Source organism: Pseudomonas sp. MWU12-2029, assembly GCF_023242425.1.
In the GTDB taxonomy this organism is placed as follows: Bacteria; Pseudomonadota; Gammaproteobacteria; order Pseudomonadales; family Pseudomonadaceae; genus Aquipseudomonas; species Aquipseudomonas kribbensis.
Map to the genome: position 1 here is coordinate 454,380 of NZ_JALJDY010000001.1, position 55,821 is coordinate 510,200.

Sequence of the window (55,821 nt, forward strand, 5' to 3'; positions counted from 1 at the left end):
GAATTGAAGCTCGTAATGTCCCTGAATCTGCACCCGCAACTCCCCCGCGAAAACGCTCTACAAAGTGGCCCGCATTGTTCCAGCCCTTGAGGGTTTTGGGAACAGCGGCGGGCCGGGCGGTCCTGCCTTAATGACCGTTGCCGGAGTGCCCGCCGGTATGGCCGGCGCCCTGCCCCGGGCCTTTGCCGGCCTCGCCCTTGCGCCCGCCTTCGGTCTCGTGACCGGCCTTGTCCGCCGCCGCTGCGGCTTTCTCGGCTTCTTTGCCGAGTTGATCGAGGGTCGCCAGATTGCTCTTGCGCACGGTTTCGACGAAGCCCTGATACGGCAAGTCAGTCACGCCAACCAGACCGAAGTGACCGTTTTCGCCATCGAGCAGACGTCCGGTCACCGGTTGATCGAGGTACTGGAACCAGTGCACGCCGACAATCGACGGCTCGCTCAGCGCCTGCTTGAGGAAGTTGGCGTAGGCCGGGCCACGATCCTCTTCCTTGTTCAACGGCGTCACGCCGCCCCAGAACGGGCCGCGATCGGTGGAGCCGAAGTTGAATTCGGTGATCAGCACCGGTTTGTCGAGGCTGCGCAGCGCGGCGAAGTCATAGCCGTCCTGCGGTTTCAGGGTGTACATGTTGAAGCTCAGCACGTCGCAAAACTGCGCGCAGGAAGCCACCGCTTCCGGTGTGCTGATCGCGAAGCGACCGCCCAGCAGCAACTGGTTCGGCGCGTGCCATTTCAGCGAATCGGAAATGGTTTTGAAGTAAGTGTCAGCGAAGACCTTCTGGAAGTATTTGAAGTCCGCCTCGATTTCCGGGTGCTCCGGATTCGGCAGCGGCGCCTCGAAACCCGGGTCTTCCATCAATTCCCACGCCGGCAGATCGATACCCCAGGCCTTCGACAGCCCCGCCTGATTGCGGTACTTGTCGCGCAACTGCTTGAGGAACGCACGCTTGGCCGGTACGTCGGTGGTCATTTTCAAGGTGCCGTAGGCCAGCGCGTAACGCGACTTCGGATCGTCACCGGGACCGGCCCAGGCCAGTTCGTTGTCGGCGAAGTAGCCGATCAGCCACGGATCGTCACGGTGATCGCGGGCGGCAATCGCCACGGCGCGTTCGGTGGCCATGGCGAAACGCGGATCGAACGGATCAGGCATGCCACCCCACCAGTCGTTGCCGGTGCTGATGCTGGTGTAATCGCCGACGATCGACAGCGGCAAGGTGTACGGCACGCGCTCGGCATCGCCCAGCTGCGGTGCGCTCCAGTTGCCGACGGTGTTGAAGCCCCACGCCTGCAGGCGGTCGAGGGTGTGGCCGGTCCACTTCTGCTCGTCGATGGCGGCCTTGCATGGCGCAGCAGGCGCTTTCTCGGTGGCCGCCGGCGTCGCGCAAGGTTCGCCGTACAGGCGCTGCAGGTTGGCGCCATAGAAGTCGTACCAGCGTCCATTGCCGTAGCCACGGCCCTGATCGGCCCCGTTGCCACCACGGTTGTCGCCTTCACCGAAGTGAACGGCCAGTGGCTCGTCGGGTTTTGGCAGGGACTCGAACATGAATTCGCGGCCAGCCACGTAGGTCTGGTTGACCTCGGGGCTGACGGTATTCACGCCCAGGGAATAGAACGGATGGCCCTCCGGCGTCACCAGGTACCAGCGACCGTCGAGTTTTTCGGTGCGGAAGAAGCCGCTGGCCTTGAACGTCGGGCCTTTGCTCAAGCCGCCGAACTTGTCCAGCGACGACTTCTCGCGTTCGGCCAGCCAGGTTTTCAGCTGTTGCTGTTCTCTGGCGGCGGCGGATTTCAGCTGTTCGTCGTTGGCGACTTTCTCCGGCCATTTGCTGCGGGTCGACTGACCGTAGGCGTCCACCAGATTGCCGTAGGCGGCTTTGATCACCTCGCCCTCGTCCTGCACGCCAAAGCGCTCCAGCAACAGGCTTTGCGCGGCTTTCGGCTGGTCCATCGACAGACTGACGGATACCACCTGGCTACGATCCAGCTCACCGGAACTGCTGGCCAGCAGGATGCGCTGCCCGTCGATGGTCATCGGCATCAACGGCCCGGCCTTCATGCCCTGGCTCAGCGGCGAAGTGGCGGTCAACGGCACGAGCAAGGTCTGCGCCGGGCCGGCCGGCAGATCGACGCGGCTGACCAGGGTCTTGCCGTCGTTGCTCTGGATCTGTACGTAAACGGTCACCGCCCAGTTCATCGCGCTCTGAATGCGCAGGCTCATCATCCCGGACTGCGACCAGTCCCAGGCACCGGTCTGCGGGGTCAGGCGCAGGGTCGGACGCGCCACCGGGTTGAAAGTCACCCGGCGCAGCACTTCGCCCTCGGGGGTCTGCTCGGCGTTGGCTTGTGGCAGGTCGGCGTTTTCGGTCGCCACTTTCACCACATCGGCGGGGCGGACAAAGTTGAACAAGGTCTGCTGCCCGGCAGATGCCGCCAGCAGAGGCGCAGCGAAAACCAGGGCAAAAAGGGCAGGCAACGAACGACGAATCATGAGAACAGATTTCTCCCTAACGACCAGCAATGGCCAATGGAAAAGCGATGGCGTAGAGATAGACAACGCGGCGGGCAAAACTGCCCACCGATGTCTCAGGATATTTCACGACGGAAAGGAGGCAACGCATTGAGGATCGCCTTGCCGTAGCGCTGGGTGACCAGTCGCCGGTCCAGCAAGGTGATGGTGCCGCGGTCTTCTTCGGTGCGCAGCAGACGGCCGCAGGCCTGAACCAGTTTCAGCGAGGCGTCGGGCACCGAGATTTCCATGAACGGATTGCCACCCCGGGCCTCGATCCACTCCGACAGCGCGGCTTCGACCGGATCGTCCGGCACCGAGAACGGAATCTTGGCGATCACCACGTGCTCGCAATAGGCACCCGGCAAGTCCACCCCTTCGGCGAAACTGGCGAGACCGAACAGCACGCTGGAATCACCGCCATCGACCCGTGCCTTGTGCTTGTTCAGGGTTTCCTGCTTCGACAGGTTGCCTTGAATGAACACTTGCTTGCGCCAGTCGCGGTCGAGACCGTCGAACACGTCCTGCATCTGTTTGCGCGAAGAGAACAGCACCAGACTGCCTCGCGAGCCTTCGACCAGCTCCGGCAGGTCGCGGATGATCGCGGCGGTGTGGGCGGCGGCATCACGCGGATCGGCTTTCAGGTCCGGCACCCGCAACACACCGGCATCGGCGTGATGGAACGGGCTCGGCACCACGGCGGTGACGGCTTTTTTCGGCAGCCCGGCACGCATGCGGAAACGGTCGAACGTGCCGAGGGCGGTCAATGTCGCCGAGGTCACCAGACAGCCATAGGCCACGTTCCACAGACTGCGGCGCAAGGTTTCGGCAGCGAGGATCGGGCTGGCGTTGACCTCGATGTCGAACAGCGAACCGCTTTCGGCCAGGGTCAGCCAGCGGGCCATCGGCGGGCTCTCTTCCGGGTCTTCGGCGGTGAACGCGGTCCACAGCTCCCAGTTGCCGGAGGCACGGGACAACAGGCTGCCGAACAGTGGATACCATTCTTCGGCCTGGTTGCTGGCGATGCCGATGTTGACCTCACCGTCCATGCCTTCCTTGAGCAGGTCGGTCAGGCGGGTGAACAGGTCATTGAGACGGGCGTAGCCTTTTTTCAGCTCGATGCCCATCTCGCGCATGTGCTCGGGAATCACCCCGCCGATGAAACGATGGCGCGGGCGCTCGCGGCCTTCGACATCTTCGCCGGGCTTGAAATCGGCGATCTGCTCACAGGCGGTGAACATGAATTGCTGCTGGGTCTTGATCTCCCGCGCCAGCTCCGGCACTTGCTCGATCAGCTTGCCGAGGTCCCCCGGCAGCGGATGCTGGGCCAGCAGTTTGGTGAGATTCTTGGCGGTGGTTTCCAGCCAGTCGGCAGTGGAGCGCAGGCGCGTGTAATGGGCGAAGTGGCCGATGGCCTTGTCCGGCAAGTGATGGCCTTCGTCGAATACATAAATGGTGTCGCGCGGATCCGGCAGTACTGCCCCACCACCCAGCGCAAGGTCGGCCAGCACCATGTCGTGGTTGGTGACGATCACGTCGACCTTGCCCATGCCTTCGCGGGCCTTGTAGAAGGCGCACTGGCCGAAGTTCGGGCAATGACGGTTGGTGCACTGACTGTGATCGGTGGTCAGGCGCGCCCAGTCGGCGTCTTCCAGCACGTTGGGCCAGCTGTCGCGGTCGCCGTCCCATTTATTGCCGGCGAGCTTTTCGATCATGCTGGTGAACAGTTTCTGACTGGCCTCGTCGACCTCGATCTTGAAGCCTTCTTCTTCGAACAACTGTGCCGTGGCAGTCTGCGCGTGGCCTTCCTGCAACAGCATGTCGAGCTTGGACAGGCACATGTAGCGGCCACGGCCCTTGGCCAGGGCGAAGCTGAAGTTCAGCCCGCTGTTGCGCATCAGGTCGGGCAAATCCTTGTAGACGATCTGCTCCTGCAGGGCGACGGTCGCGGTGGCGATCACCAGGCGCTTGCCGGCGAGTTTCGCCGTGGGGATCGCGGCCAGGCTGTAGGCCACGGTCTTGCCGGTACCGGTGCCGGCTTCCACCGCGACAATCGCGGGGTCGCCACTGCGCCGGCCTTCGTCGTCGGTGTCGATATCCCCGAGGACCTTGGCGACTTCAGCGATCATCAGACGCTGGCCGTAACGCGGCTTGAGGCTCTTGGCCTCTAGAAAACGCGAGTAGGCGCCCTGGATCGTGGTTTTGAGTTCAGTGCTGATCATTGAGTGTCGGGCGCAAAAACGCTGGATAAATTTTCAGTGGTTCGGTTCGGCGGCTATCATACCCCGCTAATCAGTCCCGCGCAGAACGGAGTACCCCAATGACACCTTTTAGCCTCGTTTACCCCCTTCATGTCCTCGCCGCCCTGGTGTGGGTCGGCGGCATGTTTTTCGCCTGGATGGTGCTGCGCCCCGCGGCTGTAAAGGCTTTGGATGGCCCCGGACGGCTGACCCTGTGGGTGGAAGTGTTTCAAGGTTTTTTCCGCTGGGTGTGGGGTGCGGTAATTCTGCTGCCGGTGACCGGGGTCGGCATGTTGCATCTGCAGCACATCGGCTTCGAGACTGCGCCGAAGTACGTGCAGGTAATGATGGGGTTATACGTGGTGATGACCGCGCTGTTCATCCGGGTTCAGGGGTTGATGCTGCCGGAATTGCGCACGGCGGTCGAAGCGAAGGACTGGCCGGCGGGTGCGGCGGTGCTGGGACGGATTCGTCGGGTGGTGGGGATCAATTTGCTGGTCGGCGTGCTGCTGGTGGCGATTGCGGCCGCGCGACCTTCGTTCTGACGTATTGCTGATCGTTCCCGCAGCGCGGGAACGATCAGACAGCGATTCGCTTACAGGCGCTGAACCGTAACCGAACCCGCCGCACCGGCCGGCCCCGGCTGCCCGTCAACCCCCGGCTTGCCGTTCTTGCCGCCATCGGCGCGATACACCAGGCAGCCCTTGGACTTGCCACCGGCGCCCGGTTTGCCACCCGGCCCTGCCGCCCCGCCGGCACCACCGGCCACGTCGACCTTGATCAGCTCCGCCGGAAACTCCCGCGGCACTTCCAGTCGCACCAGCGCGCCCGGCGCACCAGGCTGGCCGTTGCTGCCATCACTGCCGTCGAAGCCGTGCCCGGCCTGGCCCCAGGTGCAGCCCGGTTCCTGACCGTTGGCCCCGTCGAGCCCGACAAAGCCCGGTGCACCGGTGCCGCCACGGGCATCGACGATCAGCCGTGGAGCCTCCAGCGTCTTGAATTGCAGGTTCAGGTTACGCCCGGCGCGAGCCGCTTTTTCATAAGTACCCGGCGCGCCGTGGGCCGTGATGCGGCTCCCGTCGGCAAACCGGGCGCGGATGACTTTCATGTCCAGCGCCTGTTCACTTGGCACGATCGCAATGCGCGCCTCGTGGCCCAGCTGCAATTCGCCGACGCTCAGCTCGGTCACGTTCGAGGGCACCAGCAAGGTGCCGTAATCGGCGACCACCAGTTTTTCCAGCTGCAACGTGCTGGCCGTGTTGGGCAGACGCATCAGGGAGTTGGCTTCGACACTGACCACCTGGGCACAGGCCAGGGGACTGATGAATGCAGCGAGCAGGCAGAGTTTACGCATGGGAAGCCTCCGGAGCGGCCGGGGCCGGGATGGTTTGCAGGTGGAAAACGCCGAACAGCAGGACACGGCCACGATCACGCCATGGGTGCGGCCGCGCCTTGAGGCTGGCGTTGCACAGCAGCACTTCAAGGAGGTGGATGGCCAGCAGCAGGACGCCAGCCAGATTGACCAGCAGATGCAACGGATGAACAAACGGTACCAGCTGATTGGCCAGTACCACGCAGCAGAACACCAGGGTCAACAATCGCCCCAGCCCACAGAACACCTTCATACGCTCCCCCGTGTTGCGAATTATTCTTTGGGCGCACAGTAACGGCTTCCGTACGGGATAAGCCAGAGGGGCAAATAAAAAAGTTCCGGGCACTCGTCGGATGGCTGCCGGTTCGACGTTGATCGTCGACCGACAGCTCTAGCCTGCGGACTACAGAAGATTCCTAGCGATTGATGTGCAGTTCCACACGACGGTTTTGCGCGCGCCCTTCTTCGGTCTCGTTGTCGGCAACCGGTTCGCGCTCGCCGCGCCCTTCACTGGTGAGTTTTTCCGGCGCCAGCCCCTGGCTCAACAGATAGGCCGCCACGCTGCTCGCGCGACGTTCCGACAAAGCCTGGTTGTAGGCATCGGTGCCCTTGCTGTCGGTGTGGCCGATCACCTTGATGCTCACCACGTCGGCATTGCGCAACTTGTCCATCAGCGCATCCAGCTGGCTTTTCGCGGCCGGGGTCAGGTCGGACTTGTCGAACGCGAACAACACGTTGCCGGCATCGCTCAGGGTGATGACTTCGGATTGCGGGGCCGGTTCGGCCGGTTTCTCGGTGACCGGGTATTGCGGCAGCGGACAGCCGCGATGATCGACCGGTGTGTTCGGTGGAGTGTCAGGGCAACGGTCGCGGCGGTCGAACACGCCATCGCCGTCTTCGTCGCCATCCTGGGCATAACAGATCAGCCCGCCGGTGAGGATACCCAGTGCCGCACCGCCTGCGGCCCAGCCACCGTTTTCAATGGCGCCGAGACCGCCGCCGACCAGTCCGCCAATGACGCTGCAGATCGGCCAGGTACGTTGATTGAGGGGGGCAGTGCCATCGCTGTGGGTAGCGCAGCCGGTCAACAGGCTGCCTGCCAGCAGCACCGGTAAGACGGACCGTGAGAGAACACTCATATGAAAGCTCCTGTGTCACCGGCCCATACCGGTTACACAGGAGTAAAGACCCGCATCCTCGACTGCACAAGCCGCGGATGCGAGGGCATCAACGCTCGATTTTGATTTCCGTGCGACGGTTCAGCGCGCGGCCATCGGCGGTTTTGTTGTCCGCCACTGGCTGGCTTTCACCGGCACCGGTCACCGAAACGAAGCTGGAACGTGGCACACCGTCATGGATCAGGTATTCCACCACCGAGTGCGCCCGACGATCCGACAGTTTCTTGTTGTAGGCATCACTGCCCACGCTGTCGGTATGACCGGTCACGGTCAGCCGCGCTGTGCTCGATTCCTGTTTCAGGCGCGTGGCGACCTTGTCGAGCACCAGCTTGTCGGAAGGCGTCAGGGTGGCTTTGTCGAACTGGAAGTGCACATCGCGGATGACGATGGTTTCTTCCTTGACCACTACAGCTTCTTCAACCACGGGTGCAGGGGCCGGGAATGGGCAGCCGTCTGCGTCGACCTTGGTGCCGCGAGGCGTGTGCGGGCACTTGTCGCGACTGTCCGGCACACCGTCGCCGTCTTCATCGCCATCACCGTGCACCCAGCAATAGGCTGCCGCCGTACCGCCGACCAGCAACGCGCCGTAACCGGCCCAGGACGAGCTTTCCGTCGCCCCGAGACCCGCGCCGACGACACCACCGACTGCCGCACAGGTCGGCCAGTCGGTTTTCTGCAAACCTGCGCAACCAGTCAACACACTGGTTAGCAGAACCAAGGGTAATGCTGTCCGAACTATGCTCATCTAGTTTTCTCCTGAGGGATCGGCTTAGAACCGATTCAGGGAGTAAAGACCGGAGTTTTAATCTCCGCCAGCAATAGGCCACTGCTGTTTGCGAGCGTGTTCACAGGGCTTCAATGCATTTGCCGCAAACCCGCAGAACAGAGATCTAGGCCTTGACGCTCGGGCAGGCTAGTCTTGGCGATCTGATTGAGGAGCTTCGATGAACGTCGCGATTTCTTCCCGCACGCCACAGCAGGCACTGGCCGCTCTGCTCGACCGCTACGCCCCGGCACGTCTGCTGCTGATCGGCGCCAGCGAATTTCCGGCGCTGGCCGCTTTCAAGGATGCACATCCGGACACTTGCGTCGCCCACGCCGCGCCCGGCGCCTTGCCCGCAGACCTCGCCGCACAGCGTTTCGACCTCGCGCTGGTGGTCGATTGCCTGGAGCATTTGCCCAAGCGTGATGGCCTGAATCTGCTCGGCGGGATCCGCAACCTCAACGCCAGCCGCATTGCCGTGCTGGCCGACCTGCCGGCCAGTGGCTGGCAGGAAACCGATTTCTATTCTCTGGCTCTGCAGGCCAGCGAACGCTTCGCCCGGGATGAGCAGGTGCTGACCCTGTTCACCTATGATCTGCTTGACTACAAACAAGTCCCCGACTGGCTCAACTCGCGGTTCTGGGCCAATCCGGAAAACTTCGGGAAATACTGGTGGTAATGCAATGAGTACAGCCATTTGCCCCTGCGGCAGCGGCAACCTGCTGGATGCCTGCTGCGGCCATTATCATGCGGGCCATCCGGCTCCGTGCGCCGAAGCCCTGATGCGTTCGCGCTACAGCGCCTATGTGCTGGGCTTGATCGATTATCTGGTGGCGACCACCCTGCCCGCCCAGCAGGCCGAGCTGGATCAGCAGTCGATCAGCAACTGGAGCGCATCGAGCACCTGGCTCGGCCTCAACGTCGAGAGCTCGGAAGTCTTCGGCGGCCAGCCGGAACACGCCTTCGTCACCTTCACCGCGCGCTGGCACGACAGTCAGGGTGAGCACAGTCACCGCGAGCGATCTTCGTTCGTACAGAACGGCGGGCGCTGGTACTTCATCGATCCGACCGTACAGCTCAAGCTCGGGCGCAACGACAGCTGCCCTTGCGCCAGCGGGCAGAAGTTCAAGAAGTGTTGCGCGGGCTATTTCGGCGCGTGAGGTGAGTGGCGACTAGACTGGGCGCAAAAGGGAGTTCTGCGATGGTCGGTCAATGGCACACATTCAAAGCCTTCACGCTGCTGTTGTTTCTGGGGCTCGGCGGCTGTGCCTCATGGTTCGCCGACGACACCCACGACCCCGCCGTGCACCTGGTGAAAGTCGAAGTGGTGCGCGCCAAATTGCTCGAACAGAAATTCATCCTGCACTTTCGCATCGACAATCCCAATGACAGCGAGCTGACCGTGCGCGGCCTCGAATACCGCGTACATCTGGCGGACATGCTGCTGGCCGAGGGCGAGCATGAACACTGGATCACCGTCGGCGCCAAAAGCAGTGCTTTCTATAAGGTGCCGATCCGCACCAACCTGTGGCCGAAGGTCAAGGACGTGGTGAAAATGCTGAAGAATCCGCACCAGCAGGTTCCCTACCGGCTGCAAGGCGAGATGGAAACCGGTTTATTCATCGCTCACTACGTGCACCTGGAACGCAATGGCGTGATAATCCCCGCCGATTTGATTACGGAGTGACCCCGATGACCCAGCAACCTCATGTCCATGGCCCTGACTGCAACCACGATCATGACCATCACCACCATGATCACGACCATGGCCATGTCCACGGCCCGAACTGCGGCCACGCCCACCAGGAACCGGTGCGCAACGCCCTGAAAGACGTCGGCCGCAACGACCCTTGCCCGTGCGGCAACGGCAAGAAATTCAAGAAGTGCCACGGCGCTTGATGTTTCGGGCGGACATTCGTTTCGCCCGTTAGATCGCTATCGCGGGCCAGCTCGCGATAGCACTCTCCTCCGCAGCTTTCAGCCTGCTGCCAGAACCTGCTCGGTATCGACCACCGTCGCATACTCCCCATCCAGATTCCCCAGCGACATGGCATGCACCTCTTCAGCCGTACGCAACGTACCGAAGTAATCAGCCTTGTCGAAGGTAAAGCACGCATCCTCCGCCACCCACGCCTCGAACCCCAGATTGCCCGCCGTGCGCGCCGTGGACTCCACTGAATTGTTCGTCGCCACGCCGACAATGACCAGTTGCCCGATCCCGGCCTCACGCAACTTCACTTCAAGCTTTGTTGCACAAAACGCGTCCGGCACCTGTTTCTGGATCAACCACTCGCCGTCCTGCGGCAGAAACCTATCCTGAAATTCCACCCCGGACTGTTCTGGCCAGAACACTGAATCCGGCGAGCGCGACAAGTGCTGCACGTGAATCACCATCCGCCCGCTGCGCCGCCAAAAGCTCAGCAGGTCGAGGATCCGCTCTTCGGCCAACGGATTGTTCCGCCGCCCCAGACGCGGCTCCAGAATCCCCTTTTGCTGGTCGATGATGATCAGTGCAGCGTTGGCCTGAAGCTCCATGGCGATTTTTCTCACGCGCGGTCATTGAATTTCCCGTACTTGAGCATCACCTCCTGTCACTAAGCAAGCTATCGAACGCACACAGGACAACCTGAAGCCGGCGTTTGCTGTCCGTACCCTTCCTGATTTGGAGCTTTCCATGATCGACCTGTATTACTGGACCACGCCCAACGGCCACAAGATTTCCCTGTTCCTCGAAGAGGCCGGCCTGCGCTACGACGTGCACCCGATCAACATCAGCCAGGGCGAGCAGTTCCAGCCGCACTTCCTGAAGATCGCGCCGAACAACCGCATCCCGGCCATCGTCGATCATGAGCCGGCCGATGGCGGCGAGCCGTTTTCGCTGTTCGAGTCCGGGGCGATTCTGTTGTACCTCGCGGAAAAGACCGGAAAGTTCCTGCCCAAGGATCTGCGCAGCCGTCAGGTGGCGCTGCAATGGCTGTTCTGGCAGATGGGTGGGCTGGGGCCGATGGCCGGGCAGAACCATCATTTCAGCCAGTTCGCCCCGGAAAAAATCCCCTACGCGATCAAGCGCTACATCGATGAAACCGCACGTTTGTACGGGGTGCTGGACAAGCAGCTGGCCAACCATGAGTTCGTCGCCGGCAGCGAATACAGCATCGCCGACATGGCGATCTACCCGTGGATCGTCTCGCACAAATGGCAGAGCCAGAATCTGGAAGACTTCCCGAATGTGCTGCGCTGGTTCAACCACATCAAGGATCGTCCGGCGACCGTGAAGGCCTACGCGCTGGTGCAGAAGATCAATCCGCCGAAGGCTTGAGTGACCCGGCCTGATCGTTCCCGTACGCGGGAACGATCAACGGGAAGAAATAACCGCTTGCCCCGCTTGCGCGGCCCCCTCCTGCTCACTAACGTAGCGGCTTTATTGCGCCCCCAGCCTCTACACCCCCGCAGGAGCTTTGCCATGGCCTCGCCAGCCCTTTCACATTTTCTTCCCCGGTTCGGCGTTGCCGCAGCAGTGACCGGTGTCTTGAGCCTCTCCGGTTGCCAGACCTGGAACGCTCAGGATTCCCTCCCGCCGACCTCCGGTGTGCAGCCGCTCAAGGGCCTGGCGCAGAACGTTTCGGTACGCCGCAATGCCATGGGCATGCCGCTGATCGAAAGCAACAGCTTCCACGACGCGCTGTTCGCCCTCGGTTATGTGCACGCCAGCGACCGCATCAATCAGATGGTCACCCTGCGCCTGCTGGCCCAGGGCCGTCTGGCGGAAATGTCCGGCGCGTCGATGCTCGACGCCGACCGCTACATGCGCGCCGTCAACCTGAAGAAAAGCGCCGGCGAGCTGTACAAGGCCTCGTCGCCACGGCTCAAACGCTTCTTCGAAGTCTATGCGCGCGGCGTCAACGCCTACCTGTTCCGCTACGCCGACAAGTTGCCGGGGGATCTGGCTTCCAGCGGCTACAAGCCTGAATACTGGAAACCGGAAGATTCGGCGCTGATTTTCTGCCTGCTGAACTTCAGCCAGTCGGCCAACCTGCCGGAAGAAATCGCCTCGCTGGTGCTGGCGCAGACCGTCACTACCGACAAGCTCGCCTGGCTGACCCCCTCCGCCCCCGATGAAAACCTGCCAGTAGCCGAAGCCGACAAGTTGCAAGGCATCAAGCTCAACGGGCAGATTCCCGGCTTGAGCGAACTGAGCAACGCCAGCGAACAACTGGCGGCGATGAACCTGCTCGGCGCCAGCACTTCGAACAACTGGGCGATTGCCCCGCAACGCAGCCGCAGCGGCAAGAGCCTGCTGGCCAGCGACAGCCATGGCCCGCTGGCCGCGCCGTCGCTGTGGAGTTTCGTGCAGATTCACGCACCGAAATACCAGGCCGCCGGCGTGACCGTGGCCGGTCTGCCGATGGTGCTAGGTGGTTTCAACGGCAAAGTGGCGTGGAGCGCGACCAGCGTCTTCGGCGACAACCAGGACCTGTTCCTGGAAAAAATCCGACGCCAGGGCAGCAGCCTGACCTACGAGGTCAACGGCAAATGGCAACCGCTGGGCGTGCGCAACGAAACCTACTTCGTCAAAGGCCAGCGGCCGATTCGCGAGGCGGTGTACGAAACCCGCCACGGCGCATTGCTCAACAGCGCTCAGGCCGCTGTACAGGGTGCTGGCTTCGGTCTGGCGTTGCAGACGCCGAGCTTCACCGACGACAAATCCCTCGATGCGTTTTTCGATCTGAGCCGCGCGCAAACCGCTGAACGCGCCTCGGACGCCAGCCGGGAAATCCGTGCCATCGCGCTGAACCTGGTGTTTGCCGACGCCAGCAATATTGGCTGGCAGGTCACCGGGCGTTTCCCGAACCGCCGCGAAGGCGAAGGCCTGCTGCCGTCGCCGGGCTGGGACGGTCGCTACGACTGGGACGGTTACGCCGACCCGATGCTGCACCCGTACGATCAGGATCCGGCGCAGGGCTGGCTCGGCACAGCCAACCAGCGGGTCATCCCTCACGGCTACGGCATGCAGTTGTCCAACTCCTGGGCCGCACCGGAGCGTGGCGAGCGCCTCGCGGAACTGGCCGGCAGCGGTAAACAGGACGGCCGCAGCATGATCGCCATGCAGTACGACCAGACCACCACCTTCGCCGCCAAGCTGAAGAAGATGTTCGAAGCCCCGGGCATGGCGCAGCCGCTGAAACAGGCGATCGACGCCCTGCCGGAAGCCGACCGCAGCAAGGCACGCGAGGCTTACACCCGCTTGATGGCGTTCGACGGCAAGCTCAGCCCGACCTCCGCCGATGCGGCGATCTACGAGTTGTTTCTGCAGGAAAGCATGAAGCAGATCTTCCTCGACGAACTCGGCCCGCAGAACAGCCCGGCGTGGAAAGCGTTTATCGCCAACGGCGACTTGTCCTACTCGGCGCAGGCCGATCATTTGCTGGGCCGCGAGGACAGCCCGTTCTGGGACGACGCCCGCACGCCGCAGAAAGAAGACAAACCGACGATTCTCGCCCGCAGCCTGGCAGCGGCGATCAGCGCCGGCGACAGTCAACTGGGTGGCGACCGCAAAGCCTGGCAGTGGGGCAAACTGCATCGCTACGAATGGAAAAACGCCAACGGCCAGACCGTTCGCGGTCCGATCGCAGCGGGAGGCGACCACACCACCCTGAACACCGCGGCATTTGCCTGGGGTCAGGACTTCAACACCACCCGGGCGCCGTCGATGCGTTTCATCGTCGACTTCAGCCAGAGCGAACCGCTGATGGGCCAGAACGGCACGGGGCAATCGGGTAACCCGGCCAGTCCGAACTACCTCAACGGCATCGATCCCTGGCTCAAGGGCCAGTACATCGGTCTGCCGATGCAGCCGCAGAACTTTGAGCGAGTGTATGGGAAGACGCGGTTGACGCTGACTCCAGGCAAGTAAATGCGATCCCCGTGTGGGAGCCAGCCCGGCTCCCACACGGGTTTTGCAATGACCCGCAAAATCAATCGAACTTCTGACTTCGCCCAAACCTCATAGCTAACAAGTCCCTCCATTCCGGTAACGCCATGGACCTTGTTATCGCCCGCCCCGAAGGCCTGTACTGCCCCGCCGGGGACTTCTATATCGATCCGTGGCGTCCGGTCGAGCGCGCGGTGATCACCCATGCCCACGGCGATCACGCCCGCACCGGCAACGCACACTATCTGGCTGCCAGCGCCGGCGAAGGGATTCTGCGTGCGCGTCTGGGTCAGGACATCAACCTGCAATCACTTGAGTACGGCCGGCGCCTGACCCACCACGGTGTCACCTTGAGTTTTCACCCTGCCGGACACGTTCTGGGCTCGGCTCAGGTGCGACTCGAATACGGCGGTGAAGTCTGGGTCGCCTCCGGCGACTACAAGATCGAACCCGACGGCACCTGCGCGCCGTTCGAACCGGTGCGCTGCCACACGTTCATCACCGAATCGACCTTCGGCCTGCCGATCTACCGCTGGCAGCCGCAGGCGCAGGTGTTTGGCGAGATCAATCAGTGGTGGCAGGCCAATATTGCGTCGGGCAAAACCAGCGTGCTGTTCTGCTATTCCTTCGGCAAGGCCCAGCGCATCCTCCACGGCATCGACGAAACCCTCGGCCCGATCCTCAGCCACGGCGCGGTGGAACCGCTGAACCGGGTCTACCGCGAGGCCGGCGTGTATCTGCCGCCGACGATCTACGCCGGCGACGTGAAGAAAAACGATCCGCTGATGCGTCAGGCGCTGGTCATCGCCCCGCCTTCGGCGGGTGGCAGCAGCTGGATGCGGCGTTTCGGCGACTACAGCGACAGCTTCGCCAGCGGCTGGATGCGCTTGCGTGGCACCCGTCGGCGGCGCGGCGTGGATCGCGGCTTCGTGCTCTCGGATCACGCCGACTGGCCCGGCCTGTTGTGGGCCATCGAACAGACCGGTGCCGAACGGGTGATGGTCACCCACGGCTCGATTGGTGTGCTGGTCCGCCACCTGCGCGAAAAAGGCCTGGATGCCCAAGGCTTCAACACCGAATACGGTGATGATGAACAGGACAACCTCGCCACCGAGCCAGTCGTCGCCGAGGTACAACCATGAAAGACTTCGCCGGGTTGTATGCCGAACTCGACGCTACCACTTCCAGTAATGCGAAACTCGCGGCCATGCAGGCCTACTTCGCCCAGGCGGAACCGCAAGATGCCGCGTGGGCGGTTTACTTTCTGTCCGGCGGGCGACCACGACAACTGGTGCCGGTACGGATCCTGCGCGAACTCGCCGTCGAAGTGTCCGGACTCACGCCGTGGCTGTTCGAGGAGAGCTATCAAGCGGTCGGCGATCTGGCGGAAACCATTTCGCTGGTCTTGCCGGAAAATCCGCACACCTCCGAGGCGGGCCTCGCCGAATGGATCGAGCACAAGCTGTTGCCGCTGCGCGGAGAAACCCCGGAATACCTTGCTCGTCAGTTGCCAGCGCTGTGGGCGCAACTGGACCGGCCGAGCCTGATGCTGTGCATCAAACTGATCACCGGCAGCTTCCGGGTCGGCGTGTCCAAATTGCTGGTGACCCGTGCCCTGGCCTCCATGGCCGGGCTGGACAGCAAACGCGTGGCGCAACGGCTGGTGGGTTACACCGACTTGTCCAACCGGCCGGACGCCGCCAGCTATCTGAAACTGATCGCCCCCGAGTCCAGCGACGAACACGCCCAGCGTGGCGGCCAGCCGTATCCGTTCTTTCTCGCCCACGGCCTGTCGCAACCGGTCGAGCAGTTCGAAGACTTGCTCGGCCCGGCCAGCAACTGGCAGGTGGAGTGGAAATGGGATGGCATCCGCGCGCAGGTGGTCAAGCGTGACGGGCGGTTGTGGATCTGGTCCCGGGGCGAGGAACTGGTGACCGAACGCTTTCCCGAACTCGACTCGCTGGTTGAGGGCTTGCCTGACGGCACGGTGATCGACGGCGAAATCGTGGTCTGGAAAAACACCCGGCCTGACGCCGAAGCCTTTGATCCGGATTCGACGGCGCCACCGGCGGTGCAACCTTTCGCCCTGCTCCAGCAACGGATCGGTCGCAAGACTCTGGACAGGAAGATCCTTGAAGACGTACCGGTGGTGATCCTCGCCTACGATCTTTTGGAGTGGCAGGGCGAAGACTGGCGCAACCAGCCGCAGATCAAACGACGCGAGCAACTGGAACAGGTCATCGCCCGCTGCAACAACCCGGTGCTGCTGCCCTCCCCGGTGCTGACCGGCAGCGACTGGTTCGACCTCGCCCGGCAGCGCGAGGCCTCCCGGCGACTGGGGGTCGAAGGCATGATGCTCAAGGCCCGCGACGCGATGTACGGCGTCGGCCGCACCAAGGACATGGGCGTGTGGTGGAAATGGAAGGTCGATCCGTTCAGTGTCGACGCCGTGCTGATTTACGCCCAGCGCGGCCATGGCCGGCGCGCCAGCCTCTACAGCGATTACACGTTTGCGGTGTGGGACGGGCCACCCGGTTCCAGCGCCCGCGCACTGGTGCCGTTCGCCAAGGCCTATTCCGGCCTGACCGACGAGGAAATGCGCGAAGTCGACAGCATCGTGCGCAAGACCACCGTGGAAAAGTTCGGCCCGGTCAGCAGCGTGACACCGAGCCTGGTGTTCGAACTGGGTTTCGAAGGCATCGCCCTGTCGCGCCGGCACAAGAGCGGCATCGCCGTGCGCTTCCCGCGCATGCTGCGCTGGCGCCAGGACAAGACCGTGGAAGAAGCCGACAACCTGGCGACGTTGCAGAATCTGCTGGTCTGACTCCTGCCCCGGAAAAGCCCTTCCTGCGCTGAAAGGGTGCATCCGATTTTCCATGCCCGTTTTCGGGCATTCCTCCCGCTGTGCCCGCCCTTCCTACACCTTTTAAAACACTTGTTCGGGACTCTGGTTCGGAAATTGCTACTTTCTATAAGTCGTAAGCGTTCCAGTAACAATAATTCTGCGCCACAAGCGCTCATATTGGTTCTTAGGGATTGAATAATGAAAAAAGCATTGCTGACCCTTTCTGCACTGGCGTTGTGCATGGCCGCCGGCTCCGCGCTGGCCAAGGAATACAAAGAGCTGCGTTTTGGCGTCGATCCTTCCTACGCACCGTTCGAGTCGAAAGCGGCCGACGGCAGCCTGGTGGGCTTTGACATCGATCTGGGCAACGCGATCTGCGCCGAGCTGAAGGTCAAGTGCAAGTGGGTCGAAAGCGACTTCGACGGCATGATTCCGGGCCTCAACGCCAATAAATTTGACGGTGTGATCTCGTCGATGACGGTAACACCGGCCCGTGAAAAGGCCATCGACTTCTCCAGCGAGCTGTTCTCCGGCCCGACGGCCTACGTATTCAAGAAGGGTTCCGGCCTGACCGATGACGTCGCTTCGCTGAAAGGCAAATCCGTCGGTTACGAGCAAGGCACCATCCAGGAAGCCTACGCCAAGGCCGTGCTGGAGAAGGCCGGGGTGAAAATCCAGGCTTACGCCAACCAGGATCAGGTCTACGCCGACCTGAAAAACGGCCGTCTCGACGCCTCGATCCAGGACATGCTGCAAGCCGAACTGGGCTTTTTGAAGTCGCCGGACGGTGCCGCATACGAAGTCAGCAAGCCGGTTGACAGCGAATTGCTGCCAGCCAAAACCGCTGTCGGTATTAAGAAAGGTAACAAAGAGCTGAAGGCGCTTTTAGATAAAGGTATCAAAGCGTTACACGACGACGGCAAATACGCCGAGATTCAAAAGAAACACTTTGGCGATCTGAATCTGTACAGCGGCAAATAATGCACCGGCGCCCATCCTTCGATGGGCGCCTTTTTCATCCGCTCAGGTTGCTGATTTATGTTCGAAAACCTCTTACAAAATCTGGGGCTCTCCGCCTTCAGCCTCAAGGGCTTCGGTCCGCTGCTGTTGGAAGGCACCTGGATGACCATCAAATTGTCGGCGTTGTCGCTGCTGGTGGCCGTGTTGCTCGGCCTGCTGGGCGCCAGTGCCAAACTGTCCAAATCAAAACTGCTGCGCCTGCCTGCCCAGCTCTACACCACGCTGATTCGCGGGGTGCCGGACCTGGTGCTGATGCTGTTGATCTTCTACAGCCTGCAAACCTGGCTGACTGCGCTGACCGATGTCATGGAGTGGGATTACATTGAAATCGACTCCTTCACGGCCGGCGTGATCACTCTGGGCTTCATTTATGGCGCGTATTTCACCGAAACCTTCCGCGGCGCGATCCTCGCCGTGCCAAGGGGTCAGGTTGAAGCCGCCACGGCTTACGGCCTCAAACGCGGCCAGCGCTTTCGCTTCGTGGTGTTTCCGCAAATGATGCGCTTCGCCCTGCCGGGCATCGGCAACAACTGGATGGTGATGCTCAAGGCCACCGCGCTGGTGTCGATCATCGGCCTGGCGGATCTGGTCAAAGCCGCCCAGGACGCCGGCAAAAGCTCCTATCAACTGTTCTACTTCCTGGTACTCGCCGCCTTGATCTATCTGCTGATCACCAGTGCCTCGAACGTCATCCTGCGCTGGCTCGAACGCCGTTATGCCGCCGGTGCCCGGGAGGCCGTACGATGATCGAACTCCTGCAGGAATACTGGAAACCCTTCCTTTATACCGACGGCAACAACATCACCGGGCTGGCCATGACCCTGTGGTTGCTCAGCGCCTCGATCTTCATCGGTTTCATCGTGTCGATCCCGCTGTCGATTGCCCGGGTTTCCCCGCACTTCTACATTCGCTGGCCGGTGCAGTTCTACACCTACCTGTTCCGGGGCACGCCGCTCTATATCCAGCTGCTGATCTGCTACACCGGGATCTACAGCCTGGCCGCCGTGCGCGCCCAGCCGATGCTCGATGCATTCTTTCGCGATGCGATGAACTGCACGATCCTCGCCTTTGCCCTCAACACTTGCGCCTACACCACGGAGATTTTCGCCGGGGCGATCCGCAGCATGAACCACGGCGAAGTCGAAGCGGCCAAGGCCTACGGCCTGACCGGCTGGAAGCTGTATGCCTACGTGATCATGCCGTCGGCACTGCGTCGCTCGCTGCCGTATTACAGCAACGAAGTGATCCTGATGCTGCACTCGACCACCGTGGCGTTCACCGCAACGATCCCGGATATCCTGAAAGTCGCACGGGACGCCAACTCGGCGACCTACCTGACCTTCCAGTCGTTCGGCATCGCCGCGCTGATCTACCTGACCATCACCTTTGCGCTGGTCGGCCTGTTCCGTCTTGCCGAACGCCGATGGCTGGCCTTCCTCGGGCCGACTCACTAGGACCTCTCTGCAATGCGCCACCAGATACATGACCTGCTGGCCCCGCTGCCGGGGACCGCACGACAGATCCACAGCTTTCACTTCGGCCCGGAAAAGGCCAAAGGCAAAATCTACATTCAGTCCTCGCTGCATGCCGACGAACTGCCCGGCATGCTGGTGGCCTGGCACCTCAAGCAGCGCCTGGCGGAGCTGGAAGCCGCCGGCCGCCTGATCAGCGAAATCGTGCTGGTGCCGGTGGCCAACCCGGTCGGCCTCGAACAGGTGCTGATGGACGTGCCGCTGGGCCGCTACGAACTGGAGAGCGGGCAGAATTTCAACCGCTGGTTCGTCGACCTCAGCGAAGAGATCGGCAACGAAATCGAATCGCAACTGTGCGACGACCCGCAGCGCAACCTCGAACTGATCCGCACCAGCCTGCGCAACGCCCTCGCCCGCCATACCGCCACGACTCAGCTGCAATCCCAGCGCCTGACCCTGCAACGCCTGGCCTGTGACGCGGACATGGTGCTGGACCTGCACTGCGATTTCGAATCCGTGGTTCACCTCTACACCACGCCCGAGGCCTGGCCGCAGGTCGAGCCGCTGGCGCGCTACATCGAATCGAAGGCGAGCCTGCTGGCCACCGACTCCGGCGGTCAGTCGTTCGACGAATGCTTCACCCTGTTGTGGTGGCAATTGAAGGAACGCTTCGGCGAGCACTTCGAAATCCCCCTCGGCAGTTTCTCGGTCACGGTCGAGCTGCGCGGCCAGGGCGACGTCAGCCATCCGGTGGCCAGTCGTGACTGTCAGGCGCTGCTCGATTACCTGACTCACTTCGGTGCCATCGCAGGCGCCTCGAAACCGCTGCCGGAGCTACCGCTGCCGGCCACGCCGCTGGCAGGCGTCGAACCTGTCACCACGCCGGTCGGCGGCCTGCTGGTGTACACCGCCACGCCCGGCCAGCATCTGGAAGCCGGGCAGCAAATCGCCGAAATCATCGACCCGGTCAACGATCGGGTTACGCCTGTCCATTGCACCGCTTCCGGTCTGCTCTATGCCCGCTCGCTGCGGCGCATGGCCACCGCCGGCATGGTGATCGCCCACGTCGCGGGCGCCGAAGCCTATCGCAGCGGCTACTTACTTTCGCCTTGAGGATGCCTGTCCCATGTACAAACTGACCGTAGAAGGCCTGCACAAAAGCTATGGCGACCATCAGGTGCTCAAAGGCGTTTCGCTCAAAGCCAAAACCGGTGACGTGATCAGCCTGATCGGCGCCAGCGGCTCGGGCAAAAGCACCTTTTTGCGCTGCATCAACTTCCTCGAACAACCCAACGACGGCGCCATGAGCCTTGATGGCCAGGCGATCCGCATGGTCACCGACCGCCACGGCATGCACGTCGCCGACGCCGAGGAACTGCAACGCCTGCGCACCCGCCTCGCCATGGTGTTCCAGCATTTCAACCTGTGGAGCCACATGACCGTGCTGGAAAACATCACCATGGCCCCGCGCCGGGTGCTGGGTTGCAGCAAGGCCGAGGCCGATGATCGCGCCCGGCGTTATCTGGACAAGGTCGGCCTGCCGGCACGGGTCGCCGATCAGTACCCGGCCTTCCTCTCCGGCGGCCAGCAACAGCGGGTGGCCATCGCCCGGGCCCTGGCCATGGAGCCGGAAGTCATGCTGTTCGACGAACCGACTTCGGCGCTCGACCCGGAACTGGTCGGCGAAGTGCTCAAGGTGATTCAGGGCCTGGCCGAAGAAGGCCGGACCATGATCATGGTCACCCACGAGATGAGCTTTGCGCGCAAGGTGTCGAGCCAGGTGCTGTTCCTGCACCAAGGGTTGGTGGAAGAAGAAGGCGCGCCTGAAGACGTTCTGGGCAATCCGAAAAGTGAACGCCTGAAGCAGTTCCTCAGCGGCAATCTCAAGTAAAACTATTGCCCTGCCGGCGCGGTCACTGAAGGAACACCTTCAGAGCACACGTCGCCGGCATGGGCACTTCCACCGACTTCGCCAGACACTGGTTCAGCGCCCGAGGCTGGAAGCCGTTCGCCTTTCAGAAACAGGTGTGGGCGGCAGTCAAACGTGGGGAATCGGGGCTACTGCACGCCAGCACCGGAGCCGGTAAAACCTACGCGGTGTGGTTTGCCGCGCTCGATCGATTTGCCCGCTCCGGGCCTGCCGCAGAGACAACCCGCAAACGCCCGCCACCTGCCGAGCCGCTGACCGTTTTGTGGATCACACCGATGCGGGCGCTGGCCGCCGACACCGCGCGTGCCCTGCAAACGCCGCTGGATGATCTGCACATCCCCTGGAGCGTCGGCCTGCGCACCGGTGACACCGGCAGCAGCGAACGCGCCCGGCAGAACCGGCGCCTGCCGACCACGCTGATCACCACCCCGGAAAGCCTGACCCTGATGCTCGCCCGCGCCGACGCGCAAACGGCGCTGTCGACCTTGCGCATGGTCGTGGTCGATGAATGGCACGAATTGCTCGGCAACAAGCGTGGCGTGCAATTGCAACTGGCCCTCGCCCGCCTGCGGCGCTGGCATCCGGGACTGATTGTCTGGGGTGTTTCCGCGACGCTTGGCAATCAGTCCCACGCTGAACAAGTCCTGATCCCACAGGGCGGTGGCGTGAGTATTCAGGGGCAAAGCGAAAAAACGCTGCGGGTCGATACCCTGCTCCCACCGCAGATCGAGCGTTTTCCCTGGGCCGGGCATATCGGTCTGAAAATGTTGCCCCAAGTGGTTGCCGAACTGGACGTCTGCGCCAGCAGCCTGGTGTTCACCAATACTCGGGCGCAGTCGGAAATCTGGTATCAGGCCTTGCTGGAAGCACGACCGGACTGGGCCGGTCTGATTGCCTTGCACCACAGCTCGCTGTCCCGCGAGACCCGGGACTGGGTCGAGCAGGCGTTGAAGAATGGTCAACTCAAAGCCGTGGTCTGCACTTCGAGCCTGGATCTTGGAGTGGACTTTCTACCCGTCGAGCGGGTACTGCAGATCGGTTCAGCCAAAGGCGTGGCGCGTCTGATGCAGCGTGCCGGACGTTCAGGCCATGCGCCTGGTCGAATGTCGCGGGTCACCTTGGTGCCAACCCACAGTCTGGAACTGATCGAAGCCGCTGCCGCCCGCGATGCGGTGGCGCAGCGACGGATCGAACCGCGACTGTCGCCGCACAAACCGCTGGATGTGCTGGTGCAGCATCTGGTCAGCATGGCCCTGGGTGGTGGCTTTTTACCCGAGGACTTGTACGAAGAAGTCCGGGGAGCCTGGGCCTATCGCGACCTGACGCTGGCGGAATGGGCCTGGGCGCTGGCGTTCGTACGCCATGGAGGGATGTCGCTGACGGCGTACCCCGACTACCGCCGGGTCGAACCGGATGAGCACGGGATCTGGCGCGTCCCCGATGCCCGGTTGGCCCGCCGCCACAGGATGAGCATCGGCACCATCGTCAGCGACGCCAGCATTCAGCTGAAATTCTGGAGCAAGGGCGGAGGCGGCAAGCAACTGGGCAGCGTTGAAGAAGGCTTCATCGCCCGCCTCAAACCCGGCGACGGTTTTCTGTTCGCCGGACGCTTGCTGGAACTGGTGCGGGTGGAAAACATGACCGCCTACGTCAAACGCAGCACCGCGAAAAAAGCCGCCGTGCCGCGCTGGAATGGCGGGCGCATGCCACTGTCCAGCGAACTGGCTGAAGCGGTGGTCACTCGATTCAGCGCTGCAGCACAAGGTGAGTTTGCCGGCCCGGAAATGCAGGCCTTGCGACCGCTGCTGGAAACGCAGGTGCGCTGGTCGGGTCTGCCGACGGCCGACAGCCTGCTGACCGAAGTGCTGAAATCCCGCGAAGGCTGGCACCTTTTCCTTTACCCGTTTGCCGGACGTCAGGTGCATCTGGGGCTGGCCAGTCTGCTGGCGTGGCGGGTCAGCCAGCGCCTGCCTGTGACCTTCTCGATTGCGGTCAATGATTACGGGCTGGAATTGCTCAGCGCCACGCCGGTTGACTGGTCTGTGCAACTGGATGGCGCTTTGCTCAGTCCCGAGGATTTGTTGAAGGATGTGCTCGCCAGTCTCAACGCGGGTGAGCTGGTGCTGCGCAGGTTTCGGGAAATCGCCCGGATCGCGGGCCTGGTGTTCGCCGGTTACCCCGGCGCGCCAAAAAGCACCCGACAGGTACAGGCCTCCAGCGGACTGTTTTTCGAAGTATTCAAACAATACGACGCCGACAATCTGTTGCTGGCGCAGGCCGGGGAAGAAGTCTTACGGGAAGAACTGGATATTCGTCGACTGGAACAGACGCTGGAGCGAATCAACCAGATGAAACTGGACATGCACCTGATCAAACGTCCTACACCGCTTGGCTTCCCGCTGCTGGTGGAACGCATGCGCGAAAGCATGAGTTCGGAAAAACTCGCCGACCGCATCCGGCGCATGGTCGGCGATCTGGAGAAAACCGCCGACAAGGGTCAATCCTGATGGGCGCGCCCTACCCTGTGCGTCTGGCGGGCGAAGAACTCTGGCTGTTGCCGGAAAAGGCACTGTACTGGCCGGCGCAACAGGCGCTGCTGATTGCCGACGTGCATTTCGGCAAGGCGGCCGCCTACCGGCGCCTGGGGCAACCGGTGCCGCAGGGCACCACGGCGAGCAACATTGCGGTGATCGAACAGTTGCTGGCGAAACTGCCGTGTCGGCAACTGATATTCCTTGGTGATTTTCTGCATGGCCCCGGCTCCCACGCCACCGGCACCTTGCAGGCATTGGCGCAGTGGCGGGCGCGTCATGCCGATCTGCCGATCACGCTGATTCGCGGCAATCACGATAAACGTGCCGGTGATCCACCGCAGACGCTGAACATTCGGGTGGTGCCGGAGCCCTTGCTGCTCGGGCCCTTCGCGCTGCAGCACGAACCCGATCCGCACCCTGAACGCCACGTCCTCGCCGGGCACGTGCATCCGGTCTATCGATTGAACGGCAAGGGGCGTCAGCGTCTGCGGCTGGCGTGTTTCAGGTTGGGAGAGCGCGTCAGCCTGCTGCCGGCCTTCGGTGCGTTCACTGGCGGTTATCCGGTGGAGAAGGAAGACAGCTGTCGGATCTTTGCCATTGGCGACAACGAAATATGGCCCGTCGGCTGAAATCCTGTTCAGGATTCAGCCAACGGGCCATACATTCAATCAAGCGACGGGCGCGGGTGGCGGTTTGTCCGGCAACGTAGGCTCGCCGGGCTCGGTCGGTTCTTCGTTGGGGGTGTCGGGATCAGGCTGGTGAGGAATTCCGCCAGCCAGGGTGACGGGCGGGTGTGCCAACAAGGACCAGGCCAATACGCCAACCTGATTGGGCTCGAGCCTTGCCAGTTCGGCAGTGATTTGCGGATCGATCTTCATGGAGCACTCCTCGGCGAAGGCCCGTCCCGCTGTTCGCGAAACGGGCAGTACACCCCATAGAGTGTCTACCCGCCGAAGAATTCCCGGTAACTGCCGGATGGACGGCTCAGGTCCGTGGCAGGGTCACGCCACGCTGGCCCTGGTACTTGCCGGCGCGGTCCTTGTAGGAAACTTCACACTCCTCGTCGGACTCCAGGAACAGCATCTGCGCCACACCTTCGTTGGCGTAGATCTTCGCCGGCAGGTTGGTGGTGTTGGAGAACTCCAGGGTCACCTGGCCTTCCCACTCAGGCTCGAGCGGCGTGACGTTGACGATGATGCCGCAACGGGCGTAGGTGCTTTTGCCCAGGCAGATGGTCAGGACATTGCGCGGAATACGGAAGTATTCAACGGTCGTGGCCAGGGCGAAGGAGTTCGGCGGGATGATGCAGACATCGCTGTGGACATCGACGAAGCTGCCGGCATCGAAGTTCTTCGGATCGACAATGGCCGAATTGATGTTGGTGAACACCTTGAAATGGTTGGTGCAACGCACATCGTAGCCGTAGCTCGACACACCGTAGGAGATCACCCGGCTGTCGTCGCTGCCACGTACCTGGCGCTCGACGAACGGCTCGATCATGCCGTGTTCCTGCGCCATGCGGCGAATCCACTTGTCCGATTTGATGCTCATGGCGGGGTGTCCTGAATAGCGAGGTGGAAAAAATCTGTCCGGCATCTTACCGGGCGCGCCGCCGGGTTCAAAGTCCAGGGTGCAAATCTCGCCGAACATGCAGGAAATACGCGGCTTCGCGACGAACCGTCACACCGCCGATCCTTAAAACGGAGAAACCTTCGCAAGAAGCATTGGCACGTTCCGGAAAAAGGGTTAAGGTGGCGCCACTGTGCTGCTTGTGTCACTGAGAATCTCTACACGATATGTTGAATTTCGATCCAACCATCTACAAGAATTTTTCCTGCTCTTTGCACTCAGTCTCGGCCAGGGTTCTTCCTGAGTCGCAGTTATCTTTGTTCAAGGAGTTACACCATGTCTAATCGCCAAACCGGTACCGTTAAGTGGTTCAACGATGAAAAAGGCTTCGGCTTCATCACTCCACAATCCGGTGACGACCTGTTCGTTCACTTCAAAGCTATCCAGTCCGACGGCTTCAAAAGCCTGAAAGAAGGCCAACAGGTTTCTTTCATCGCTACCCGCGGTCAGAAAGGCATGCAAGCTGAAGAAGTACAAGTTATCTAACTTGTAGCTTCCTAGCTAAGAAGCCCCGCCCTTAAAAGCGGGGCTTTTTTGTGTCCGCGTATTTAGTTTCCCCCTGTCCGTGCTTCAGCTCTTTATGCTCCGCGCCCTGGAAATCACACGGAAGAAGCAGGATGCAATTCATCTCCTGGAAGGCGTTCAACGCTCTGCTGCTGGTATTCGCACCGCCGCTCAACGCAGACCCACAACCTGATCACGCCACTGTGATCATCGACATGAACCCTCGCGCAACCTATCTGGCTAAGGGGCCCGAGGTAAATGGACATGCCCCCATACAACTAAGAGCCGCAGCGCTACTCACGCTCTCGACGCCGCACACCTGCGGGAGCAACGAAATCTACCTCACGCCAGAGTCAGCGGGCATTCCCGCCGAGTCGTTTCGCCGCGCGCTTGGCGAGATCCAGGATTTGATCGACCAAAAAGTCCCTCTCTTGCTCACTCTTTCGGCTTGCGAGCGAAAACGCGCTTTCTTCGAGAAGGTACGCCCTTGCACAGTGGAAGAGTGTGGCGAGCTGATGACCCATTTAGTCGACGGCAAGCTTTATCTCGATGAACATTTTGCTCCGACCGGCAAAGGCGTGGCTTCCCACTACCTGAAAATGCCCATGCCCTATGACGCCAGTCTCAAGGTCTGGAAAGTGCAAATCTTCAACCTAGAAACCCACACCCTGAGCCGAGACTACTTTGTAGATAACGAAGACTTTGTTTCAGGGACACCCGTCCTTGCGTACAAGTCCTACTATCCAAACGGCACGCTGCATAAAAGCCAACAGAGTGACGCCAGCGGCCAGCGTCAGGGCGAAGCGCTGACATACGACGAAAATGGCACAGTCAACCAGCGAGAGAGCTACCTGAACAACGAACTCGACGGAACGCAAACCATCTACCATGCCAATGGCAAGATTGCCGAATCCTACAAGTGGCACCTAGGCAAACGTGTGGATGGCGAGTACCTGGAGTATGACGAAGATGGAGCCTTGATAGGCCGCACACACTACCGGAACAACGTGTGGGACGGCCCTAGCCTCGGTTACTTCCCGAACGGAAAGCTGCGCTACAGCACCCTTTTCGTGAACGGTAAATCCGAGGGCCCCACCATCCACTACTTTGAAAATGGAACAACACAGTTCACCCGAAACGATGTGAATGGCAAACCGGTTGGCTGGGTAATCGAATATTTCATCGACGGCAAGGTGAAGGAAAAAGCGTTCTATAAAGATGGAAATCGACTCAGCTACGAACAATGGACTCAGCAAGGCGTGCAAACGCTGCAATGGCAGTGGGACGCACAAAATCGCAAGCAAGGGGATTTCAAGCGATGGTACGAGTCAGGGCAACTAAAGGAGCATCAAAAATATCAGGACGATAAGCTTCAGGGCTCATCCGTTACATGGCACGAAAATGGTGAAATGGCATCGTCTGCCGACTACGTAGACGGAAAAGAACATGGCCCAATCCGCTTCTGGAGAGACAACGGCAGTCTGAGCTACGAATGCCAATACCTGATGGGCAAAAAGCTGGAAAAATGTGCCTACATTTCCGCCAACGAAGATAAATCGAAGGAATAAAAACAAAGAAGCCCTGCAATTCTGAAGCTGCTGGGCTTTCTCCCACCTCGGAGTGCGGCGTTACCAGGCCACGCCAAACCCGGCGGTGTAGCGGGTCTTGTTCAGATCCGCATCCTTGGTGCCACTGATGATGTCACGCTCGGCCTTGAGATTGAGCGAGGCCCAGTCCGTCACCTTGTAGCGCAGGCCCACTTCCGAATCCAGGGCATAGTTGGCGACGTCCGACAGCGGCTTGCCAATCTCGCCGGTGGTGAAGAACTGCACCTTCTTGCCGATCAGGTAGCGGTTGTAGTCCCATTTCATGGCGACGGAGTAGAAGTTGTCCGTGCCGCCGTCGCTGTACTCGTAATCGGTGCGGTTGAGCAGCGAGCCGAGGGAGAACGCGCCCAGCTCGTCATCCCAGAACTGATAGCCCGGACCGGTACCGACCACCCGCTGGCGCGACAGCTCTTCGACGTAATCGCGCTTGTAGTTCAACCGCCCCTGCCAGAACCACTTGTCGGTCAGGAAGCGGTCCAGAGCGTATTCGGCACGCCAGTTGTTGGTGGTCACCACCTCATCCTGGACTTCGCGGTTGTACTCGCCCTCGGCGGTATGACGCCAGCGGCCATGGCGCGCCGAGGTCTTGAAGCCGATGTCGTAGTCATTGGTGTCTTTTTCGGCACGCTGATAATCCAGGGCCAGATCGACATTGCCCTTCCAGACCAGATCCTCGACCACCGGCTTGGGCTTGAGAATCTGCTGGATGCTCGCCAGCTCGACGGTTTTCGGCGCTTCGCCGTTGGCCAGGGTGACCTTGCCATCCTCAGCGGCGGTCAGCGACTTGGCTTTCTCGCCGCTGTAGGCGTCCTGCTTGACCAGCAGTTCCTGATCGCTTTCCAGCGTCTTGACCTGTTTCCAGTCGATGGTGACCGCGCCGGCGTACTGGGTCTGGACCAGCAACTTGCCGCCGTCGAACAGGGTGATTTTGCCGCTCAGCTTGTCTCCGTTCTTCAACCAGACGGTATCGGCAAGCAAGGGCGTGGACGCACTGAAGACAGCAAGGCACAACAGGGTTCTGGACAACATAAGCGAATCGGAAACTCGGGGTTGCGAAAAAAGGGTCGGCATTATCCGTAGGAATAATCCTCTGACAAGGAGTGACCCGGCTATTTCTGTTGAGTTCATTTCTCAATTGCCCGATCACGGATTACCCTTTCATCCAGGAATCGACCCTGTTCAGGAACGGCGCACGTGACAGACCCGATACAAGCCTGCGAAAACGATCCGCAAATCCGACGCACGGCACTCTACTCGACCCTTGCCCAGGTACCTGAGGGCAAGGTGGTCAGCTATGGTCAGTTGGCCGAACTGGCCGGGTTGGGGCGCGCCGCCCGCTGGGTCGGCCGCACCCTGAGCCAGTTGCCGGGCGACACCAAGCTGCCGTGGCACCGCGTACTCGGTGCCGGCGGTCGGATCAGCCTGCCGGCAGGCAGCCTTTCGGGTGATGAGCAGCGGGCACGATTGCGTATGGAGGGCGTTACGATCCTGAACAATCGTGTGGATATTCGGCGCCATGGCTGGCGTCCGGTAGAGCACAGCGGTTAGAGTGCGCGCTTTGTTTTCGCAATCTTGAGGCAGACTTCAGCCCATGCCCCGTAAAACCTGGCGCGCCGCGCTCGCCGCCTATGCCAGTCCTTCGACGCTCGTGCTGTTGTTGCTGGGTTTCGCCGCCGGCCTGCCGTACATGCTGGTGTTCTCGACACTTTCGGTCTGGCTGCGTGAAGCCGGTGTAGCCCGCGAGACGATCGGCTATGCGAGCCTGATCGGTCTGGCCTATGCCTTCAAATGGGTCTGGTCGCCGTTGCTCGATCAATGGCGCCTGCCGTTGCTCGGCAAACTGGGCCGACGCCGTTCGTGGCTGGTGCTTGCGCAGTCGCTGGTGATCCTCGGCCTGATCGGCATGGGCTTCTGCGACCCGCAGAAACACCTGTCCTGGCTGATCGCCATTGCCGTGATCGTCGCTTTCGCTTCCGCCACCCAGGACATCGCCGTCGACGCCTATCGCCTGGAAATCGCCGAAGACAACCGACAGGCTGCCCTGGCCGCCAGTTACATGTCCGGTTATCGGGTCGCGGCCCTGCTGGCGACTGCCGGCGCACTGTTCTTCGCCGAAGGTTTCGGTTCCACCGGTTTCAACTACCAGCATTCGGCCTGGACCGGCACTTACGCGCTGTTCGGCGCCTTGATGGTGCCTGCCCTGATCACCACCCTGCTGATGCGCGAGCCGCCAGTGCCGCTGCGTACCCAGTTGCAGGCCGGGCGCTACACCTTCATGCACCAGCTGATGTCGGTGTTCGTGCTGATCGTCCTGCTGGTTTCCGTACCGGCCATGTTCACCCAGCTCTACAACACCGACTTCGCCAGCGTGCTGTTCGGCACCATGAGCCCGCTGGACCTGCTGCTGGAAGACCGGGCATTCCTGCGCGCCATTCTCTATACCCTGCTGACCGGCCTGTGCCTGTCGACCATGGGTCGCCGTGGCCTGGCCCCGGTGCTGACCCCGGTCAACGACTTCATCCTGCGCTACCGCTGGCAGGCCCTGCTGCTGCTCGGCCTGATCGCCACCTATCGCATGTCGGACACGGTGATGGGCGTGATGGCCAACGTGTTCTACATCGATCAGGGCTTCACCAAGGACCAGATCGCCAGCGTCAGCAAGATCTTCGGCCTGATCATGACTCTGGTGGGCGCCGGCATGGGCGGCCTGCTGATCGTGCGCTTCGGGATTCTGCCGATCCTGTTCATTGGCGGTGCCGCGTCGGCAGCCACCAACCTGCTGTTCGTGATGCTGGCGGACATGGGCCCGAACCTGCAGATGCTGGTGGTGACCATTTCCCTCGACAACTTCAGCTCGGGCATGGCCACTTCGGCGTTCGTCGCCTACCTGTCCAGCCTGACCAACCTGAAGTTTTCCGCGACCCAGTACGCCCTGCTCAGCTCGATCATGCTGTTGCTGCCACGCCTCATCGGCGGCTACTCCGGGGTCATGGTGGAGAAGTTCGGCTATCACAACTTCTTCATCATCACGGCCGCGCTCGGCGTGCCGACCCTGGTACTGATCGCCCTGCACTGGTTCCAGGAGAGTCGCCGCGAAGGCCCGACACCGACACCGGAACCCGTGTCGACGCCCGTCGCCGAAGAGTCGTAAGACATCTCGCACCCGGCGGGAGGGTTTCCGCCGGGCCTGCACTTCTGTACGTCGGCAACTCTCGCCGGTACACTGCTCCGTCATTTCCAGTCATAGCAACCGACAACGGCCAACCATGCGCACCAGTCAATTTTTGCTCGCCACACAGAAAGAAACACCTTCCGACGCGGTCGTCATCAGCCATCAGCTGATGCTGCGCGCCGGCATGATCCGCAAACTCGCCTCGGGCCTGTACACCTGGCTGCCGATGGGCCTGCGGGTAATGCGCAAGGTGGAAGCCATCGTTCGCGAAGAGATGAACGCCGCCGGCTCTCTGGAAGTGTTGATGCCGAGCACCCAACCGGCCGAGCTGTGGCAGGAATCGGGGCGCTGGGACGAATACGGCCCTGAGCTGCTGCGCATCAAAGACCGTCACGGTCGCGACTTCTGCGCGGGCCCGACCCACGAAGAAGTGATCACCGATCTGATGCGCAACGAATTGAGCAGCTACAAGCAGCTGCCAATCAACCTGTACCAGATCCAGACCAAGTTCCGTGACGAAATCCGCCCACGCTTCGGCTTGATGCGCGGCCGTGAATTCATCATGAAGGACTCGTACTCATTCCATGCGGATCAGGCATCGCTGCAGATCACCTATGACCGCATGCACGAAGCGTACTGCAACATCTTCACCCGCCTGGGCCTGAAGTTCCGTCCTGTGGAAGCCGACAACGGTTCCATCGGCGGTGCCGGCTCCCACGAATTCCACGTGCTGGCCGAGTCCGGCGAAGACGATATCGTCTTCAGCAACGGCTCCGACTACGCCGCGAACATCGAGAAAGCCGAAGCCGTACCGCGTGAAACCTCTCGCGCTGCGCCGGCCGAAGAACTGCGTCTGGTCGACACTCCGGACACCAAGACCATCGCGGCCCTGGTGGAAAAATTCGGTCTGCCGATCGAAAAGACCATCAAGACCCTGATCGTGCACGCCGAGGAAGAAGGCAAGCTGATCGCCCTGGTGATCCGTGGCGACCACGAGCTGAACGAAATCAAGGCTGCCCAGCAACCTGGCGTCGCCAGCCCGCTGGTCATGGCGTCCGATGCAGAGCTGCGTGACGCCATCGGCGCCGGCGCCGGCTCCCTCGGCCCGCTGAACCTGCCACTGCCGATCATCATCGACCGTTCGGTCGAGCTGATGAGCGACTTCGGCATCGGTGCCAACATCGACGACAAGCACTACTTCGGCGTGAACTGGGAGCGTGACCTGCCGGTTCCGACCGTGGCTGACCTGCGCAACGTCGTGGCCGGCGACCCGAGCCCGGACGGCAAGGGCACCCTGGAAATCAAGCGCGGCATCGAAGTCGGACACATCTTCCAGCTGGGCAACAAGTACAGCAAGGCGATGAAGTGCGAAGTGCTGGGCGAGAACGGCAAGCCTGTCACCCTGGAAATGGGTTGCTACGGCATCGGCGTGTCCCGCGTGGTGGCTGCGGCCATCGAGCAGAACAACGACGAGAACGGCATCATCTGGAGCGACGCCCTGGCGCCATTCCAGATCGCCCTGGTACCGCTGCGCTATGAAACCGAGCAGGTGCGCGAAGCCACCGACAAGCTGTACGCGGAACTGACCGCTGCCGGCTTCGAAGTGCTGCTGGACGATCGCGACAAGAAAACCAGCCCGGGCATCAAGTTCGCGGACATGGAGCTGATCGGCATTCCGCACCGGATCGTGGTCAGCGACCGCGGCCTCGCCGAAGGCAACCTGGAATACAAGAGCCGTACCGAAGGCCAGGCGCAAGCGCTGCCGGTTGCCGACGTACTGTCCTTCCTGCAGGCCCGTATCCGCCGCTGAAACCAGATAGAGTCCTCATGTTCAAGCGAAACACCTTAGGCCTCGGTGGTGCCGCCCTGTGCGGCACCCTGCTGGTCAGCGGCTGTGCCAATCACATGTCACAGCGCAGCGAGCACGAAGAGCGGGTCGAGCGAAAGCTGCTCGATCACAGCCTGCAGATCGATGTCGGTGAGCCTAAGGTGCTTGAGCTGCCGCAGAGACGCGTAAAGATCAACGAGCAGAAAACCTTCGAAGTCACTGAGTACGAAGTGACCCGTCGTTATGACCGCTACACGCCTTATCAGCCCTGGCGCGAAATCTACGAGATTCCGCTGGGTGCCGTGGCGGTGGTGGCCGGTGTCGGGGCCAACGTGGTCAACGTGTTCGCCTTCGGCACCCTGCCGGACAGCGTGACCAAGGACTGGCTGAGCTACGGGTTCGCCGGGCTCAACCCGTTCATGAACGTGCAGTCCCACGGTCGTGCGCAGCAGAACCTGGCCGGTATCGATGAAGTCCAGCGCGACAAGCGCATGGAGTATTCGAGCCTGCCGTGGAGCGAGCGCCCGGTGCAGGTCAAGGCCGGCAAGCAGACCTTCGACATGACCACCGACCGCAACGGCGTGCTGCGCCTGAACCTGCTGGACAGTCCGTTCGCCGAAAACGATCTGAATCATGTCGGCAAACTGCAGATCAGTGTCGAGGACGCCAAGGATGACGTGCATTCCGACTCGTCCCTGACGATCAGCAGTCACCTGCGTGGCAAGCTGCTGGAAGCCCACGGCCTGATTTACGACGATCTGGAAGACGACGAAGTGAGCCAGTGGGTGCACCGGGTCAAACGCCTGTCGGAACTGGGTCTGGAAGAAGAAGCCAGCGAACTGGAACAGAGCCTGATCGAGCTGACACGCAACGATCCCGAGTTGCAGGCCGAGTTCCTCAAGTCGCTGACCAAGGATGCCGGGCGACTGGTGGCGGACCCCGGTCCGAACTGACAACGCTTATAGAAGAGCCCGAACCTGTTTCGGGCTTTTTTGTATGCGCTACCGCTCGAACAGCTCCATCTGTTCAAAACCGCCGCGCAAATCCTCAAGCCGAACCCCCACCCCCAACAGCCGCACCGGTTTGCCACCGCGATTGAACGCCTGCGTCAGCATCAACTGATAACTGCCCAGATCCCGCCCTGCCCCGGCCTGCTCCAGTGTGGTCTGGGTGAAGTCATGGAATTTCACTTTGACGAACGGCTTGCCCGGCCGGTAGCTGCTGTCGATCCTTGCCATGCGGGTTTTCAGGGTCTCCAGCAATTCAGGCAGCTTGTCCAGGCAACTGCGCAGATCCGGCAGATCCACGTCGTAGGTGTTTTCCACACTGATCGACTGACGACGACTGTCGTTATGCACCTGCCGTTCATCTATCCCACGGGCCAGGCTCCAGAGTCGCTCGCCAAAACTGCCGAATTCGCGCACCAACGCCAACTTGTCCCACTCGCGCAGTTGCGAGCAGTCGTTGATGCCAAGCTTGCCCAGTTTGTCCGCAGTGACCTTGCCGACGCCGTGCAGCTTGCTCACCGGCAGGCCACTGACAAAATCTTCGACCTGATCCGGGGTGATGACAAACAGGCCGTTGGGCTTTTTCCAGTCACTTGCGATCTTGGCCAGAAACTTGTTCGGTGCCACCCCGGCCGAGACCGTGATGTGCAATTGATTGGAGACCCGGCGCCGGATGTCCTGGGCGATGCGCGTGGCGCTGCCACCGAAATGCGCGCTGTCCGAGACATCGAGGTAGGCCTCGTCCAGCGACAGCGGCTCGATCAGATCGGTGTAATCGCGAAAGATCGTGTGAATTTCCTTCGATGCCTCACGGTAGGCATCCATTCGCGGTTTGACGATGGTCAGATCCGGGCACAGTTTCAAGGCATGCCCCGAGGACATCGCCGAACGCACGCCGTAAGCCCTCGCCTCATAGTTGCAGGTGGCGATCACCCCGCGCCGGTCTGCCGAACCACCCACCGCCAGCGGTTTGCCGGCCAGACGCGGGTCGTCACGCATCTCGATGGCGGCGTAGAAACAGTCACAGTCGATGTGGATGATTTTTCGCTGGGTCATGACAGAAAAGGAAACGTGGCAAGCCGGATAGGCAGTATCTCACTGACACCTGTATATAGCACCAGTGGTATGAAGGTTCTTTTCCAGCGGTAGGAAAGGTCCGTTGAATTTATTTTCTCAATCGGAAATCGCTGACCAATAGAGCTGAAACCCGCGCCCTGCCTGAGCTGCGGCCCCGCCAGCGGCTTCTAAAAATAGCTAACCAATTGAACCAGAACAGATTTTATCCGGATTCAAGGTTGACACCCCGGCGATCCTCTGTAGAATGCCGCCACACAGACGCGGGATGGAGCAGTCTGGTAGCTCGTCGGGCTCATAACCCGAAGGTCGTCGGTTCAAATCCGGCTCCCGCAACCAAACATCAAAAAAGGCCAATCGAAAGATTGGCCTTTTTTGTGCGCGTCTGTTTTTCATTGGGCAATCATCCGGGCCAAACAGGAATCCTTTGCAATTCCGAAACTTACCGCCCTCCTGCGACGGATTGACGCGATTTCACGCTTATTTGACCCTTCGCGGGATTAACGGTTGACACCCCGCCGTTCGCCTGTAGAATGCCGCCACACAGACGCGGGATGGAGCAGTCTGGTAGCTCGTCGGGCTCATAACCCGAAGGTCGTCGGTTCAAATCCGGCTCCCGCAACCAAACATCAAAAAAGGCTGCTCGAAAGAGTGGCCTTTTTTGTATCTGTGGAAAAAGTCCTTTCGCAACAATGATCTGTCACTGTGCAGTGAACCGCTCAGGATCTTCAGACCCGCCGAGTTGCGACTATGCTTGAGTCGCAGGCAAGAGGTCTGCAATCCGAGACCTGCCCTCGCCGATACCCGACGAGAGGCGTAGTATTTTGTGATTATTTTTTTCTACAGGGATTGGTAACTTGGCTGGATACCCCCATCCTGTCGCGCACAATCCAAGAGGTGATTGATGCGCGCCAACTCGTCTGATCCACAAGACACCCTCACCGTGAATCCATCGATCAAGCCCGAGCGCATGCGCTTGCTGGATCGAATCAGCAAATACCGGCAACCGATTGGTCTGGCGGTCACTTTGCTGTTGTTCGCTATCGCGCTGATTGCCTGTCGCCATCTGCTCAGCGAACTCGACCTCTATGCCCTGCACGACTCGATTCTCGACGTGCCGAAGCCGGCCCTGCTGGGTGCTTTCGGCGCGACCGTCGTCGGCTTCATCATTCTGCTGGGCTACGAATGGTCGGCCAGCCGCTATGCCGGCGTGACCATCCCGCCGCGCACGCTGGCGCTCGGTGGCTTCACGGCTTTTGCGATCGGCAACGCCATCGGCCTGTCGATGCTGTCCGGCGGCTCGGTGCGTTACCGTTTATATGCACGGCTTGGCCTGGGCGCTTCGGAAGTCGCGCACATGACCCTGTTTGCCAGCCTGTCGCTGGGTTGCGCCCTGCCACCGCTGGCGGCACTGGCCACCCTGAGTGACCTGCCGGCCGCTTCCCAGGCGCTGGGCCTGTCCGAAGGCCTGCTGGCCACGATTGCCTCTGCCGTGCTGCTGCTCGGCGCGATTCTGGCCATGGGCATTTATCGTCGGCGTCTGCCGGAACAGCCTTACCGCGACAATCTGCTGGTCAAGGTCGGACGCCGCACCCTGCGCCTGCCGGGCCGCCGCCTGACATTCCTGCAACTGGTCATCACCGCCCTCGACGTCGCCGCTGCCGCTACCGTGTTGTACATGCTGCTGCCGGAAGCACCGCCATTCGGCGCATTCCTGCTGGTGTACCTGCTGGCCCTGGCGGCCGGCGTGCTCAGCCATGTACCGGGCGGTGTCGGGGTATTCGAAGCGATTCTGCTGGCGGCCTTCGCTGACAAGCTCGGCGCTGCGCCACTGGCCGCCGCCCTGCTGCTCTATCGCATGATCTATGTGGTGCTGCCATTGCTGGTGGCCTGCGTACTGCTGCTGATCAACGAAGGTCAGCGGCTGTTCCAGACCCAGACCATGCGCGCCGCCTCCGGCCTGGCCGCACCGATCCTCGCGGTACTGGTGTTCCTGTCCGGCGTGGTGCTGCTGTTCTCCGGCGCGACACCTGAAATCGACACGCGCCTGGAACACATCGCCTACCTGATTCCCCATCGTCTGGTCGATGCCTCGCACTTCGGCGCCAGCCTGATCGGCGTGCTGTGCCTGATGCTTGCCCAGGGCCTGCGTCGCCGGCTGTCGGCGGCGTGGATGCTGACCACCATTCTGCTGCTGGTGGGTGCCCTGCTCTCGCTGCTCAAGGGTTTCGACTGGGAAGAAGCCACGCTGATGACCCTCACCGCCGCGCTGCTGGGGGTGTTCCGTCGTTCTTTCTATCGCCCGAGCCGTCTGACCGAAGTGCCGTTCTCGCCGCTGTATCTGGTGGCGAGCCTGTGCGTACTCGGCGCATCGACCTGGCTGCTGCTGTTCGCCTACCAGGACGTGCCGTACAGCCATCAGTTGTGGTGGCAGTTCACCCTCGACGCCGATGCCCCGCGCGGTCTGCGTTCGCTGCTCGGCGCTGCGGTGCTGTTGCTGGTGATCGCCCTGACCTGGCTGCTGCGTACCGCCCGCCCGGTGATTCATCTGCCGACCCCGGACGAGCTGGAGCGCGCCTCGAAGGTCCTGATGGCCTCCTCGCAACCGGACGGCGGCCTGGCCCTGACCGGTGACAAGGCGCTGCTGTTCCACCCCAACGACGAAGCCTTCCTGATGTACGCCCGTCGCGGCCGCAGTCTGGTGGCGCTGTACGATCCGATCGGCCCCGGCCAACAACGGGCGGAAATGATCTGGCAGTTCCGTGACCTGTGTGACATCCACCACGCCCGTCCCGTGTTCTATCAAGTGCGCGCCGAGAACCTGCCGTACTACATGGACATCGGCCTGACCGCGATCAAGCTCGGCGAAGAAGCCCGGGTCGATCTGCATCGCTTTGACCTGGATGCCAAGGGCAAAGAGATGAAGGACCTGCGCTACACCTGGAACCGTGGTACCCGCGACGGTCTGTCACTGGAGATCTTCGAGCCGGGCCAGGCGCCGATGGACGAGCTCAAGGTGATTTCCGATGCCTGGCTGACCGGCAAGAACGTACGCGAGAAAGGCTTCTCCCTCGGCCGTTTCAGCGATGATTACCTGAAGCATTTCCGCATCGCGGTGATTCGCTTCGAGGGCCGCCCGGTGGCGTTCGCCAACCTGCTCGAGACCTACAGCCATGACCTGGCCAGCCTCGACCTGATGCGCTCGCACCCGGACGCCCCCAAGCTGACCATGGAGTTTTTGATGGTCGGTCTGATTCAACATTATAAGAGTCACGGATACGCGCGTTTCAGCCTGGGCATGGTGCCGTTGTCGGGGTTGCAACCCCGTCGTGGTGCACCGCTGACCCAGCGTCTGGGCTCGATGGTTTTCCGCCGTGGTGAGCAGCTGTACAACTTCCAAGGCTTGCGCCGCTTCAAAGACAAGTTCCAGCCTGACTGGGAACCCCGTTATATGGCAGTGCCCGCCGGACTCGATCCGCTGGTGGCACTGGCCGATACTGCTGCCCTGATCGCGGGCGGCTTGACTGGATTGGTGAAACGCTGATGATTCAACGCTCCCTGAAGTACATCCTGGCCGCACTGATCGTGCTGGCCGTGATTGCCGGCGGCGGTTACTGGTACCTCAAACGCCCGGCACCGGAACCGACCCTCGAACAGCTAAAACCGGCTGACGGCACGGTCATGACCCGGGTCATTCCCGGCACCAAGCCCAAGGCCCAGGTGCTGGTGGCGGTCGAGGACGACAAAAAAATCACCGACAATCAGCTGACCACCCTGAGCCGCAGCGCCTCGGCGCAGATCGTCCAGGTGATTCTGCCCAAGGACTGCCTGCTGCAAAGCCGCGCACTGCAAAGCGGTCTGCGCGAACTGAACGGCCCGGCAACCCTGGTCAGTGGCATCGGCCCTGGCGCGGTGCTGGCCTGGCGCTGGCTCTCGGAACAGAAGGACGACAAGGCCCAGGCCGTGTCGGTCGATCTGGCCCTGGAAAAAGGCGGCTGCACTCACCTGCTGCCAAAGTCTGCCGCCCACGGCCACTGGCTGGTGGCCTGGAACGACAACCCGGATGACACCAGCGCCGGTTTCGTACGCGATCAACCGAACGCCGAAACCAGCATCAGCGACTACGACATCAACCTGCCGCAAGTGCTGAACAACGAACTGCGCAAGATCCTCGTCGGTGGTGACAAGGCCAACGGCGGCCTGCAGATCCCGGTAGTGGAAGTCCCGGCCGGCCAGGCCAAGGACACCGTGACCCTGTTCCTGTCCGGTGATGGTGGCTGGCGAGATCTCGACCGCGACGTGGCCGGTGAAATGGCCAAGATCGGCTACCCGGTCGTTGGCATCGACACCCTGCGCTACTACTGGCAGCACAAGAGCCCGGAACAGAGCGCGCTGGACCTGACCGAACTGATGCAGCACTACCGCCAGAAATGGGGCACCAAACGCTTCATCCTGACCGGCTATTCGTTCGGCGCCGACGTCCTGCCGGCCATCTACAACCGCCTGCCGGAAACCGAGCAGCAGCGCGTCGACGCAATCATCCTGCTGGCCTTCGCCCGCACCGGCAGCTTCGAAATCGAAGTCGAAGGCTGGCTCGGCAACGCCGGCAAAGAAGCCGCCACCGGCCCGGAAATGGCCAAGCTGCCACCGGCCAAGGTCGTGTGCATCTACGGCGAAGAAGAGAAGGATGAAAGCGGCTGCACCGACAAGACCGCGGTGGGCGAAGCGGTGAAACTGCCTGGCGGCCACCACTTCGACGAGAACTACCCGGCGCTGGCCAAGCGGTTGGTTGATCTGATCGAGAAGCGTCAGAGCAAGGATCAGCCGGCAGAGTGATCTGAGGCGCTCCAACGAAAAGCCCCCGCAACCTTAGGGTTGCGGGGGCTTTTTCATTCATTGCTTGACTCTTCATGAAGCTGAAAACGCCAGGTGTCCACATTCCATAAAACGTGGACACCTGCTCCACTGGCCTTTTCGAGTAGTCAACTCCTCATTCATCTTCCGCACCGAAGAAGCGCCAAACCTCCACCAACGTTTAGTTTCGTTTACGTCTGGTGTCGCAATATCAGATGACGTCCGAGTACCTTGTAGGCAAACTCCTAATCTCGTGTTTGGGCACTTTGCCGCCCTATTGCACTGTTTTTTGACGGGATACTCTCCAGAGGTCGCTGACCCTTTCAGCGATCGGGTGTGGTAACCCGGATAAACCAGCGCAACAGCGCCCCATTCACAATCACAGGCACTTTCATGTCTGTGATTTCGATTTATGGCAGCTGTGCGTGGGACGCCTTCGGGCGTGCCGGTTTCCTTGGTTCCCGGTTTACCACCCTGCGTACAGCTGCCTCCCTTTCGTGTGGTAACGGAAGTTGCAGCTCCTCGAACCAAGGAGTAACACCATGACCGAAACGAAATCGTCTACACCCACAGACTTTACAACCATCGGCTTCACCTCCTTTCTCTATGGCTCTGGCTCCGATCAAGCGTTTTTCAATGTCCGCTCTGGCGTCCCCATCGTCGAAGCCCTGTCACAGGCTTCAGATCTGTTGTTCCTCGCCAAATCCTTCGCCGAGGATGCCGCCTACGACAAGGAAAACGACCGCCACGCCTGGGCTGCGCATTACCTGACAATCATGGGCAAGGCCTTGATGGATGATGTGACGAAATCCCTGATGCCACGAGCAGCGCGGACAAAAACCGAGTCTGAAGAAGATTTGCCAGAAAGCATCTAAAGACATAGAAACAAAAAAGCCCCCGACAGCCGCAAGGCTGGCGGGGGCTATTTAAAGGCGCCGCTCCGCTGCGTCATACACTTCTTCGTCACGTCGCGCGCCGACAGCAACGATCAACACCTGGATGGCCCGGCCATCGACTCGATAGACGATTCTCGTATCGCCCGCTCGAATTCTTCTACAACCAGCAAGACTGGCCCTCAGAGGCTTGCCACTTTTGTCGGGCTCACCATTGATGATCCGCTCCTCAATAACATCAAGTATCCGGTTGGCTGCCGTAGATCCAAGCTGATCCAGATCCCCTTGGACCTCCGGATGATAAATCACTCCCCAAACCATCCAGCACTCCTTTAATCCTTCCGCGCATACCTTGCCCGCATATCTTCATGGCTGACTGCCTGGGTCTGATCAAAATTGCTCAAACGCTCACGGGCTGCCGCTTCGATGCGAAGGTTCTCAAGTTCATCCAGCATTTCCTGATAGGCCTGCACGTTGATGATGACCGCTGCCGGTTGATTGTCCTTGAAGATAACCAGACGCTCGGTGGCACGACTGGAAATCTCCTTGAGCTTCGCGCTGAAGCTCCTGACCATGGCAGTCACGGAGATTGCCTGGTCAGCACGCTCTAATAATGCCGTCATAATTACCTCTCACTCACATGCTGATGCGTACGTTAATGCACAAAGTATTGTGCTGAATTAAACATAGTGCAACTTGCTGTTTCCACTATCCGACCAAACACTCAAACCGGACACGCACAAAAAAGCCCCCGCCAGCCACAAGGCCGACGGGGGCTTTTCAATTAAGGCGGAGCCTACATCTCCACCTGCGTCCCCAACTCAATCACCCGGTTCAATGGCAGATTGAAGAACCGCAGGTTGCCGTTGGCATTCTTCAACATGAACGCAAACAGCGCTTCACGCCAACGGGCCATGCCTTCGAGTTTCGAGGCGATGACCGTTTCACGGCTGAGGAAGTAGGTGGTGCGCATCGGGCTGAAGTCGAGGTCGTCCAGATGACACAGCTTCAACGCCTGGGGCACGTCCGGCTCGTCGGTGAAGCCGAAGTGCAGGATCACCCGGAAGAAGCCTTCGCCGTGGGCTTCGACTTCGAAGCGTCGGGATGGCGGCACACGCGGGATGTCCTCGTAGACCACGGTCAGCAGCACAACCTGCTCGTGCAAGACCTGGTTGTGCAGCAGGTTGTGCAACAGCGCGTGCGGTACTGCGTCGGAGCGCGCAGTCAGGAACACGGCAGTGCCCTGCACCCGGTGTGGCGGCTGCACGCGGATACTACTGATGAAGATCGGCAGCGGTAGCGCTCCTTCGTCCAGGCGCTCGACCAGCAATTGCTTGCCGCGCTTCCAGGTGGTCATGAGGATGAACAGGGCGATACCGGCGACCACCGGGAACGCACCACCCTGCACGATCTTCGGCACGTTGGCGGCGAAGTACAGGCCGTCCACCAGCAGGAAGCCGATCAGCACCGGCACCGCCAGCACCGGTGGCCATTTCCACAGCAGCAACATGACGGCCGACACCAGAATGGTGGTCATCAGCATGGTCCCGGTCACCGCCACGCCATAGGCCGAGGCCAGAGCGCCGGAGGACTCGAAGCCCAGCACCAGCAGCACCACACCGACCATCAGCGTCCAGTTCACTGCACCGATGTAGATCTGGCCCTGCTCATCACTGGAGGTGTGCTGGATGTACATGCGCGGGATGTAACCGAGCTGGATCGCCTGACGGGTCAGGGAGAACGCGCCGGAAATCACCGCTTGCGAGGCGATCACCGTGGCCAGGGTCGACAGACCCACCAGCGGAATCAGCGCCCAGCTCGGCGCCAGCAGATAGAAGGGGTTGCGCGCCGCTTCCGGGTTGTCCAGCAGCAAGGCACCCTGACCGAAGTAGTTGAGCACCAGCGCCGGCAGCACCAGCAGGAACCACGCCCGGGCGATCGGCTTGCGACCGAAGTGGCCCATGTCGGCGTACAGCGCTTCGGCACCGGTCAGTGCCAGCACCACGGCACCAAGGATCGCCACGCCCATGCCGGCATGCACCATAAAGAAACGGATGGCCCAGATCGGGTTCAGTGCCTTCAGCACTTCCGGGGAATGGCTGATGCCATAGACGCCGAGGGCGCCGAGCACCAGGAACCAGGTGACCATGATCGGCCCGAAGAGAATGCCGATCCGTGCCGTACCGTGACGCTGGATCAGGAACAGGCCCACCAGCACCACCAGCGACAGCGGCACGACCCAGTGGTCGATGCCATCGAACGCCAGACCCAGGCCTTCAATGGCCGAGAGTACGGAGATCGCCGGGGTGATCATGCTGTCACCGTAGAACAGCGCCGCGCCGATCAGGCCGCAGACCACCAGCAGCGAACGCAACTTCCTGCGCTCCCCCGCCGCCCGCCGCGCCAGCGCGGTCAGTGCCATGATCCCGCCTTCGCCCTGGTTGTCGGCACGCAGGACGAACATCATGTACTTGATCGACACGACCCAGATCAGCGACCAGAAGATCAGCGACAGAATGCCCAACACTCCGTCGTGATTGACCGGTACGCCGTAACCGCCGGAAAACACCTCTTTGAGGGTGTACAACGGGCTCGTGCCGATGTCGCCGTAAACTACCCCGACTGCCGCGACCAGCATGCTCAGCGGTTTTGCAGCCGAATGCTCGGCGCCCGCCGCCTGACTACTTGCCTGACCCATCCAACACTCCTGATTTCCAGACCGGCTTCTTTGAACGAAGCACTATGCTTTTTGATGCAGCATGCGCTGTTTTACCTGTTGTTACAGTCGTTTTGTTGACTGTAAAAAATTGGTAAAGCCCAACGGCGCGAAGCATAGCGCAGCACTCGTCGTATTTCCCTGCATAAAGCTGGTCAAGTGCGCTGCTCGCCGCTAGAATTGCGCACTTTTTGATCAGAGGCGCAGTTCAAGCGCCCGTCCGTCGGTTTCCGCCATCAGGCAAGCGACGTCACAAAACACCGAGGTTAGACATGTCCACCACTCCTGCGCCGGCCAATCCAAAGGTTGGCTTCGTATCTCTGGGTTGCCCGAAAGCACTGGTCGACTCCGAGCGCATCCTGACCCAGCTGCGCATGGAAGGCTATGACGTGGTGTCCACCTATCAGGACGCCGACGTGGTCGTGGTCAACACCTGTGGCTTCATCGACTCGGCCAAGGCCGAATCCCTGGAAGTCATCGGTGAAGCGATCAAGGAAAACGGCAAGGTCATCGTGACCGGCTGCATGGGCGTCGAAGAAGGCAACATCCGTGACGTGCACCCGAGCGTGCTGGCCGTCACCGGTCCGCAGCAGTACGAGCAAGTGGTCAACGCCGTGCACGAAGTCGTGCCGCCGAAACAGGATCACAACCCGCTGATCGACCTGGTGCCGCCGCAAGGCATCAAGCTGACGCCGCGTCACTACGCGTACCTGAAGATTTCCGAAGGCTGCAACCACAGCTGCAGCTTCTGCATCATCCCGTCGATGCGCGGCAAACTGGTCAGCCGTCCGGTCGGCGACGTGCTCGACGAAGCCCAGCGTCTGGTCAAATCCGGCGTGAAGGAGCTGCTGGTGATCTCCCAGGACACCAGCGCCTACGGCGTTGACGTCAAGTACCGCACCGGTTTCTGGAACGGCGCGCCGGTGAAGACCCGCATGACCGAACTCTGCGAAGCGCTGAGCACCCTCGGCGTCTGGGTCCGCCTGCACTACGTTTACCCGTACCCGCACGTCGACGAACTGATCCCGCTGATGGCCGCCGGCAAGATCCTGCCGTACCTGGACATCCCGTTCCAGCACGCCAGCCCGAAAGTCCTGAAGTCGATGAAACGCCCGGCGTTCGAAGACAAGACCCTGGCGCGGATCAAGAACTGGCGCGAAATCTGCCCGGACCTGATCATCCGTTCGACCTTCATCGTCGGCTTCCCCGGCGAAACCGAAGAAGACTTCCAGTACCTGCTGGACTGGCTGACCGAAGCCCAGCTCGACCGCGTCGGCTGCTTCCAGTACTCGCCGGTCGAAGGCGCACCGGCCAATGACCTGAACCTCGACATCGTCCCGGACGACGTCAAGCAGGATCGCTGGGAGCGCTTCATGGCGCACCAGCAGGAAATCAGCTCGGCACGCCTGCAAATGCGCGTCGGCCGTGAAATCGAAGTGCTGGTGGACGAAGTCGACGAGCAAGGCGCGGTCGGCCGCTGCTTCTTCGATGCCCCGGAAATCGACGGCAACGTGTTCATCGACAACGGCAGCAACCTCAAGCCGGGCGACAAGGTCTGGTGCAAGGTGACCGACGCCGACGAATACGACCTCTGGGCCGAACAGATCTAAACGCGAAAAATACAAAAAGCCCCGCTCTCTTTTACGAGATGCGGGGCTTTTTTACGGCTATCGTTTGTGAGGGGAAGGACTCCCTCATAAATGACAAAGAGGCTATCGGGCATGCGCCACCATTCGGTCATCCACACGCCGAAACTCAGCGATTATCAGGAACTGACCCGGGTCTGGGAGGCCTCGGTTCGTGCCACACATGATTTTCTGCCGGACAGCTACATCGAGCTGCTGCGCAATCTGGTGCTGACCCGCTACCTCGATGCGGTGATGCTGATCTGTACCAGGGACAGCCATCAGCGCATCACCGGGTTTGCCGGCGTGGCGGCGGGCAAGATCGAAATGCTGTTCATCGAACCTGAACATCGTGGCCAGGGTCTGGGCAAGAAGCTGCTGAGATACGCCATGGAACACCTGAACGCCGATGAACTGGACGTCAACGAGCAAAACCCGCAAGCCCTGGGCTTTTACTTCAAGCAGGGATTCGAGGTGATCGGTCGGTCGGAAGTCGACGGCATGGGCCAGCCTTATCCGCTGCTGCACATGCGTCTGAAACAGCCGGAACAGCGCGCCGTACGCGGTTAAAAGCCACACGGTACAAATGCAATCGCGATTAACCGGCGCCAGGCAGGTACAATGCCCACCCCTTTTTTGTTACGGCCCTGTCATGACTGACCCGATTCGCCTCTCCAAACGCCTCATCGAACTGGTCGGTTGCTCCCGCCGGGAGGCCGAGCTGTTCATCGAGGGCGGCTGGGTCACCGTGGACGGCGAGGTCATCGACGAGCCGCAGTTCAAGGTCGGCGACCAGAAAGTCGAGCTCGACAAGGACGCCAAGGCCACCGCGCCGGAGCCGGTGACCATCCTGCTCAACGTGCCGGCGGGCATGGATGTCGACACCGCGATGCAGTCGCTGAGCGCCGACACCCTCAGCGAAGAACACCGCTACGGCAAGCGACCGCTGCGCGGGCACTTCCTGCGCCTGACCGCCAGCGCCGACCTGCAACCCAAGGCCAGCGGCCTGCTGGTGTTCACCCAGGACTGGAAGGTGTTGCGCAAGCTCACCGCCGATGCGGCCAAGATCGAGCAGGAATACGTGGTCGAAGTCGAAGGCGAGATGGTCGCCCACGGCCTCAATCGCCTGCAGCATGGCCTCACCCACAAGGGCAAGGAGCTGCCGCCGGTCAAGGCCAGCTGGCAGAACGAAAACCGCCTGCGCTTCGCCATGAAGAACCCGCAGCCGGGGATCATCGCCCAGTTCTGCGAAGCGGTCGGCCTGAAGGTGGTCGGCATCCGCCGTATCCGCATCGGCGGCGTATCGATCGGCAAGGTGCCGGCCGGCCAATGGCGCTACTTGTCCGGCAAAGAGAAGTTCTAAGGCCTCCGTTGCCACCACACATTCCGGCATCGCGCCTGCGCGGTGCCCACAGCGAACGATCAGGATTGCAAACATGGTTCATAACGACGTATTGCGCAGCGTGCGCTACATGCTCGACATCAGCGACAAGAAAGTCGTCGAAATCATCAAACTCGGTGGCATGGACGTCACGTTGGCTGATGTCGTGACGTATCTCGACAAGAAAGAAGAAGACGAAGAAGGTTTCGTGCGCTGCCCGGACGAAGTCATCGCGCACTTCCTCGACGGTCTGGTGATCTTCAAGCGCGGCAAGGACGAAAGCCGTCCGCCGCAGCCGATCGAAGTCCCGGTGACCAACAACATCATTCTGAAAAAGCTGCGTGTGGCCTTCGAACTGAAAGAAGACGACATGCACACGATCCTCAAGGCTGCCGATTTCCCGGTGTCCAAGCCTGAGCTGAGCGCGCTGTTCCGCAAGGTCGGCCACACCAACTACCGCCCGTGCGGCGACCAGTTGCTGCGTAACTTCCTCAAGGGCCTCACGCTGCGCATTCGCGGCTGATCCTTGAAAAAACGGCGACTTCGGTCGCCGTTTTCATGCATGGCCCTCCATTCCCTCGAAAAATAGTGGCTCCGCTTTTCGCAGCCGGCGACTAGGGTGTACTGAACCCTAGCCCTCAGGATTCGCCATGCACCCGTACTTCTCCCTGCAAGGCCGCACCGCCCTGGTGACAGGCGGCACCCGTGGTATCGGCAAAATGATCGCCAAGGCCTATGTCGAGGCCGGCGCCCGTGTGTACGTCTGCTCCCGTGACGCAGAAGCCTGCCATCAAACCGCTGAAGAACTCGGTGCCTTGGGCATTTGTCATGGCGTGGCGGCGAATCTGGCGACTGAAGAAGGCGTAAAAGAGCTGGCTGCCCGACTGGGCGAGCAGATCACTCATCTGGACATTCTGGTAAACAACGCCGGCACCACCTGGGGCGCGCCGCTGGAGAGCTACCCGGTCAAAGGCTGGGAGAAGGTCATGCAGCTCAACGTGACTTCGGTGTTCAGTTGCATCCAGCAATTCCTGCCGCTGCTACGCAAGGCCGGCTCGGCAGCGAATCCGGCGCGGATCATCAACATCGGCTCGGTGGCGGGGATTTCTTCGTTCGGCGAGCAGGCCTACGCCTATGGGCCGAGCAAAGCGGCCCTGCACCAACTGTCGCGGATTCTCGCCCGGGAACTGGTGAGCCAGCACATCAACGTCAACGTCATCGCGCCGGGCCGCTTCCCGAGCAAGATGACCCAGCACATTGGCAACGACCAGCAGGCACTGGCCGAAGACACCGCGCTGATCCCGATGAAACGCTGGGGCCGCGAGGAAGAAATGGCGGCGCTGGCGATCAGCCTGGCGAGTACCGCCGGAGCCTACATGACCGGTAATGTGATTCCGCTGGATGGCGGGTTCAGTCTTTAGGTCGGCGATCCGGCCTTCGCGAGCAAGCTCGCTCCCACACTTGGAATGCGTTTCCCTGTGGGAGCGAGCTTGCTCGCGAAGAGGCCAGGTCTGACACCAGCAGTCTTGAAGCCTGCCGGGTTATCATGCCCGCCCTGCTCCGTTTCGAATGCAAACCATGACTTACAGCGTCTCCCCCATCGGCTTCGTCCGCTCCTGCTTCAAGGAGAAGTTCGCCATCCCGCGCCAGCCGCAACTGGCTCCCGCCGCCCGTGGCGTGCTGGAGCTGGTGGCACCGTTCGACCAGGGCGATGCGGTGCAGGGACTGGAGCAGGTCAGTCACGTCTGGCTGCTGTTCCTGTTCCATCAGGCGCTGGAAGACAAGCCTCGACTCAAAGTCCGCCCTCCCCGTCTGGGCGGCAACAAGTCCATGGGCGTGTTCGCCACTCGCGCCACTCACCGGCCAAACGGCATCGGTCAGTCGGTGGTGAAACTGGACAAGGTCGAGGCCAATCGCCTGTTCATCTCCGGCATCGACCTGCTGGACGGCACGCCGATTCTCGATATCAAACCCTACGTGCCCTACGCCGACATCATCGCTGACGCCTCCAACAGCATCGCCAGTGCCGCGCCGCAACTGATCGACGTGCAGTGGACGGACGCGGCGCTGCAACAGGCCCACACCCACGCTCAGCGCCTTGCCGAGCCGCTGGTCGAGCTGATCGAGCAATGCCTGGCCCAGGATCCGCGCCCGGCGTATCAGACGCCCGCGCCCGAACGCGAATACGGCGCGCAGTTCTGGGATCTGGACGTGCGTTGGCATTACCCGACACCGGAGCAGATCCGTGTCCTGGAAGTCATCCCCGCCGAAGCGTGATCCCCGGAAACGAAAAAGCCCGCGCTGCCTCCTCAGGCAACGCGGGCTTTTCTGTTGGCATCGTCGGGATTACTTCTCGACGAATGCACGCTCGATCAGGTAATCACCCGGCTCGCGCATACGGGCCGAGATCTTCAGGCCGAAGCTGTCGAGCACTTCGCTGGTCTCGTCGAGCATGCTCGGGCTGCCGCAGATCATCGCGCGGTCGTCCTGCGGGTTGATCGGTGGCAGGCCGATGTCGCTGAACAGCTTGCCGCTGCGCATCAGGTCGGTCAGACGGCCCTGATTCTCGAACGGTTCGCGGGTCACGGTCGGGTAGTAGATCAGCTTGTCACGCAGCGCCTCGCCGAAGAATTCGTTCTGCGGCAGGTGCTCGGTGATGAATTCGCGGTAGGCGACTTCGTTGACGTAACGAACGCCGTGAACCAGGATCACTTTCTCGAAGCGCTCGTAGGTTTCAGGGTCCTGGATCACGCTCATGAACGGCGCCAGACCGGTGCCGGTGCTCAGCAGGTACAGGTGCTTGCCCGGGTTCAGGTCGTCCAGAACGAGGGTGCCGGTAGGTTTCTTCGAGATGATGATCTCGTCGCCTTCCTTCAGGTGCTGCAACTGGGAGGTCAGCGGACCATCAGGCACCTTGATGCTGAAGAACTCGAGATGCTCTTCCCAGTTCGGGCTGGCGATCGAGTAAGCGCGCATAAGCGGGCGGCCGTTTGGCTGTTGCAGGCCGATCATCACGAACTGACCGTTCTCGAAGCGCAGGCCCGGATCGCGGGTGCACTTGAAGCTGAACAGAGTGTCGTTCCAGTGATGAACACTGAGGACACGCTCGTGGTTCATGTTGCTCATGTACGTGGGACTCCTGGAGATTGATCTGCGCTTGCCCGGCTCGCGTTGAAGGATGCCGACGGTGCGCAATTGCATCGCATTCTAATAGCGCCGACAATATCTGTTAACTGGATTATTAAGATAAGGGTTATCGGTTATATCGATATGCGATTTACTCTTCGTCAACTGCAAGTCTTCGTCGCTGTCGCCCAGCAGGAGAGCGTGTCCCGTGCTGCGGGTCTGCTCAACCTGTCGCAATCGGCCGCCAGCACTTCCATCACCGAACTGGAGCGTCAGTCCAGCTGCCAGCTGTTCGATCGCGCCGGCAAACGCCTGAGCCTCAACGCCCTCGGCAAACAATTGTTGCCGCAAGCGGTGGCCATGCTCGATCAGGCCAAGGAAATCGAAGACCTGCTCAACGGCAAATCCGGTTTCGGCTCGCTGTCGGTGGGCGCGACCCTGACCATCGGCAATTACCTGGCGACGTTGCTGATCGGCGGCTTCATGCAACGTCACCCGGAAAGCCAGGTGAAGCTGCACGTGCAGAACACTGCCAATATCGTGCAACAAGTGGCGCATTACGAAATTGATCTGGGTCTAATCGAAGGCGATTGCAGCCACCCGGACATCGAAGTGCAGAGCTGGGTCGAGGATGAACTGGTGGTGTTCTGCGCCCCGCAGCATCCACTGGCCAAACGCGGCAGCGCGACCATGGAGGAGTTGACCCACGAAGCATGGATTCTGCGCGAACAAGGCTCCGGTACCCGCCTGACCTTCGATCAGGCCATGCGTCACCATCGCAGTGCGCTGAATATTCGTCTGGAACTGGAACACACGGAAGCGATCAAGCGCGCCGTGGAATCTGGTCTGGGGATTGGCTGCATCTCGCGTCTGGCACTGCGTGATGCCTTCCGGCGCGGCAGTCTGGTACCGGTGGAAACGCCGGATCTGGATCTGGCGCGGCAGTTCTACTTCATCTGGCATAAACAGAAGTACCAGACTTCCGCCATGCGCGAGTTTCTCGATCTGTGCCGCGCCTTCACCGCCGGGGTCCAGCGCAGCGACGAGATCGTCCTGCCGACAATCGCTTAAAGCAGAATCACCGCCCACACCAGGGCAATCATGCTCAGTGCCACGAATTGCGCGGCGCTGCCCATGTCCTTGGCGTTCTTGGACAGCGGGTGCAGTTCCAGGGAAATGCGGTCGATGGCCGCCTCCACCGCAGAGTTCAACAGCTCGACGATCAGCGCCAGCAGGCACACGGCAATCAGCAACGCCTGCTCGACACGGCTGACATTCAGGAAGAACGTCAGCGGAATCAGCACCACGTTGAGCAGCACCAGCTGACGGAACGCCGCTTCGCCGGTGAAGGCTGCGCGCAGGCCGTCCAGCGAGTAACCGGAAGCGTTGAGGATGCGTTTCAGGCCCGTCTGGCCCTTGAAAGGTGACATAAAGTAAACAACCGACCAAAAAGAAGTGGGGAAGCTAGTTCAACGAAAGTCAAAAAAGCGTGAAGACGCCAGCCTTTACTGGCTTGGAATTGACTCAAGTTGTTGCAAGAGTAAAGCCGCCTGGGTGCGAGTCCGCACGTTCAACTTGCGAAAGATCGCCGTGACGTGGGCCTTGATGGTCGCTTCCGACACACTCAACTCATAGGCAATCTGCTTGTTGAGCAGGCCTTCACAGACCATGGTCAACACCCGGAACTGCTGCGGCGTCAGGCTCGCCAGGCCATCGCTTGCGGCTTTGGCTTCATCCGAAACGCTGACGGCTTCGAACGCCTGTGGCGGCCAGAACACGTCGCCGTCCAGCACTTTGCGCACCGCTTCCTGAATCACGCTCAAGTCGCTCGACTTGGGAATGAATCCGCTGGCACCGAACTCCCGCGACTTGACCATCACCGAAGCTTCTTCCTGCGCCGAAACCATCACCACCGGAATCTGCGGGTACTGACCGCGCAGCATCACCAGCCCGGAGAACCCGAAAGCGCCCGGCATGTTCAGGTCCAGCAGCACCAGATCCCAGTCGGCCTTCTCGGTCAGGCGCGCCTCCAGCTCGGCGATGCTCGCCACCTCCACCATTCGTACATCCGGACCAAGGCCCATCGTCACCGCTTGATGCAGTGCGCTACGAAAAAGAGGGTGATCATCGGCAATCAGGATGTCGTATGTGGCCATTTTTCAAATGATCCTGTTTTTGATGGCAGACCCGATGCATTCGGGGCTCACCAAGGCAAATCAAGATGCCGGCGCTTGTGCAGCGGCATCCACAGGGGCACGTTCAACGCCAATCACGGACAAAACGGCGTTTCAAACCTTGGCCGCACCCCAATCGGCGCCAAGCATGCCCAGCGAAGCCGGGGTGGTCAAGCAACACGGCCACTGCTTTAGCAGTATGGGCCAGGATCAGGCCGGCACCGGCTGCGGGTTGGCTATAAAAGGCAGCAACTCGGCATGGGCCGGTGTCGACACATTCACCTCAAGCTGCTGCTTGGCGCCCAGGTAATGCTGGCTGAACACATCGAAATAGGCGTCCAGCGCCGAGGCGGCATCCGTATCACCCGCCAGTTCCAGGCACAGCGCCGCGACTTCGGCGGTGCACAGGTGCTCGCTGCGGGTCGAACGGCGCAGGCGATAACGCGACAGTTTGTCGGGCAACAGACTGAGGATCGGCAGGCGATCGAAGTACGGGCTCTTGCGGAAGATCTTGCGCGCCTCGGTCCAGGTCGCGTCCAGCAGAATGAACAGCGGACGCTTGCTGCTGTCGAGATCCACGGTGTTGGTCACTCGCGAAGGCTCGACGTACTCGCCGGGAAACACCAGATACGGCTGCCATTGCGGGTCGTTCAGCAGCGCCAGCAGTTGCTCGTCGGGTTCGGTCCGCGACCAGATGAAGGCGTGATTGTCCCGCACGATGTCGGCGATCAACCAGCCGGTGTTGCTTGGCTTGAACACTTCCTTGCCGGTCATGATCAGACAGACACCGGAGCGGGTTTCAACGGTCGGGCGCCAGGCGCACAGGCAATGACTGATGATGACCCGGCAGTCGCGGCAACGCTCGGAGCGGAAACCACGGGCCTGAATCGGCTTGATGCCCTCGTCCTCGCGCTGATCGCGCAGGCGGGCCACGGCGTTGGGGGCATGGTTCATTGCGGGTGACGCCGACTGACAGGAAAACTCGACACGAACAACTCTCGGCAAGGCAATAAAGGCCGGCAGTTTATCAGAGCAACGGGCACAAGCCTGTACCCTCCCGACCGGCTCCCCTATAATTCGCCGCCACTGAACGCACAGCCCCGGGGCTGGTCGAACCACCAGTCACTGAATCAGGAGAGTTTCATGCTGCGCCTTATCGTTCCTACTGCGGCCATTGCGCTGGCGTTGTCCTTCAGCGCACAGGCTGCGTCCCTGAAAGAGCAGAACCTGAACAAAGAGCTGCAAAACGTCGCAGCACAAAGCAGCGTCGGTACACCACGGGCGATCAACGAAGACATCCTCGATCAGGGTTACACCGTTGAAGGCACCACGCTGATCAACCACCTGAGCGTCCAGGCAAGCCATGCCGAGAAGATGCGCGCCGACCCCAAGGCCGTGTATTTCCAGCTGGGGGCTTCGGTCTGCAACAACCCGTCGTACCGCAAGCTGATGGCCAAGGGCGCCGTGATGCGTTATGACTTCAGCGAAGTGAAGACCAACCGGGCGATCGGTTCGGCCAGCTATCAGGAATCGGACTGCCCGAAAGCGGGTCCGACGAAGAAGAAGTAATCAACGAGAATTGGCGCGCCGCTGTTCATCCTCGGCGCGCAGTTCGGCCAGCAACGCCTGCAGATAGCGCGAGCGGCGCTCTCCTCCCGAAAGACGCCGGCAGCACTCCTCTTCGAGACTGACATGATTGGTCTCGGCCGATGCCTTCAACATTCGATACAGCTGCGTATCGATCTCCAGAATGACTCTGGTCATGTGTCCCGCCTCCTTGCCACCCGCAAATCCTTGAATCGCGTGCACCTTGCGTACGCTCGCTGACGCAAAGTTGTCGTACGGCGCCTTTAACTTAGTAAATCAGAGCATTTTGCCCTCGGTGCGCCATCGGACGAGCGGTGAAAGCACTTCGCAAAACGACAATAAGCAGTTGCCAGGCAAGACTTTGTGGCGCAATGCTCAATGAGCGAGAAATGCTTTGAGGGTCTAGATTCAAAGTATTCCCGATCATTTTATCAACGGCAGGAAAGGAGCTGCCGGACGTTTGTTTTTCTTGCAGCGCGGCACTGACGCCGCACGTCAGGGCCGAAGGCTCTGTGCAGAAGGAGAAGTTGCATGCCTTACCAACCGAATGACCTGCTCAGCCGTCATTTTCAGGAAAGCGGCCACGACCTCACCGGCAAGGTCGAAGAACAACTCAACCTGGTTTCCCCCAACAGCCCGAACATTCCCATCTACCGCGACATGATCCTGACCGTGCTGCGCATGGCCCAGGAAGATCACAACCGCTGGAATGCCAAGATCACCCTGCAAGCCCTGCGTGAACTGGAACAGGCGTTTCGCACGCTCGAACAGTTCAAGGGCCGGCGCAAGGTTACCGTATTCGGCTCGGCGCGCACGCCCGTCGAGCATCCGCTGTACGCCATGGCCCGTGAACTGGGCGCAGCCCTGGCCCGGTCAGACATGATGGTCATCACTGGTGCCGGTGGTGGAATCATGGCCGCCGCCCATGAAGGAGCCGGCCGCGATCACAGCCTTGGGTTCAACATCACCCTGCCCTTCGAACAGCACGCCAACCCTACCGTGGACGGCACCGGGAACCTGCTGCCATTCCATTTTTTCTTTACGCGCAAACTGTTCTTCGTCAAGGAGGCCGACGCACTGGTGCTGTGCCCCGGTGGTTTCGGTACGCTGGACGAAGCGCTGGAAGTGCTGACCCTGATCCAGACCGGCAAAAGCCCGCTGGTGCCGGTGGTGCTGCTGGACGCGCCGGGCGGCACGTTCTGGCAAGGGGCGCTGGATTTCATTCGCCAGCAACTGGAGGACAACCGTTACATCCTGCCAACCGACCTGAAGTTGATGCGTCTGGTCTACAGCGTTGAAGAGGCGGTGGAACAGATCAATCAGTTCTACGGCAACTTCCACTCCAGCCGCTGGCTCAAACGGCAGTTCGTGATTCGCATGAACCACAGGCTCAGCGACCGGGCACTGGACCACATGCAGGAAGCCTTCGCCGATCTGTGCCTGAGCGACCGGTTCCATCAACACGCCTATAGCGGTGAGGAGCACGACGAGGCGCAATTCAGCCATCTGGCGCGACTGTCCTTCGCCTTCAACGCCCGGGACCATGGGCGCCTGCGGGAACTGGTGGACTTCATCAACTTGCCGGAGAACTGGGCCCAATCCAGACCACAAACGGCGCAACCCTCCCGCGAACCGTCGAAGGTAATCTGAAGGCAAAAAAAAAGCGGCCCGCTATCGAAATAGCGGGCCGCTTTTTTATTTTTTGATTGAAGCTGGAACCGATTTAATCGTCCATCCCTCTGCCGCTGAACAAGCGGTTGATCATCTCCATCGAGAACCCCCGATACGCCAGAAACCGGCCTTGTCTGGCTCGTTCCTTGGCGTCGGCGGGAAGCTGTCCAGAGAACTTCCGTTGCCACGTGTCTGTCAGTTGCTCCTGCCAGTTGATACCGCTCTCACGCAAGGCAAGTTCGATATCGGCACGCTGCAATCCGCGCTGACTGAGTTCCTCACGAATCCGTAACGGGCCATAACCTGAGCGGGCTCGGTAAGAAACAAAGCTTTCCAGATAACGGGCTTCGGAAAGCAGCCCTTCTTCCGTCAATCGGTCGAGGGCTGTTTCGATCATTTCGGGTGGAGCGCCGCGCTGACGCAGTTTACGCGTCAGCTCGACTCGACCATGCTCGCGGCGTGCGAGCAGGTCCATTGCGGTTCGCCGCACCGCGACGAGGGTATCGAGTACGGCGGTTGTCATCGGTGCAATCAGATGTCAGCGTCAGCCAGGTCGTCTTCGGTCTCTGTGACCGCAGAAGCCTTGGAGTCAGCGATCACGGCTGGCGACAGCAGCTTGTCACGCAGTTGCTTCTCGAGCTTCGCCGCGACTTCCGGGTTGTCTGCCAGGAACTTGGCCGAGTTGGCCTTGCCCTGACCGATCTTGGTGCCTTCATAGGCGTACCAGGCGCCGGACTTCTCGACGAAACCGTGCAGCACGCCCAGGTCGATCATCTCGCCGTTCAGGTAGATACCCTTGCCGTAGAGAATCTGGAACTCGGCCTGACGGAACGGCGAAGCCACCTTGTTCTTCACAACCTTGACGCGGGTTTCGCTGCCGACCACTTCGTCGCCTTCCTTCACCGCGCCGGTACGGCGGATGTCGAGACGGACCGAAGCGTAGAACTTCAGCGCGTTACCACCGGTGGTGGTTTCCGGGCTGCCGAACATCACGCCGATCTTCATGCGGATCTGGTTGATGAAGATCACCAGGCAGTTGGCGTTCTTGATGTTACCGGTGATCTTACGCAGCGCCTGGGACATCAGACGGGCTTGCAGGCCCACGTGCATGTCACCCATTTCGCCTTCGATTTCAGCCTTCGGCACCAGTGCCGCCACGGAGTCGACGATGATCACGTCAACAG

General features: G+C 61.0%; 56 protein-coding genes and 2 tRNA genes (2 of these 58 running past the window's edge). 36 read left to right on the forward strand and 22 right to left on the reverse strand.

All coding sequences use genetic code 11. The features are described from left to right. The 3 genes from M5B44_RS02190 to dinG form a co-directional block, all read right to left on the reverse strand. Positions 1-33 carry the 5' portion of a serine hydrolase domain-containing protein gene (locus M5B44_RS02190; RefSeq protein ID WP_085712940.1) on the reverse strand. 1,113 nt of this gene lie to the left of the window's left edge, so 33 of the gene's 1,146 nt are visible here — the first part of the coding sequence; the start codon lies at positions 31-33; the stop codon falls past the left edge of the window. Positions 34-127: 94 nt separating this feature from the next. Continuing rightward, on the reverse strand, positions 128-2,485 hold the full coding sequence (locus M5B44_RS02195) for a beta-agarase (protein ID WP_248738105.1): 2,358 nt from the start codon (positions 2,483-2,485) through the stop codon (positions 128-130). Positions 2,486-2,580: 95 nt separating this feature from the next. Beyond that, the gene (gene dinG, locus M5B44_RS02200) at positions 2,581-4,725 is read right to left on the reverse strand and encodes an ATP-dependent DNA helicase DinG (protein WP_248738106.1); all 2,145 of its coding nucleotides are present in this window, start codon (positions 4,723-4,725) and stop codon (positions 2,581-2,583) included. A gap of 98 nt (positions 4,726-4,823) precedes the next feature. Between dinG and M5B44_RS02205 the strand changes: the two genes are divergently transcribed. Beyond that, positions 4,824-5,288, forward strand: coding sequence for a CopD family protein (locus M5B44_RS02205; RefSeq protein ID WP_248738107.1), 465 nt, complete (start codon positions 4,824-4,826; stop codon positions 5,286-5,288). 50 nt (positions 5,289-5,338) lie between these two features. Here the strand turns inward: M5B44_RS02205 and M5B44_RS02210 are convergent, their stop codons facing one another. From M5B44_RS02210 to M5B44_RS02225, 4 genes are all read right to left on the reverse strand, one after another. After that, positions 5,339-6,097, reverse strand: coding sequence for a collagen-like protein (locus tag M5B44_RS02210; protein WP_248738108.1), 759 nt, complete (start codon positions 6,095-6,097; stop codon positions 5,339-5,341). Beyond that, positions 6,090-6,368 (reverse strand): DUF1145 domain-containing protein, encoded by a 279-nt coding sequence (locus M5B44_RS02215; RefSeq protein ID WP_248738109.1) that lies wholly within the window; start codon positions 6,366-6,368, stop codon positions 6,090-6,092. Before M5B44_RS02215 ends, M5B44_RS02210 begins: the two co-directional genes overlap by 8 nt. Before the next feature lie 163 nt (positions 6,369-6,531). Further along, positions 6,532-7,254, reverse strand: coding sequence for an OmpA family protein (locus M5B44_RS02220; protein ID WP_248738110.1), 723 nt, complete (start codon positions 7,252-7,254; stop codon positions 6,532-6,534). A gap of 88 nt (positions 7,255-7,342) precedes the next feature. Then, entirely contained in the window at positions 7,343-8,038 is a 696-nt protein-coding gene (locus M5B44_RS02225) for an OmpA family protein (protein WP_248738111.1), read from the reverse strand. A 199-nt stretch (positions 8,039-8,237) separates the two neighbouring features. On the opposite strand from M5B44_RS02225, the gene M5B44_RS02230 reads away from it, so the two are divergent. Genes M5B44_RS02230 through M5B44_RS02245 form a run of 4 tightly spaced genes read left to right on the forward strand, consistent with a single transcriptional unit; the run spans position 8,238 to position 9,955 of the window. Then, positions 8,238-8,735, forward strand: a complete 498-nt coding sequence (locus M5B44_RS02230; protein WP_065261926.1) for a DUF6231 family protein — start codon at positions 8,238-8,240, stop codon at positions 8,733-8,735. A 4-nt stretch (positions 8,736-8,739) separates the two neighbouring features. Then, positions 8,740-9,216 (forward strand): YchJ family protein, encoded by a 477-nt coding sequence (locus M5B44_RS02235; RefSeq protein WP_248738112.1) that lies wholly within the window; start codon positions 8,740-8,742, stop codon positions 9,214-9,216. A 41-nt stretch (positions 9,217-9,257) separates the two neighbouring features. After that, positions 9,258-9,743 carry an LEA type 2 family protein gene (locus tag M5B44_RS02240; RefSeq protein ID WP_248738113.1) on the forward strand — a complete coding sequence of 162 codons (486 nt, stop codon included), beginning with the start codon at positions 9,258-9,260 and terminating at the stop codon, positions 9,741-9,743. A gap of 5 nt (positions 9,744-9,748) precedes the next feature. Then, the gene (locus M5B44_RS02245) at positions 9,749-9,955 is read left to right on the forward strand and encodes an SEC-C metal-binding domain-containing protein (protein ID WP_007955014.1); all 207 of its coding nucleotides are present in this window, start codon (positions 9,749-9,751) and stop codon (positions 9,953-9,955) included. 78 nt (positions 9,956-10,033) lie between these two features. Here M5B44_RS02245 and M5B44_RS02250 read toward each other — a convergent pair whose 3' ends face one another. Next, the gene (locus M5B44_RS02250; RefSeq protein ID WP_248738404.1) at positions 10,034-10,591 is read right to left on the reverse strand and encodes a cysteine hydrolase family protein; all 558 of its coding nucleotides are present in this window, start codon (positions 10,589-10,591) and stop codon (positions 10,034-10,036) included. Positions 10,592-10,730: 139 nt separating this feature from the next. Here M5B44_RS02250 and M5B44_RS02255 point away from each other — a divergent pair, with 139 nt between their 5' ends. The 11 genes from M5B44_RS02255 (at position 10,731) to pdeM (ending at position 24,418) form a co-directional block, all read left to right on the forward strand. Beyond that, a complete protein-coding gene (locus M5B44_RS02255; RefSeq protein ID WP_248738114.1) occupies positions 10,731-11,375 on the forward strand; it encodes a glutathione binding-like protein in 645 nt (214 codons plus the stop codon). A 144-nt stretch (positions 11,376-11,519) separates the two neighbouring features. After that, positions 11,520-13,970 carry a penicillin acylase family protein gene (locus tag M5B44_RS02260; protein WP_248738115.1) on the forward strand — a complete coding sequence of 817 codons (2,451 nt, stop codon included), beginning with the start codon at positions 11,520-11,522 and terminating at the stop codon, positions 13,968-13,970. 125 nt (positions 13,971-14,095) lie between these two features. Continuing rightward, positions 14,096-15,130, forward strand: a complete 1,035-nt coding sequence (locus tag M5B44_RS02265) for a ligase-associated DNA damage response exonuclease (protein WP_248738116.1) — start codon at positions 14,096-14,098, stop codon at positions 15,128-15,130. After that, positions 15,127-16,812, forward strand: a complete 1,686-nt coding sequence (locus M5B44_RS02270; RefSeq protein WP_248738117.1) for an ATP-dependent DNA ligase — start codon at positions 15,127-15,129, stop codon at positions 16,810-16,812. Before M5B44_RS02265 ends, M5B44_RS02270 begins: the two co-directional genes overlap by 4 nt. Before the next feature lie 219 nt (positions 16,813-17,031). Then, a complete protein-coding gene (locus M5B44_RS02275) occupies positions 17,032-17,814 on the forward strand; it encodes a transporter substrate-binding domain-containing protein (RefSeq protein ID WP_065259277.1) in 783 nt (260 codons plus the stop codon). Positions 17,815-17,871: 57 nt separating this feature from the next. Then, entirely contained in the window at positions 17,872-18,600 is a 729-nt protein-coding gene (locus tag M5B44_RS02280) for an ABC transporter permease (RefSeq protein ID WP_065259276.1), read from the forward strand. Beyond that, the gene (locus M5B44_RS02285; protein ID WP_085712925.1) at positions 18,597-19,307 is read left to right on the forward strand and encodes an ABC transporter permease; all 711 of its coding nucleotides are present in this window, start codon (positions 18,597-18,599) and stop codon (positions 19,305-19,307) included. Before M5B44_RS02280 ends, M5B44_RS02285 begins: the two co-directional genes overlap by 4 nt. Before the next feature lie 12 nt (positions 19,308-19,319). Beyond that, positions 19,320-20,438: a succinylglutamate desuccinylase/aspartoacylase family protein gene (locus M5B44_RS02290; RefSeq protein ID WP_248738118.1), complete on the forward strand. Its 1,119-nt coding sequence runs from the start codon at positions 19,320-19,322 to the stop codon at positions 20,436-20,438. 13 nt (positions 20,439-20,451) lie between these two features. Further along, the gene (locus M5B44_RS02295) at positions 20,452-21,216 is read left to right on the forward strand and encodes an ABC transporter ATP-binding protein (protein ID WP_085712923.1); all 765 of its coding nucleotides are present in this window, start codon (positions 20,452-20,454) and stop codon (positions 21,214-21,216) included. 59 nt (positions 21,217-21,275) lie between these two features. Continuing rightward, on the forward strand, positions 21,276-23,762 hold the full coding sequence (locus M5B44_RS02300; protein ID WP_248738119.1) for a ligase-associated DNA damage response DEXH box helicase: 2,487 nt from the start codon (positions 21,276-21,278) through the stop codon (positions 23,760-23,762). Continuing rightward, entirely contained in the window at positions 23,762-24,418 is a 657-nt protein-coding gene (gene pdeM, locus M5B44_RS02305) for a ligase-associated DNA damage response endonuclease PdeM (RefSeq protein WP_248738120.1), read from the forward strand. The genes M5B44_RS02300 and pdeM overlap by 1 nt, the downstream gene beginning before the upstream one ends. Positions 24,419-24,457: 39 nt before the next feature. Here pdeM and M5B44_RS02310 read toward each other — a convergent pair whose 3' ends face one another. Both M5B44_RS02310 and dcd read right to left on the reverse strand, forming a co-directional pair. Further along, complete coding sequence (locus M5B44_RS02310) at positions 24,458-24,667, reverse strand: hypothetical protein (RefSeq protein WP_065259270.1); 210 nt, start codon at positions 24,665-24,667, stop codon at positions 24,458-24,460. Between the two features lie 106 nt (positions 24,668-24,773). Next, complete coding sequence (gene dcd, locus M5B44_RS02315) at positions 24,774-25,340, reverse strand: dCTP deaminase (protein WP_007954988.1); 567 nt, start codon at positions 25,338-25,340, stop codon at positions 24,774-24,776. 354 nt (positions 25,341-25,694) lie between these two features. Between dcd and M5B44_RS02320 the strand changes: the two genes are divergently transcribed. Continuing rightward, positions 25,695-25,904 (forward strand): cold-shock protein, encoded by a 210-nt coding sequence (locus M5B44_RS02320; protein WP_002554837.1) that lies wholly within the window; start codon positions 25,695-25,697, stop codon positions 25,902-25,904. A gap of 131 nt (positions 25,905-26,035) precedes the next feature. Next, on the forward strand, positions 26,036-27,490 hold the full coding sequence (locus M5B44_RS02325; RefSeq protein ID WP_248738121.1) for a toxin-antitoxin system YwqK family antitoxin: 1,455 nt from the start codon (positions 26,036-26,038) through the stop codon (positions 27,488-27,490). A 60-nt stretch (positions 27,491-27,550) separates the two neighbouring features. Here the strand turns inward: M5B44_RS02325 and M5B44_RS02330 are convergent, their stop codons facing one another. After that, positions 27,551-28,558: a DUF481 domain-containing protein gene (locus tag M5B44_RS02330; RefSeq protein ID WP_134825700.1), complete on the reverse strand. Its 1,008-nt coding sequence runs from the start codon at positions 28,556-28,558 to the stop codon at positions 27,551-27,553. 165 nt (positions 28,559-28,723) lie between these two features. Here M5B44_RS02330 and M5B44_RS02335 point away from each other — a divergent pair, with 165 nt between their 5' ends. From M5B44_RS02335 to M5B44_RS02350, 4 genes are all read left to right on the forward strand, one after another. Next, a complete protein-coding gene (locus M5B44_RS02335) occupies positions 28,724-29,077 on the forward strand; it encodes an MGMT family protein (RefSeq protein WP_248738122.1) in 354 nt (117 codons plus the stop codon). A 43-nt stretch (positions 29,078-29,120) separates the two neighbouring features. Continuing rightward, positions 29,121-30,680, forward strand: coding sequence for an AmpG family muropeptide MFS transporter (locus M5B44_RS02340; protein ID WP_114881691.1), 1,560 nt, complete (start codon positions 29,121-29,123; stop codon positions 30,678-30,680). Between the two features lie 115 nt (positions 30,681-30,795). Next, the gene (locus tag M5B44_RS02345; RefSeq protein ID WP_248738123.1) at positions 30,796-32,511 is read left to right on the forward strand and encodes a proline--tRNA ligase; all 1,716 of its coding nucleotides are present in this window, start codon (positions 30,796-30,798) and stop codon (positions 32,509-32,511) included. Between the two features lie 17 nt (positions 32,512-32,528). Continuing rightward, positions 32,529-33,482, forward strand: coding sequence for a hypothetical protein (locus M5B44_RS02350; RefSeq protein ID WP_085712916.1), 954 nt, complete (start codon positions 32,529-32,531; stop codon positions 33,480-33,482). Positions 33,483-33,530: 48 nt separating this feature from the next. Here the strand turns inward: M5B44_RS02350 and dinB are convergent, their stop codons facing one another. Beyond that, the gene (gene dinB / locus M5B44_RS02355; protein WP_114881690.1) at positions 33,531-34,592 is read right to left on the reverse strand and encodes a DNA polymerase IV; all 1,062 of its coding nucleotides are present in this window, start codon (positions 34,590-34,592) and stop codon (positions 33,531-33,533) included. 280 nt (positions 34,593-34,872) lie between these two features. Here dinB and M5B44_RS02360 point away from each other — a divergent pair. The 5 genes from M5B44_RS02360 (at position 34,873) to M5B44_RS02380 (ending at position 40,339) form a co-directional block, all read left to right on the forward strand. Beyond that, positions 34,873-34,949 (forward strand) — tRNA-Met (locus M5B44_RS02360). Between the two features lie 209 nt (positions 34,950-35,158). After that, positions 35,159-35,235, forward strand: a tRNA-Met gene (locus M5B44_RS02365). Between the two features lie 279 nt (positions 35,236-35,514). Next, the gene (mprF, locus tag M5B44_RS02370) at positions 35,515-38,154 is read left to right on the forward strand and encodes a bifunctional lysylphosphatidylglycerol flippase/synthetase MprF (RefSeq protein ID WP_085712914.1); all 2,640 of its coding nucleotides are present in this window, start codon (positions 35,515-35,517) and stop codon (positions 38,152-38,154) included. Then, positions 38,154-39,446: a virulence factor family protein gene (locus tag M5B44_RS02375; protein ID WP_248738124.1), complete on the forward strand. Its 1,293-nt coding sequence runs from the start codon at positions 38,154-38,156 to the stop codon at positions 39,444-39,446. The genes mprF and M5B44_RS02375 overlap by 1 nt, the downstream gene beginning before the upstream one ends. Positions 39,447-40,006: 560 nt before the next feature. Continuing rightward, positions 40,007-40,339, forward strand: a complete 333-nt coding sequence (locus M5B44_RS02380) for a DUF3077 domain-containing protein (protein ID WP_248738125.1) — start codon at positions 40,007-40,009, stop codon at positions 40,337-40,339. Positions 40,340-40,390: 51 nt separating this feature from the next. Here M5B44_RS02380 and M5B44_RS02385 read toward each other — a convergent pair whose 3' ends face one another. The 3 genes from M5B44_RS02385 to M5B44_RS02395 form a co-directional block, all read right to left on the reverse strand. Beyond that, positions 40,391-40,678 carry a type II toxin-antitoxin system RelE family toxin gene (locus tag M5B44_RS02385; RefSeq protein WP_248738126.1) on the reverse strand — a complete coding sequence of 96 codons (288 nt, stop codon included), beginning with the start codon at positions 40,676-40,678 and terminating at the stop codon, positions 40,391-40,393. Positions 40,679-40,689: 11 nt separating this feature from the next. Then, positions 40,690-40,980: a type II toxin-antitoxin system Phd/YefM family antitoxin gene (locus M5B44_RS02390; protein ID WP_248738127.1), complete on the reverse strand. Its 291-nt coding sequence runs from the start codon at positions 40,978-40,980 to the stop codon at positions 40,690-40,692. A 173-nt stretch (positions 40,981-41,153) separates the two neighbouring features. Next, entirely contained in the window at positions 41,154-42,995 is a 1,842-nt protein-coding gene (locus tag M5B44_RS02395; protein ID WP_412546958.1) for a potassium transporter Kup, read from the reverse strand. A gap of 350 nt (positions 42,996-43,345) precedes the next feature. Between M5B44_RS02395 and rimO the strand changes: the two genes are divergently transcribed. The 6 genes from rimO (at position 43,346) to tsaA (ending at position 48,356) form a co-directional block, all read left to right on the forward strand. Further along, on the forward strand, positions 43,346-44,683 hold the full coding sequence (gene rimO / locus M5B44_RS02400; protein ID WP_248738128.1) for a 30S ribosomal protein S12 methylthiotransferase RimO: 1,338 nt from the start codon (positions 43,346-43,348) through the stop codon (positions 44,681-44,683). Positions 44,684-44,794: 111 nt separating this feature from the next. After that, positions 44,795-45,268: a GNAT family N-acetyltransferase gene (locus tag M5B44_RS02405; RefSeq protein ID WP_248738129.1), complete on the forward strand. Its 474-nt coding sequence runs from the start codon at positions 44,795-44,797 to the stop codon at positions 45,266-45,268. Positions 45,269-45,350: 82 nt separating this feature from the next. Next, positions 45,351-46,061, forward strand: a complete 711-nt coding sequence (locus M5B44_RS02410; RefSeq protein ID WP_134825697.1) for an rRNA pseudouridine synthase — start codon at positions 45,351-45,353, stop codon at positions 46,059-46,061. 73 nt (positions 46,062-46,134) lie between these two features. Then, positions 46,135-46,602 carry a DUF1456 family protein gene (locus M5B44_RS02415; RefSeq protein ID WP_248738130.1) on the forward strand — a complete coding sequence of 156 codons (468 nt, stop codon included), beginning with the start codon at positions 46,135-46,137 and terminating at the stop codon, positions 46,600-46,602. Between the two features lie 127 nt (positions 46,603-46,729). After that, on the forward strand, positions 46,730-47,500 hold the full coding sequence (locus tag M5B44_RS02420) for an SDR family oxidoreductase (RefSeq protein ID WP_248738131.1): 771 nt from the start codon (positions 46,730-46,732) through the stop codon (positions 47,498-47,500). A gap of 157 nt (positions 47,501-47,657) precedes the next feature. Further along, entirely contained in the window at positions 47,658-48,356 is a 699-nt protein-coding gene (gene tsaA, locus M5B44_RS02425) for a tRNA (N6-threonylcarbamoyladenosine(37)-N6)-methyltransferase TrmO (protein ID WP_248738132.1), read from the forward strand. A gap of 69 nt (positions 48,357-48,425) precedes the next feature. On the opposite strand, the gene fpr is transcribed toward tsaA, so the two are convergent. Further along, complete coding sequence (fpr, locus tag M5B44_RS02430; RefSeq protein WP_003222277.1) at positions 48,426-49,205, reverse strand: ferredoxin-NADP reductase; 780 nt, start codon at positions 49,203-49,205, stop codon at positions 48,426-48,428. 144 nt (positions 49,206-49,349) lie between these two features. Between fpr and M5B44_RS02435 the strand changes: the two genes are divergently transcribed. Beyond that, the gene (locus M5B44_RS02435; RefSeq protein ID WP_085712905.1) at positions 49,350-50,276 is read left to right on the forward strand and encodes a LysR family transcriptional regulator; all 927 of its coding nucleotides are present in this window, start codon (positions 49,350-49,352) and stop codon (positions 50,274-50,276) included. Here M5B44_RS02435 and M5B44_RS02440 read toward each other — a convergent pair. From M5B44_RS02440 to M5B44_RS02450, 3 genes are all read right to left on the reverse strand, one after another. Continuing rightward, positions 50,273-50,635 carry a diacylglycerol kinase gene (locus tag M5B44_RS02440; RefSeq protein ID WP_003222276.1) on the reverse strand — a complete coding sequence of 121 codons (363 nt, stop codon included), beginning with the start codon at positions 50,633-50,635 and terminating at the stop codon, positions 50,273-50,275. The genes M5B44_RS02435 and M5B44_RS02440 overlap by 4 nt on opposite strands. 75 nt (positions 50,636-50,710) lie before the next feature. Continuing rightward, positions 50,711-51,361, reverse strand: coding sequence for a response regulator transcription factor ErdR (gene erdR, locus M5B44_RS02445; protein ID WP_085647827.1), 651 nt, complete (start codon positions 51,359-51,361; stop codon positions 50,711-50,713). A 228-nt stretch (positions 51,362-51,589) separates the two neighbouring features. After that, on the reverse strand, positions 51,590-52,333 hold the full coding sequence (locus M5B44_RS02450) for a tRNA-uridine aminocarboxypropyltransferase (protein WP_085712903.1): 744 nt from the start codon (positions 52,331-52,333) through the stop codon (positions 51,590-51,592). A 189-nt stretch (positions 52,334-52,522) separates the two neighbouring features. On the opposite strand from M5B44_RS02450, the gene M5B44_RS02455 reads away from it, so the two are divergent. Then, positions 52,523-52,948, forward strand: a complete 426-nt coding sequence (locus M5B44_RS02455; protein ID WP_248738133.1) for a PA3611 family quorum-sensing-regulated virulence factor — start codon at positions 52,523-52,525, stop codon at positions 52,946-52,948. On the opposite strand, the gene M5B44_RS02460 is transcribed toward M5B44_RS02455, so the two are convergent. Further along, positions 52,949-53,143: a hypothetical protein gene (locus M5B44_RS02460; RefSeq protein ID WP_085712901.1), complete on the reverse strand. Its 195-nt coding sequence runs from the start codon at positions 53,141-53,143 to the stop codon at positions 52,949-52,951. Between the two features lie 354 nt (positions 53,144-53,497). Between M5B44_RS02460 and M5B44_RS02465 the strand changes: the two genes are divergently transcribed. Further along, positions 53,498-54,616 (forward strand): TIGR00730 family Rossman fold protein, encoded by a 1,119-nt coding sequence (locus M5B44_RS02465; RefSeq protein ID WP_248738134.1) that lies wholly within the window; start codon positions 53,498-53,500, stop codon positions 54,614-54,616. A gap of 73 nt (positions 54,617-54,689) precedes the next feature. On the opposite strand, the gene recX is transcribed toward M5B44_RS02465, so the two are convergent. Together recX and recA are read right to left on the reverse strand one after the other, a co-directional pair. After that, positions 54,690-55,160 carry a recombination regulator RecX gene (recX, locus tag M5B44_RS02470; protein ID WP_085712899.1) on the reverse strand — a complete coding sequence of 157 codons (471 nt, stop codon included), beginning with the start codon at positions 55,158-55,160 and terminating at the stop codon, positions 54,690-54,692. 8 nt (positions 55,161-55,168) lie between these two features. Next, positions 55,169-55,821, reverse strand: partial view of a recombinase RecA gene (recA, locus tag M5B44_RS02475; RefSeq protein WP_085712898.1) — the 3' portion only. The gene runs 406 nt beyond the window's last position; the window shows 653 of its 1,059 coding nt (coding positions 407-1,059); its start codon lies beyond the right edge, outside the window; the stop codon is at positions 55,169-55,171.

Coding starts and splice junctions, on each gene's coding strand:
- M5B44_RS02195 (WP_248738105.1), bottom strand. CDS start 2,485: ATGATTCGTCGTTCGTTGCCTGCCCTTTTTGCCCTGGTTTTCGCTGCG.
- dinG (WP_248738106.1), bottom strand. CDS start 4,725: ATGATCAGCACTGAACTCAAAACCACGATCCAGGGCGCCTACTCGCGT.
- M5B44_RS02205 (WP_248738107.1), top strand. CDS start 4,824: ATGACACCTTTTAGCCTCGTTTACCCCCTTCATGTCCTCGCCGCCCTG.
- M5B44_RS02210 (WP_248738108.1), bottom strand. CDS start 6,097: ATGCGTAAACTCTGCCTGCTCGCTGCATTCATCAGTCCCCTGGCCTGT.
- M5B44_RS02215 (WP_248738109.1), bottom strand. CDS start 6,368: ATGAAGGTGTTCTGTGGGCTGGGGCGATTGTTGACCCTGGTGTTCTGC.
- M5B44_RS02220 (WP_248738110.1), bottom strand. CDS start 7,254: ATGAGTGTTCTCTCACGGTCCGTCTTACCGGTGCTGCTGGCAGGCAGC.
- M5B44_RS02225 (WP_248738111.1), bottom strand. CDS start 8,038: ATGAGCATAGTTCGGACAGCATTACCCTTGGTTCTGCTAACCAGTGTG.
- M5B44_RS02230 (WP_065261926.1), top strand. CDS start 8,238: ATGAACGTCGCGATTTCTTCCCGCACGCCACAGCAGGCACTGGCCGCT.
- M5B44_RS02235 (WP_248738112.1), top strand. CDS start 8,740: ATGAGTACAGCCATTTGCCCCTGCGGCAGCGGCAACCTGCTGGATGCC.
- M5B44_RS02240 (WP_248738113.1), top strand. CDS start 9,258: ATGGTCGGTCAATGGCACACATTCAAAGCCTTCACGCTGCTGTTGTTT.
- M5B44_RS02245 (WP_007955014.1), top strand. CDS start 9,749: ATGACCCAGCAACCTCATGTCCATGGCCCTGACTGCAACCACGATCAT.
- M5B44_RS02250 (WP_248738404.1), bottom strand. CDS start 10,591: ATGGAGCTTCAGGCCAACGCTGCACTGATCATCATCGACCAGCAAAAG.
- M5B44_RS02255 (WP_248738114.1), top strand. CDS start 10,731: ATGATCGACCTGTATTACTGGACCACGCCCAACGGCCACAAGATTTCC.
- M5B44_RS02260 (WP_248738115.1), top strand. CDS start 11,520: ATGGCCTCGCCAGCCCTTTCACATTTTCTTCCCCGGTTCGGCGTTGCC.
- M5B44_RS02265 (WP_248738116.1), top strand. CDS start 14,096: ATGGACCTTGTTATCGCCCGCCCCGAAGGCCTGTACTGCCCCGCCGGG.
- M5B44_RS02270 (WP_248738117.1), top strand. CDS start 15,127: ATGAAAGACTTCGCCGGGTTGTATGCCGAACTCGACGCTACCACTTCC.
- M5B44_RS02275 (WP_065259277.1), top strand. CDS start 17,032: ATGAAAAAAGCATTGCTGACCCTTTCTGCACTGGCGTTGTGCATGGCC.
- M5B44_RS02280 (WP_065259276.1), top strand. CDS start 17,872: ATGTTCGAAAACCTCTTACAAAATCTGGGGCTCTCCGCCTTCAGCCTC.
- M5B44_RS02285 (WP_085712925.1), top strand. CDS start 18,597: ATGATCGAACTCCTGCAGGAATACTGGAAACCCTTCCTTTATACCGAC.
- M5B44_RS02290 (WP_248738118.1), top strand. CDS start 19,320: ATGCGCCACCAGATACATGACCTGCTGGCCCCGCTGCCGGGGACCGCA.
- M5B44_RS02295 (WP_085712923.1), top strand. CDS start 20,452: ATGTACAAACTGACCGTAGAAGGCCTGCACAAAAGCTATGGCGACCAT.
- M5B44_RS02300 (WP_248738119.1), top strand. CDS start 21,276: ATGGGCACTTCCACCGACTTCGCCAGACACTGGTTCAGCGCCCGAGGC.
- pdeM (WP_248738120.1), top strand. CDS start 23,762: ATGGGCGCGCCCTACCCTGTGCGTCTGGCGGGCGAAGAACTCTGGCTG.
- M5B44_RS02310 (WP_065259270.1), bottom strand. CDS start 24,667: ATGAAGATCGATCCGCAAATCACTGCCGAACTGGCAAGGCTCGAGCCC.
- dcd (WP_007954988.1), bottom strand. CDS start 25,340: ATGAGCATCAAATCGGACAAGTGGATTCGCCGCATGGCGCAGGAACAC.
- M5B44_RS02320 (WP_002554837.1), top strand. CDS start 25,695: ATGTCTAATCGCCAAACCGGTACCGTTAAGTGGTTCAACGATGAAAAA.
- M5B44_RS02325 (WP_248738121.1), top strand. CDS start 26,036: ATGCAATTCATCTCCTGGAAGGCGTTCAACGCTCTGCTGCTGGTATTC.
- M5B44_RS02330 (WP_134825700.1), bottom strand. CDS start 28,558: ATGTTGTCCAGAACCCTGTTGTGCCTTGCTGTCTTCAGTGCGTCCACG.
- M5B44_RS02340 (WP_114881691.1), top strand. CDS start 29,121: ATGCCCCGTAAAACCTGGCGCGCCGCGCTCGCCGCCTATGCCAGTCCT.
- M5B44_RS02345 (WP_248738123.1), top strand. CDS start 30,796: ATGCGCACCAGTCAATTTTTGCTCGCCACACAGAAAGAAACACCTTCC.
- M5B44_RS02350 (WP_085712916.1), top strand. CDS start 32,529: ATGTTCAAGCGAAACACCTTAGGCCTCGGTGGTGCCGCCCTGTGCGGC.
- dinB (WP_114881690.1), bottom strand. CDS start 34,592: ATGACCCAGCGAAAAATCATCCACATCGACTGTGACTGTTTCTACGCC.
- mprF (WP_085712914.1), top strand. CDS start 35,515: ATGCGCGCCAACTCGTCTGATCCACAAGACACCCTCACCGTGAATCCA.
- M5B44_RS02375 (WP_248738124.1), top strand. CDS start 38,154: ATGATTCAACGCTCCCTGAAGTACATCCTGGCCGCACTGATCGTGCTG.
- M5B44_RS02380 (WP_248738125.1), top strand. CDS start 40,007: ATGACCGAAACGAAATCGTCTACACCCACAGACTTTACAACCATCGGC.
- M5B44_RS02385 (WP_248738126.1), bottom strand. CDS start 40,678: ATGGTTTGGGGAGTGATTTATCATCCGGAGGTCCAAGGGGATCTGGAT.
- M5B44_RS02390 (WP_248738127.1), bottom strand. CDS start 40,980: ATGACGGCATTATTAGAGCGTGCTGACCAGGCAATCTCCGTGACTGCC.
- M5B44_RS02395 (WP_412546958.1), bottom strand. CDS start 42,995: ATGCTGGTCGCGGCAGTCGGGGTAGTTTACGGCGACATCGGCACGAGC.
- rimO (WP_248738128.1), top strand. CDS start 43,346: ATGTCCACCACTCCTGCGCCGGCCAATCCAAAGGTTGGCTTCGTATCT.
- M5B44_RS02405 (WP_248738129.1), top strand. CDS start 44,795: ATGCGCCACCATTCGGTCATCCACACGCCGAAACTCAGCGATTATCAG.
- M5B44_RS02410 (WP_134825697.1), top strand. CDS start 45,351: ATGACTGACCCGATTCGCCTCTCCAAACGCCTCATCGAACTGGTCGGT.
- M5B44_RS02415 (WP_248738130.1), top strand. CDS start 46,135: ATGGTTCATAACGACGTATTGCGCAGCGTGCGCTACATGCTCGACATC.
- M5B44_RS02420 (WP_248738131.1), top strand. CDS start 46,730: ATGCACCCGTACTTCTCCCTGCAAGGCCGCACCGCCCTGGTGACAGGC.
- tsaA (WP_248738132.1), top strand. CDS start 47,658: ATGACTTACAGCGTCTCCCCCATCGGCTTCGTCCGCTCCTGCTTCAAG.
- fpr (WP_003222277.1), bottom strand. CDS start 49,205: ATGAGCAACATGAACCACGAGCGTGTCCTCAGTGTTCATCACTGGAAC.
- M5B44_RS02435 (WP_085712905.1), top strand. CDS start 49,350: ATGCGATTTACTCTTCGTCAACTGCAAGTCTTCGTCGCTGTCGCCCAG.
- M5B44_RS02440 (WP_003222276.1), bottom strand. CDS start 50,635: ATGTCACCTTTCAAGGGCCAGACGGGCCTGAAACGCATCCTCAACGCT.
- erdR (WP_085647827.1), bottom strand. CDS start 51,361: ATGGCCACATACGACATCCTGATTGCCGATGATCACCCTCTTTTTCGT.
- M5B44_RS02450 (WP_085712903.1), bottom strand. CDS start 52,333: ATGAACCATGCCCCCAACGCCGTGGCCCGCCTGCGCGATCAGCGCGAG.
- M5B44_RS02455 (WP_248738133.1), top strand. CDS start 52,523: ATGCTGCGCCTTATCGTTCCTACTGCGGCCATTGCGCTGGCGTTGTCC.
- M5B44_RS02460 (WP_085712901.1), bottom strand. CDS start 53,143: ATGACCAGAGTCATTCTGGAGATCGATACGCAGCTGTATCGAATGTTG.
- M5B44_RS02465 (WP_248738134.1), top strand. CDS start 53,498: ATGCCTTACCAACCGAATGACCTGCTCAGCCGTCATTTTCAGGAAAGC.
- recX (WP_085712899.1), bottom strand. CDS start 55,160: ATGACAACCGCCGTACTCGATACCCTCGTCGCGGTGCGGCGAACCGCA.